Here is a 56284-nt window from a genome sequence, read left to right on the forward strand (position 1 = left end):
TCGATTTCACCAACGTTGAAACTGACGCCGAATGCAGGCCCGGCGAGCGAAGAGGCGAGACTGACCGCCAGGGGCAATTTCGCCCGGCGCCAGAACGTGTTTACTGATGTCATCGACGCTACTCCATGTGCATTATTGTTATGGCAGTTAGCACTTCTAAAAACGTTGTGGATGACGGGGAGCCAAGGCGTCCCGAAGTCACTCCAAAATTGCATCGCCCCGTTTTGTGCGTTTGCTCCGTTCTTAAAAATCCTTGAGCGGACTATAGCCAGCAGGTAGTAGAGCTTGATCCCTCTAAAGTGTGATTTGCAGCTGCCGGCCACTCTGGAACAGTCCTTTCGCCAGTCCGACACCTGTCGGCACGGCAAGGATGGCTGAAAATTCGGATTTCACAAGCCAAGCGCTTGCTTGGTGGGGCTGGCGTGCCCTTTTGGGCACGCCAGAAGGCGCTTAAAGCGTAGAGAGGAAGGTGCTGTTGTTGGCCTGCCATTCAGTGATGTCGAGGCGGATACGCTTCTTGTCGAGCTTGCCGACACTGGTCTTGGGAATTTCAGTAACAAGGGCGATCTGACTCGGGATCGCCCACTTGCTCAGGTGCCCCAATTCCACGAATGGCTTGAGGTGTTCCTTGAGCTCCTTAGCCCCGATCTCATGCCCTTCGCGGATCACCAGCAGCGCAAACGGGCGCTCGCCCCACTGTGGATCGGCGATGCCCACCACTGCTACTTCGCGTACCGCCACGTGGCGGCTGATCAGATCTTCGAGGTCCAGGGAGGAGATCCACTCGCCACCAGTCTTGATCACGTCTTTGATGCGATCACGAATGTCGATCACGCCCATGCTGTCCAGCGTTGCCACGTCGCCGGTGTGCAGCCAGCCCCCGGCCCAGAGCTCGGCGCCCTTTTGCGGTTCGTTGAAGTAGCCCTCGGAGAGCCACGGCGCACGCAGGACCAGTTCGCCCTGGGTCTCGCCATCGGCGGGCAGGAAGTTGCCGTCAGTGTCGACGATTGCCGCCTCCACCAACGGCCCCGGTACGCCGGCCTTGATGCGATACGTGGTGCGTTCGTCTTCGGTGCCGGCCATCAGCTCATCGTTGAGGTGGGCGCAGGACACCAGCGGCCCGGTTTCCGACATGCCGTAAGCGGCGGTCAGTTGAATGCCCTTTGCCTTGGCGGCTTCGTACAGTGCACGGTTCAGCGCACTGCCGCCGATGACGATTTTCCAGCCGCCAAAATCCGTGCTCTGCGCCGCCTTGGAATTGAGGACCATCTGCAGGATGGTCGGTACGCAATGGGAAAAGGTGACCTTCTCCTTGCGCCACAGCTCCACCAGGTATTCCGGGTCGTAACGGCCGGGATAAACCTGCTTGAGCCCGAGCATGGTCGCCACATACGGCAAGCCCCAGGCATGCACGTGGAACATCGGCGTGATCGGCATGTACACGTCGTTGGTGCCCAGCAGCCGCACGCTGTCGATGGCGCCCATGATGGTCGACACGCCCATGGTGTGCAGCACCAGTTGCCGGTGGGTGAAGTACACGCCTTTAGGGTTGCCGGTGGTGCCCGTGGTGTAGAACGTGGTCGCGACCGAGTTTTCGTCGAAATCCTGGAAGTCGTACTGCGTGCTCGCGGCCGCCAGCAACTGCTCGTACTCGCCGACCAGGTTTGGCAAATCGGCGGTTTTTTCCGGCAGGTCGGTCAGCAGCAGGGTTTTCTCTACCGTGGTCAGGTGCCCGGCAATCGCCTGGTACAGCCCGACGAACTCGCTGTTGACCAGCACGAAGCGGTCCTCGGCGTGGTTCATGGTGTAGAGGATCTGTTCCGGTGACAGGCGTACGTTGATGGTGTGAATCACCGCGCCAATCATTGGGATGGCAAACATGCATTCCAGATACCGATGGCTATCCCAGTCCATCACCGCCACGGTATCGCCGGCCTTGACCCCGGCCGCCGTGAGCACGTTGGCCAGCCGCGCGACCCGCTCGATCAGGGTCGGATAGCTGTAGCGCAACTGGTCGCGGTAGATGATCTCGCGGGTTTTCTCGTAACGAGCGCCGGACATCAGCAGCCGCTTGATCAGCAGCGGATACTGGTAAGCGCCTTCGGCGGGGGGGATAACGCGAGTCTGCAACATAAGAATCCCTTTTCTGACTGCACGGTGTTGGCTTTAGAGGTAAACACTCTAGAACCCTTATACGCCGGCCAAATCAGCCAAAGGAATGATTTGCAGAGCCGTACAAATGCTAGCTTTGCGCCAGCATTTGCAGGAATTCGCTCCGAGCGATCAATGCATCTCGGTGAAGGCGAGTTTCACGCCGATGGCAATCAGTACCACGCCCATGGTCCGGTCGAACCAATGGCCCATCCGGGCAAAACCGGCGCGCACGCGCTGCTGGCTGAACAGCCGCGCCACCAGGCAGAACCATACGGCCGTCGCCGCCGCGAGATAGAGCCCGTAGCCCGCCTGTACCGCCAGCGGCGTGTGCGGGTTGATCACCACGGTGAACAGCGACAGGAAGAACAGTGTGGCTTTCGGGTTCAGGCCGTTGGTCACAAAACCTGAAGTGAAGGCACCGCGAGGCGTGCGTTCGCCGGCCTCTTTGTGCAGATCGTCGTCGACGGCATTGGCCGGTTGCGCGCGCAGGGCCTTGTAGCCGATGTACAGCAGATACGCAGCAGCCGCCCATTTCAAGGCGTTGAACAGCACGATCGACTGGGACACGATCAGGCCGATGCCGAGCAATGAATAGCCGACGTGCAGGAAAATCGCCGTACCAACGCCCAGCGCTGTCCAGGTCCCGGCGCGACGGCCATGAGTCACGCTTTCACGCACCACCACGGCGAAATCCGGGCCGGGGCTGGCGACGGCGAGCAAGTGAATCAGGGCAACGGTCAAGAACTCTGTCCAGTACATGGGGGCTCCTTTGGGGTAGATCGGTCTGATTGATTATTTCTGAAGCGAACTCAATCTCTGTGGCGAGGGAGCTTGTCGGATCGCCGCACCGTCCCGTTCGACTGCGAAGCAGTCGTTAAAACGGATGATGCGGTACTCCTGACAAACCACGCCCACGTGGGTTGGGGCTGCTACGCAGCCCAGCGGGAGCAAGCTCCCTCACCACAGGTTGTGTGTCAATCCAGCTATTGGGTAACCAATTGTTTCATCTGGTAGGCTCGGCAGATTACGCCTTCAGTTCACCGCACAAAAGGTACAGTTGATGACGAACTCTCGCCGCGCCGTTTTCCTCGACCATCCTTCCCTGGACCTGGGCGACCTCGATCTCAGCCCGTTGCGCGACTGCTTTGACGACTTGCAGCTGTTCGCACAAACCACGCCGGAGCAGGTGATCGAACGCCTCAAGGGCGCCACCGTAGCCATCAGCAACAAGATCCTGATCGACGCCAACGCCATCGCCGCCAGCCCTGATCTGAAGCTGATCCTGATCACCGCCACCGGCACCAACAACGTCGACCTCGCGGCGGCTCGCGCCCACGGCATCACGGTCTGCAACTGCCAGGGCTACGGCACACCGTCGGTGGCGCAGCACACGATCATGTTGCTGCTCAACCTGGCCACACGCCTGGCGGACTATCAGAAAGCCGTCGGTGAAGGCCGCTGGCAGCAAGCGAAACAGTTCTGCCTGCTGGATTACCCGATTGTCGAACTCGAGGGCAAAACCCTCGGCCTGCTCGGCCATGGCGAACTGGGCGGCGCGGTCGCACGGCTGGCCGAAGCCTTCGGTATGCGCGTGTTGCTGGGGCAGATTCCGGGGCGCCCTGCCCGGCCGGATCGCTTGCCGCTGGATGAACTGCTGCCGCAAATCGACGCCCTCACCCTGCACTGCCCACTCAATGAACACACCCGCCACTTTATCGGTGCCCGCGAACTGGCCTCGATGAAACCCGGCGCGTTCGTGGTCAACACCGCGCGCGGTGGCTTGATCGACGAACAGGCACTGGCCGATGCGCTGCGCAACGGTCACTTGGGCGGCGCGGCCACCGATGTGCTGAGCGTCGAGCCACCGACCGACGGCAATCCATTGCTGGCCCACGACATCCCACGGCTGATCGTCACTCCGCACAACGCCTGGGGCAGTCGCGAGGCGCGACAAAGGATCGTCGGCCAGTTGACCGAAAATGCCCAGGGATACTTCAGCGGTAAAGCGCTGCGGGTCGTCAGTTGATAGACTGCGGCACTTTTTTTCACAGGAGCAGTTATGGATCCGCGCAGTGAAGTACTGCTTCGTCAGGCCGAGTTATTCCAGGGTTCGGTGCTGCTGGCCGGTTTGCCCGCCGACGACTTGCTCGGCCGTCTGCCCGATGCCCACGGCTGGTGCTGGCACGCCGGCGATCAAGCGGCGCTGGAGGCGCGCTTCCCCGAGCGCAGCCACTTTGGTGTGAACGCACCTGAGCGTGAGTTCGAGACGGCGGTGGTGTTTTTGCCCAAGTCCAAGGACCTGACCGACTACATCCTCAACGCCCTCGCCTCGCGCCTGGCTGGTCGCGAGTTGTATCTGGTGGGTGAAAAACGCAGCGGCATCGAAGGCGCGGCCAAACAATTGAACCCGTTCGGCAAGCCACGCAAGCTCGACAGCGCGCGGCATTGCCAGCTCTGGCTGGTCACCGTGGCCAACGCGCCACAAGCCAAGTCGCTGGAAAGCCTGGCCCAGACCTATGAATTGCCACTGGCCGAAGGTCCGCTGAAAGTCATCAGCCTGCCGGGCGTGTTCAGCCACGGTCGGCTGGATCACGGTAGCGCGCTGCTGCTGGAACATCTGGACAAGTTGCCGAGCGGCCACTTGCTCGACTTCGGTTGCGGCGCGGGCGTGTTGGGCGCAGCGGTGAAGCGTCGTTATCCGCACAATCAGGTGACGTTGCTCGACGTCGACGCATTTGCGGCTGCCAGCAGCCGCCTGACACTGGCTGCCAATGGTCTGGAAGCCGACGTGATTACCGGTGATGGCATTGACGCAGCACCGATGGGATTGAGTGCAATCCTGAGCAATCCACCGTTCCATGTCGGCGTCCACACGGACTACTTCGCCACCGAGAACTTGCTGCGAAAAGCGGCCAAACATCTGAAAAACGGCGGCGAACTACGCTTGGTCGCGAACAGTTTCCTGAAGTATCAACCGCTGATCGAAGAGCACTTGGGCGTGTGTGCGATCAAGGCCGAGGGACAGGGTTTCAGAATTTATCGGGCCAAACGAGGCTGAAAAATAAGTGCTTGCCTAACGGGTTTCGCCTAGGCAGAATCCGCTCCGTCCTAGGGGAGTAGTCTCCCACGAGCGCCATGCTCGTCCGGCATACGTCAACATACTTGGTCAACAGACCATGGCGTATGCGACCCAAGCGTCCGCATCAGACGGATCGCAGGGTTTGACAAGACCTATGACACGAACACCTTACCCGGGGCGGGAAGGCTGTACGTGTCATAGCCGTGTCGACCCGCCCCTTAGGAAAACCCTGATGATGTTGGACTCTCTGCTCGTTCCTACCGCAATCGTTGCCTTGGCCGAAATCGGCGACAAGACGCAACTGCTCGCGCTTATTCTCGCTGCTCGCTTTCGCAAACCCTGGCCGATCATCGCCGGCATCGTCGCTGCAACCCTGGCCAACCACGCGGCAGCCGGCGCGGTAGGTGCCTGGTTCGGCAGTTTCTTCTCGAATGCGGTGTTGCACTGGATCCTGGCAGCGAGCTTCGCCGCGACCGCGCTGTGGACCCTGGTGCCGGACAAGATGGACGACGATGAAGCCAGCACCGCCCGCAAGTTCGGGCCGTTCCTGACCACGCTGATTGCGTTTTTCCTGGCGGAAATGGGCGACAAAACCCAGGTCGCCACGGTGATGCTCGCCGCGCAATACCCGGATTTGTGGCTGGTGATCATCGGCACCACCGCGGGGATGCTGATTGCCAACGTGCCGGTGGTGTTGGCGGGTAACTTTGCCGCGGACAAATTGCCACTCACCCTGATCCGTCGCCTGGCGGCGTCGGCGTTCCTGATCCTGGCGATTGTGGCGGTGTACAAGGCGATGCAGAGCAGTGGGTGGGTTTGATCTGATAGCTCCCGGCTCTAACTTATAGATGCCCGCTATCAAAAGTCCATCGCCAATAGCTGTCAGAGTTGACAGCTATTGGCAATCAAACACGAGACTTATATTCATGGCTCCCTGATCTCACTCCGAACACAAGGATCGTAGCCATGAACACCCTAAAGCCTGAACTCGAAGGTGTAATTATTCCCTACACGCCCTACAGCGACGCATGTGTCTATACGGCCACAGTGGATCCAACTGATCAAAAACGCGTGCGTATTCGCTTAAGTGGCCGAACTGAAAATGGTCTGAAAGAATTGGAGTCCATTGAGAGAGCTGAATTACTTTTTCAGAACGACGGAGGCTACATGTCCACCTCCAACGAGTACGGCAGTGATTCGTCAGAAAGCTATTACTGGACTTTTCCTCCAAAAGGCGTGGCGTCTCACTTCACCATTTCGGATGGTGCAGGGAATCCATTCAGGATTACCTTCGAAAAGAAGAACTCGAAGTATTTCGAGTTTGAGTGCGAATTCTTTGCCGTATTCGGGGAAAAATATGATTACAACCCGAGCGGCAATTACATATTCATTGATTATTTAATGCGTGACGTGAATGCCCGGATGAAGGATCACTTCACGAAGTCAGACAAATAAGTAAATAAAGGCGCTCCTGTCCAACAAGAGCGCCTTTCTTCATCAGGATTTCGGCGCTTTCTCGTACAACGGCATCACCTTCGGAATCGCCGCCTGCAACGAAGCAATCCGGCTGGACGAAGCCGGGTGAGTGCTCAAGAACTCCGGTGGCGCGCCTTCCGAGGCTTTGCTCATCTTGTTCCACAACGTAATCGCCGCATTCGGGTTGTAACCGGCGCGGGCCGCCAACTCCAGGCCAATCAAGTCCGCCTCGTTTTCATTGCCACGACTGTTGGGCAAGGTCATGCCGTATTTCGCCACGGTGTCCGCCAGGGCCAGACTGTCCTGCCCCAGACCGAGCAACGCGCCAGCGCCCTGCTTGGCCATCTCGACACCGTACGCCTTGGACATCGCTTCACGACCATGCTCGCGCAGGGCGTGGGCGATTTCATGGCCCATGATCGCGGCGATTTCATCGTCGGTGAGTTGCAGCTTGTCGATCAGCCCCGTGTAGAAAATGATCTTGCCGCCAGGCCCGCAGTTGGCGTTGAGCTCGTCGCTCTTGATCAGGTTGACTTCCCATTTCCACTGGGCTGAATCCGGGCGGAAAACGGGCGCCTGGGCAATCAGCCGATCGGCAATCAGCTGGACGCGTTTGGCGTCGTTACTGGTCTTGTCCAGCACGCCCTTGGTGCTCGCCTCGCCGACCGTCTTTTGATAAGACTGGGCGTACATCTGGTTGACTTCGTCAGTGGACAACATGCTGAACATGTACTGCTTACGCTCAACGCCCACGGCGCCACCGCTGGTGGTATTGACCGACTGACAGCCGGCAAGCAGCAAACCTGCGCTCAGCGCACACACAACCAATGTCTTGTTCATCAAAAAATTCCCTGAAAACATGCCGAGTAGCCTAGGTGGTGAATTGTGTCGACGCCAGATACATAGACGTGTAGACGCACATTTCAGACAAAGCTCTCATTGCTGTAGGAAAAATTTCACATAACGGCGCCCGCCACAGCCGATAACGGCCCGCATTGATCCATTTGCGACATCAAACACTTCAAAACAGCCATTTCGCCCCGCCCCGCTCATGGCCCTCCAGCTCCCTGCCGATACACCACCGCAGACGTCCTCTTGCGTGCGGAGCACCCATGAAATTCAAGTCGATCCAGTTTTCCGTGGCCGCCCTCGCCGGCGCCATCGTTCTTAGCGTAGTCGCCGCGCTGGTGCTGTACGCACTGTTTTCCGGCGCACGGACGCAAGACATGGTCCAGGAGCGGACCCAGGCGCAATTCGAGCAAGTCATCGAGCAGCGCCTGACCTCTCTGGCGCAAACCCAGGTCAGCCAGATCCAGCGCGAACTCGAAGCGCCGCTGCTGATCGCCGGCGGCCTGGTGCGGGTCAACGCGCTGATCGGTACGCCGGGGGCCGATGGCCAGCCGACCTTGAGCCTGAGCCGGGAACAGTTGATCAGCCTGATCAAGGAAAACGTGGCCAAGAACCCGAAAATTCTCGGCACCTATATAGGTTGGGAAAAAAATGCGCTCGATCACAACGATGCGGCCTACGTCGACACCAAGGTGGTCGGCATCGACGCCAGCAACGGGCGCTTCCTGCCGTGGTGGTTCCGCAACGAGGACGGCACCCTGGGCCTGGACAAACTGGTGGACGTCGACGACCAGAAAACCCTGTCCACGGGCGTGCGCGCCAGCGAGTACTACCTGTGCTCCAAGGAAACAAAAAAATCCTGCGTGATCGATCCGGCGCCCTACAAGGTCGGCGACAAGATCGTCATGCTCGCCTCGTTTATTGAACCGATCATGCTCAACGGCGCCTTCCAGGGCATCGTCGGCGCCGACCTGTCGGTGAACTTCATCCAGGAAATGTTGCTGGGCGCGAATCAGAAACTGTACAGCGGCGCAGGGGAAATGGCGCTGATCGGTGGTAATGGCCGGATCGTTGCCTACACCAAGGACCCGAGCAAATTCGGCGAGAAGGTCAGCGACATTCTCGACAGCAAGCAGATCGCCAACATGGCCAACCTCAAGCGCGGCGAAGTGACCTACACCGTCGACAAGGCCCAGGGTCGGATCGAGTTGTACCTGCCGTTCGGCATCGGCCAGACCGATGCACGCTGGACCTTGATGCTGCAACTGCCGCTGAACGCCGTGATGGCCGACCTGCAAAAACTGCAAGGCGACCTGGACGCTCAACGCAAATCCGACACCTTCGGCATGGCCATGGTCGGTTTGTTGATCGCCGGTATCGGTCTGTTGGTGATCTGGCTGGTGGGCCATGGCATCGCACGGCCGCTCAAGCAAATGGTGGCGATGCTCGACGATATCGCCAAAGGTGAAGGCGACCTGACGCGTCGCCTGACCAGCGACCGCGCCGACGAACTGGGCTCGATTGCCAAAGGCTTCAATACTTTCCTGGCCAAGCTACAGGCGATGATCACCCAGGTCGTGACCTCGGTGCAGAGCGTCAGCGATTCGTCGGAACACACCGCTGACATTGCCATCCGCACCAACATCGGTGTGCAAAAGCAGATGGCCGAGATCGATCAAGTGGCGACGGCGGTGCATGAAATGACCGCCACCGCTCAAGACGTGGCACGCAACGCGACCCAGGCCGCGCAAGCCGCCAGCCATGCGGATCAGGCAGCGGCCCAAGGCATGCAAATAGTTCGGGATACGTCGAATTCGATTGGCGTGCTGGCAATTGAAATCGGCAAGGCGGTGGGCGTGGTCCAGACCCTGGCCAAGGACAGCGAAAACATCAACGCGATCCTGACCGCCATTCGCGGGATCGCCGAACAAACCAATCTGCTGGCCTTGAACGCAGCCATTGAAGCGGCCCGCGCGGGCGAACAGGGACGCGGTTTTGCGGTGGTGGCCGATGAAGTGCGCAACCTGGCGCAGAAAACCCAGAAGGCCACGGAAGAAATCCAGACCATGATCCAACAGCTGCAACAAGGCACCCGCGATGTGGTACGGGTGATGGAGGACAGCCAGAACCGTACAGACGAAAGCGTGCAACATGCGGCGAAAGCGGCTGAAGCGCTGAAAACCATTACTCAGGCGGTGTCGGTGATCAATGACATGAACACCCAGATTGCCAGCGCGGCCGAAGAGCAAAGCGCGGTGGCGGATGACATCAACCGTAACGTGATCAACATCGGGCAAGTGGCCAATGAAGTGGCGGGCGGCGCGGATGAGTCGAGTGCGGCGAGTGCGGATTTGACCAAATTGGCGGAACAGCAGCGGCGGTTGATCAATCAGTTCAAGGTCTGATCCAAAGGCCCCATCGCTAGCAGGCTAGCTCCCACAGTTGATCTTCAGTGAACACACAATTTGTGTACAGCACAGATCCAATGTGGGAGCTAGCCTGCTAGCGATGGGGCCGGCAGAGACACCCCATCAGCCGGGAGTCAGACACTCCGGCCCATTCAGCTTCGGATCATTCACCAGATTCGCCAACACTCGCTCGCGCAACGACGCGGGTTCACTGGCCAACAATCCCTGCAAGACATGCAAAGGCGTTTCCGGGTTAAGCCACGCCGCCTGCCCTGCCTCATCCAGAATCAACGGCCGACGCTGACTCGCCGCCGGTTGTGTGATCACCGCCGTGCTCAGCCACACCTGCTCCTGCACTGGATACGCTTCCCAGATTGCCGCAAAAAACAAGGTCGAACCCTCCCCCGGCGTCAGCCAATACGGGCGCTTGCGGGTCGTGCCACGCCATTCGTAAAAACCGTTGCCTGGCAGCAGGCAACGGCGTTCGCGCAAGGCCTGGCGAAACATCGGTTGTTCAGCGACGGTTTCAGCCCGGGCATGGGCCGGGGTGCGGGAAAGATCGGTCAGCCATGGCGGCGTCAAACCCCAACGCGCCCGCGCCAACTCACGCTGAGCGTCTGCGCCGGCACGCAGCATCAGCACCGAATCGTTGGGGGAAATATTCCACTGGGCCTGCTGATCGGCGGGGAAGCCAGGCAGGGCCGCGAAGGCGGGGTTCCAGCGAAACAGGGCATAACGTCCACACATGGGGCAACACGACTCTCAATAAAACGAACGCCAGCCTAACAGACCAGCGTGCCGGGAAAACTGTCCGGTTCATCACCGGGCAGTGGCAGCGCGGCATTGTACGCGGTGATCAGCTCGCGGGCGTATTCGGCTTGGTCGTTATCCACCGACAAGCCCAGCAGGCCATAGATCGGCAGTTCACCGGTCCCGCCGATTAAATCGCGGCCCACCAGATGCGCCTCGATGCCCTCGCTGGCCAGCATGCCTTGCAGCAACTCACCTTCCATCAGGTTTTCCGGCTCGTAGATTCGCTGCATAGATGCCCCTTACTCGTTTTCGCTGAACACTTCGAGATGCCATTCCTCTCCTTCCACCTGCAACACAAACGTTATCGGCCGACAGCACACCTGACAGTCCTCGATATAGGTCTGATCGCCACCGGACAGGTCCACCGTCGTCTCGACCTCTTCACCACAATACGGACATTCATACAACGCAGGTTCCAGCATCGCGGTCTCCCAAGTGACTTGTGCGTATAATCGCCGGTCTATTTGCAGGGCTATTTTTGTCTGGCTACTTTTTCAGACCGTGCCCCGTTGGTTTTCGATCAAAACCTTTACTTACCCTAGCCGTTTCTAACAAGAGAGCATGATGGGCGAATTCGATGCCATCCGACCTTACAATGACAGCGAAGTCCCGGCGGTGCTGGACCGACTGCTCGGCGACAAGGCGTTTCTAGATATCCTCATCCACTTCCGCTTCCCGCGTTTTGCCGGTGCCTTTGGCTGGGCGCTCAAACCTCTTATAGCTCATCGGCTGCGCCGTGAGTTCGCCGGCGTCACCTCGGTGGCGACGTTGCAGGATAAAGTCGAGATGTACGTCGACCACACCATCGAACGAGCCACGGACGGTGTGACGTACACCGGCGTCGAGCAGTTCAAGTCCGGCAGCGCCTACCTGTTCATCGCCAACCACCGCGACATCGTGATGGACCCGGCCTTCGTCAACTACGCCGTGTACCACGCCGGCCTGCCGACACCGCGCATCGCGATCGGCGACAACCTGCTGCAAAAGCCCTTTGTCAGTGACCTGATGCGCCTGAACAAGAGCTTCATCGTGCACCGTTCGATCACCGGGCGTCGCGAGAAGATGGCGGCGTATCAGCTGCTGTCGGCCTACATTAACCACTCGATCCGCAACGATTGCGCCTCCATCTGGATCGCCCAGGCCGAAGGCCGGGCCAAGGACGGCGACGACCGCACCGAGTCGGCGATCCTGAAGATGTTCCACATGAGCCGCAAGGACGAGCCGTTCGGCGAAGTCATCCGCTCGCTCAACGTCAGCCCGGTGTCGATCAGCTATGAATACGACCCGTGCGACCAGGCCAAGGCTCGCGAACTGTTCATCCGCGCCACCACCGGCAGCTACACCAAAGTCCCGGGCGAAGACGACGTCAGCATCGCCAAGGGCATCACCGGCTACAAGGGCCGGGTGCACGTGAACTTCGCCGCGCCTATCACCGAACTGTTCGACGACACCAAGCAGTTGGCGATCGAAATGGACCGGCAGATTCTCGGCGGCTACCGGTTGTTCCCGGTGCATTACCTGGCTTACGCGCAGTGGAAAGACGCCGACCCGCAATTGCAGGTGCCAAAAGCTGCCGAAGTGTTTGCGGCCGACGAACTGGCCAAGGCCCAAGAGGAATGGCAACGCCGACTGGAAGCCTGCCCTGAGGAGCATCGTCCGTACCTGGTGCTGCAATATGCGACGCCGGTGCGTAATCAGTACCGGGTCAAGGCTGGATTGCCGCTGTAATTGGGCTGCATACACGGTCCCCTGTGGTGAGGGGACTTGTCCCCGTTCGGCTGCGCAGCAGTCGTAAAGTCGGTACCCGCGGTATGCCTGAAAAAATGTGATTACAGATGTTTGGGGCCGCTTCGCAGCCCAGCGGGAGCAAGCTCCCTCGCCATAGGGGGCTGCGCTATAGATTCAAAAGCGAGTGCTGATCCACGACACCAGCAACGCCAGCCCCAGGCATGCGAAGCCGAAGCGGTAGAAGAACCGGTTCATGCGCAAGGTGGCCCAATCAAGGATGGGTTCTTCGTTCGGGCGGCTTTGACGCTGGGCGACCAGGCTGGCCATGGCGCGTTGTTCACGGCGACGCGTGGCATGCAGCAACCAGCCGCCCGGGAAGGCCAACAGCAAGGCCAGCAGGTTGATCAACTTGGCGGGATGGTGGGTGAACAGCGAAATCAAATGCAACGACATCACGGACCTCGGCAAAACAGGTGTGGCAGACGCCGAACCGGCGACTGCGGCGCGGATTCTACCGAAAGCCTGCCCCCCTGCCCTGCCTTTCCGACAAATAACGAACCATCTGACCAAATGCTGCCCTGTGTCACGGCTCCGTCATCTGAATACGCCAGTCTGGCGGCCCTCGAAACCGACACGGACACCGTCATGCTGCACGCCGAAAACCAGGACCGCCTCTACCTCATCGCCCAGAGTGATGAACAACAAAACCTCGTAGGAAGCCTCGCCTTTAACGTTCAGGACCGCCACTGGCTGGTTTATTGCGCGTTGGGTGGGCATCAACATGCGGATTTGCCGGAGACGGATTTGCTCACGGGCGTGAGCGTGCTGGATTTCTACTCCCAAGCGGCCTGACCCCTCCAGCCCCTGTGGGAGCGAGTCCGCCCGCGAAGACGGCGGAACTTCCAACAGTGATGTTGCCTGACACACCGCGTTCGCGGGCAAGCCTCGCGCCTACAGGTGATCGGTAATCAGCAAGCATTAAAAAGCCCGGGACCATTGCTGGCACCGGGCTTTTTTGAATCTCGCGAAGGTTACTCGCCGAGAATCTGACCAATCGTCGGGTCCTTGAACAGACGCGTCAACGCATCGCTCAACACATCACTGACCAGCTTGGTGTTGGTTTCCTGGTTCGGCGCCATGCCGAAACGCTGGTCCAGGGATGCGCCGTAACGGCCGCTGTAGCGACGGTTGGCGTTCTGCACATCCGAGCGGAAGGTTGCGCCGATAGTCGCCTCGGTCACGTACATGCCTTCTTTAGGCGACTGATACTTCAACTCGGCCAGGGTCACGGTCAACTGCGGAGCATTCAGCGCATTCGAGGTCGGGGTAAAACCCAGCAACCGCACGGCCGCCTCGGCCTGTGCCTGCAACTTCGGCAGGATCTGCGCGCCCTGTACGGTGATCGCGCTGGTCTCGGGGTACAAGCCACCACGGGTGCCCAGGGTTGGCGACGGACGACCGTCCACCACGCGCACCACCACCGGCTGACCATGGCCGACCGGCGCCAGCTGAGTCGTCAGCTTGGGTTCAGGGTTCAGTTGTTGCGGGCTGTGGGCGCAGCCGACGAGGGTCAAACTGGTCACAGTGATCAAACCGAACAACAGGCGTTGCAACATGCTCTTCTCTCCAGAATCAGGCACAAACAGGCCCGCAGTATAGCGGTGGGCCACTGCGGGTAACTAGCACCTCACAGTGAATACTGAAATGTCTGACAAACCCTTGGGAAACCGGTTCCTGTCACACATCTGTCACCGCCCTTACACTTGCACGTCACGGCTCGTTGGCAACCTTCTCAGCAGGTCACCCACAAGGTACTTCGTCATGCGTTATCTCATCTCGCTGTTCGCGCCACGCCCGTTGCACCGCTGCTTTGCCCTGCTCGACCGCAACGGCCACTGCCAGGCGTTCAAGCAGTGCAGCCTCCAGCCGATGGGCGATGACTGGGTCGAAATCGAAGAAATCCGCCTCAACTGGCTGCACCATCCGCTGCCCCCGAGCGCCCGTGTCAACCAGCGCCCGCCACGTGCACGGGTGCAACATCTGTTGACCACCTGACCAGACGCCTAATAAAAGTCATTAAACACGTCCATTTCCCTGCGTTTCTTAGATACAATCTCCCCCCGATTATAAGGACGTCTCCTGATCGGGCCTCGCAGCATCGTCAATGCTTCGGTATTGGCACCCCGCACGCCCACAGAGAGCCGCCCACACAGATCGAGTGAAGCTGGCGCGCTTGCTGTTCCTTGAGCAAAAACCCCACTTTTCGCGAATCTGCAGAGCTGTCATTACGCTCGGTCACTGAGCTGTTTGCCCGTTTTGCCTGTCATGTACCCCATGACGGCAATCCATCCGGGCACAGTGCCAGCCTGGGACAGCCCTTTTTTGAGGTTCACGTCTTCAAAAGAGCGTGAAAAAAACGGGTTTTCACAACTTCACAAGAGTGTGGCGAGCAAATGAATAGTTTTGCGTCTGAACATGCACCATTAGCGTCTGAAACAGCCCAACGACACAGGACCGAGTACTCCTCGAACACCGGAGCCTGAAGCCTGTCCGCTACGGATTTGGTTGCACAAACGGATGTCTCGACCATAAGTCGAATTGCCAGCCGCGCGCTGAGATGAGTTCATATAACTCTTTAGGCCCGGCGCATGCATCCGTCGAAGTTGCGAAAAATTGCGAAGATTCGGACATGGCAACACTGCCATGGGTACCTGGGGCATCACTGACACGCCCCGGAACGCCTGGCACCCATGCCGACAATTTGGTGCTGCAGATTTTGGAGACGCGTTAAATGGCGCATAACGAAGCAGTCGACGTAGTACTGGTTGGGGCCGGCATCATGAGTGCCACCCTTGCCGTACTGCTCAAAGAACTCGACCCCGCGATCAAGCTGGAAGTCGTCGAGCTGATGGATTCCGGTGCCGCGGAGAGTTCGAATCCGTGGAACAACGCCGGTACCGGCCACGCCGGGCTGTGTGAGCTCAATTACACCCCGCAGGCGGCCGACGGCAGCGTCGACATCAAGAAAGCCGTGCACATCAACACTCAGTTTGAAGTGTCGAAGCAGTTCTGGTCCTATCTGACCAAAAAGGGCACGTTCGGCTCGTGCAAGACGTTCATCAGCCCGGTGCCGCACCTCAGCTTCGTGCAGGGCAATGATGGCGTTTCCTTCCTCAAGGAACGCTTCAAGACCCTGAGCAAGCACCACGCCTTCTCGGACATGGAATACACCGAAGACAAGGCCACCATGGCCGAGTGGATGCCGTTGATGATGCCGGGCCGGCCAGCTGACGAAGTCGTCGCGGCCACCCGTGTGATGAACGGCACTGACGTCAACTTCGGCGCCCTGACCAATCAACTGCTCAAGCACCTGACCAGCGCACCCGATGCCCAGGTCAAGTACTGCAAGCGCGTAACTGGCCTCAAGCGTAACGGCAGCGGCTGGACCGTCAGCATCAAGGACGTCAACAGCGGTAACTCCCGTGAAGTCGACGCCAAGTTCGTCTTCCTCGGCGCTGGCGGCGCGGCACTGCCACTGTTGCAGGCGTCGGGCATCGAAGAAAGCAAAGGCTTCGGCGGCTTCCCGATCAGTGGCCAGTGGCTGCGTTGCGACAACCCGGAAGTGGTCAAGCATCACCAGGCCAAGGTCTACAGCCAGGCCGCAGTGGGTTCGCCACCGATGTCGGTGCCGCACCTGGACACCCGCGTGGTCGATGGCAAGAAGTCCCTGCTGTTCGGACCTTATGCCGGTTTCACCACCAAGTTCCTCAAGCATGGCTCCTTCATGGACCTGCCGATGTCGGTTCGCGCCGGCAACATTGGCCCGATGCTGGCCGTGGCGAAAAACAACATGGACCTGACCAAGTACCTGGTCAGCGAAGTGATGCAGTCGATGGAGCAGCGTCTGGACTCCCTGCGTCGCTTCTACCCTGAAGCGAAAGCCGAAGACTGGCGCCTGGAAGTGGCCGGCCAACGGGTGCAGATCATCAAGAAGGACCCGAAAAAGGGCGGCGTTCTGCAGTTCGGTACCGAACTGGTCGCGGCCAAGGACGGTTCCCTTGCCGCCCTGCTCGGCGCCTCCCCAGGCGCTTCGGTGACTGTTTCGATCATGCTTGAGCTGATCGAAAAATGCTTCCCGAACAAAGCGTCCGGCGAATGGGCTGCCAAACTGGCGGAAATCTTCCCGGCCCGGGAAAAGGTTCTGGAAACCGACGCTGCGCTGTATCGCAAGATCAATGCGCACAACAACGTCGCCCTGGAACTGGTTGAAGCCAGTAACGAGACCGAAAGCTACGCTTGATTCGGCCGCATGAAAAACGCCCCGTTCTCAGTGAGAGCGGGGCGTTTTTTTGCCGGATGAAAAGGTCTTAGCCTCGAGCCTTTTCGATCAGCTCGATGTAATCCGGCGCATTGCGCTGATCCTTGATCAGGGCAACGAAGTCATTGCCGTGCTCATCCTTGCCATCCAGGTCCAGACCGGCTGCGACGAAGAACGTCAGAAAACGCTCGAAGTCATCGATGCGCAAGCCACGGTAGGCCTTGATCAGCTTGTGCAGGGACGGCGAAGTGGCGTCGACCGGCTCGAAATCGAGAAACAACTTGATCTGCTCATCGCCGATCTCGTCACCAATCACTTGCTTCTTATCTTTACGCATTGCCGACTCCAGCTCGCAGACATTTCACGGGGCGGGCAGTTTACCCCTGCCCGGGTACAAGGCTCAACGCGGACGAACAGCGCCCGTGTGCAGATCGGCCCAGACATGGCCGTTGGCGTAACTGAGGAACTGGCAATACACCGTGTCATTGCGCAACAGGTCGATCACCACCCGGTACTGCGCCATCGGGTAAAACAGCGTCAGTGTTTTGCTTTTTTCGTCGTAGATCGGCTTTTTCAGGCTTTTGCTTTCGCCGTCGAAATTGACCAACACCTGGCTGATGGTCGCGCCCTTGTTCAAGGATTTGCCCTTGAGACGGATCATCACCGGGGACGTGACCGGAATCGGCTGTTGATTGGACTGACGCTGGCTACCAACCACCACCGAATACTCGGTGACCTGCAACAGCTGTTGCTGCTCGGGCTCCGCGTCACGCAGGATCAGGTCGTCGGGCGGCAGGAACTGCGCGTGCATCGGCGCCGGGGCGGCCGCCAGAGGCAGGCTGAGGGTCAGCAACAGGGCGACGCAGCTGCGGGTCAAAAGGCTCATGACGGGCTCCGAAGGCGAGGCCGAGCACTCTAGCATGAGGATCAACCGCGCGAATTGGCGATATGGGTCAATACTTCGCAGTACGAGGCTGGCGATGCTGGACGAGCTTTCAGCCGTCGTTCAACAGTGCATCGTCTTCTAGGGAGTGTTCATGACGTTCTCCGTCCCCCCGTTGTTCGCGGCCTGGCGTCAGACCTGGCGCGCCGGCTACACCCTCAGGCGCTTACGCGGCGACATCAGTGCCGGGGTGACGGTAGGGATTATCGCCATCCCGCTGGCCATGGCCCTGGCGATTGCCGTAGGTGTACCGCCCCAGCAAGGTTTGTATACGGTACTGATCGCTGCGCCCCTGATCGCCCTGACAGGCGGTTCGCGTTTCAATGTCAGTGGGCCGACCGCCGCGTTCGTGGTCATTCTGCTGCCCATCACCCAACAATATGGCCTGGGCGGCCTGCTGCTTTGCACCATGCTTGCCGGCGTCATCCTCATTGCCCTGGGGCTGATTCGAGCCGGGCGGTTGATTCAGTACATTCCGTACCCGGTCACCCTTGGCTTTACCGCCGGGATCGGCATTGTCATTGCCACCCTGCAATTGAAGGATTTGCTGGGCCTGAACACCGCCGGCCAGGCAGAACACTACATCGAACAGCTGGGCGTATTGATTCTGGCGTTGCCCAGCGCCCGGCTAGGGGACGGGATCATCGGCCTCACCTGCCTGGCCGTTCTGATTATCTGGCCACGGTGGGTGCCGAGGATTCCGGGGCATCTGGTGGCGCTGACCATCGGTGCGCTCCTGGGGTTGGCGCTGGAGCACGGCGGGCTGGCGGTGGCGACATTGGGTGAGCGTTTCAGCTATATGGTCGACGGCGTCAGCCATCCCGGCATTCCGCCGTTCCTGCCAAGCTTCGATTGGCCTTGGAATCTACCCGGCCCCGACGGCCAGCCGCTGCACCTGTCTTACGATTTGATCCGTCAGTTACTGGCGCCGGCGTTCGCCATTGCCATGCTTGGCGCCATCGAATCCTTGTTGTGTGCGGTGGTGGCGGATGGCATGACCGGCAGCAAACACGATCCCAACGCAGAACTGCTGGGCCAGGGCCTGGGCAACCTGATCGCACCGTTGTTCGGCGGCATTACCGCCACGGCGGCCATTGCCCGAAGTGCCACCAACGTGCGCAGCGGCGCCTTTTCGCCACTGGCCGCCATTATTCATAGCGCCGTGGTGCTGATGGCAATACTCGTCCTCGCACCGCTTTTCAGCTACTTGCCGATGGCTGCACTGGCCGCATTGCTGATCATGGTGGCGTGGAACATGAGCGAGGCCCGGCACGTGCTGCATACCTTGCGCATCGCGCCTCGCAGCGATGTGCTGGTCTTGCTGACCTGCCTGAGCCTGACGGTATTGTTCGACATGGTGATGGCCGTCGCCGTCGGCCTGTTGCTGGCCGCCGGGTTATTTATCAAACGCATGAGCGATCTCACCGACACCGCCGAACTGCCCCGCGCCTTCCATCAGGCCTTGCAGGACATGCCGGAGCATGTTCGTTGCTATGCGATACGCGGACCGCTGTTCTTCGGCGCTGCTGAAAAAGCCCTGGGGGTGCTACGCAAATTCGACCCGGAGGTCAAAGTGGTGATCGTCGAGATGAGCGCCGTGCCGATGCTGGACATGACGGCGCTGGCGGCCTTCGACAATATCCTGAGGGATTACCGCACGGACGGCATCGGCCTGATTCTGGTGGCGACCGCTCCAAGGGTGCGCCTGAAGCTCAGGCGCGCGGGCATCCATCGGGAACAGCGTCAGTTGGCCTACGTGAACAACCTGGAACAGGCTCGTCGCAAAAGCGAACGCTGGCTGGCCGGGAAAAATTGAGCGCTCGGCTCAATCAAACTGCGCACGCATCCACGTCTGATATTCAGCCACACCAGGCTCGCCTTCGCGCGGCGCCCAGTGAGCAAGCTCTCCTTCACCGACGGGGCGATAAGGGCCGGCCTTGCACTCGAACATCAGGCTGTCGGCTTCCAGCACCACCAAACCATGAAACACACCAGTTGGCAGGTCGACACCCACACAGTCGCCACCGGCCTGCAGGACTTGCTTGCTCACCACCACGCCGGACTCGTCGAAGATCAACACGCCAAGCCGCCCTTTGAGGACCAACAAGGTTTCAGCCTTGTTGTCCCCCAGATGCCGATGAGGCGGGATGTATGTGGACGGCTGCAACCCCACCGCCATGCGATGGCAAGCGTCTTCCATCTGATGAAAGTTGTGGTGCTGGCGTCCACGCGGGTTGGCCGCAGCCTTCTCGGCCAATTCAGTGAACAGTGTTTGATCAAGAAAGCTCGGCGTGGCCAATGATTACATTCCTTTAACAGCAAAAATTCCGTTGGCGTTACGCCAGTAGCCTTTGTAGTCCATGCCGTAACCGAAGATGTAACGGTCGATGCACGGCAGGCCGACGAAATCGGCTTTCAGGTCCGGGCGAGCCTTGCGGTCGTGGTCCTTGTCGATCAGCACGGCGGTGTGCACTTTGCGCGCGCCGGCGTGTTTGCAGTAATCGATGATCGCGCCCAAGGTGTGACCTTCATCGAGGATGTCGTCGATGATCAGCACGTCGCGGTCGAGGAACGAAACTTCCGGCTTGGCTTTCCAGAACAGGTCGCCGCCGCTGGTTTCATTGCGATAACGGGTGGCATGCAGGTAGGACGCTTCCAGCGGGAAGTGCAGATGGGTGAGCAGCTTGCCGGCGAAAATCAGGCCGCCGTTCATCACACAGAACACCACCGGATTGCTGTCAGCCAGCTGTTCGTTGATGTGTGCACCGACGCGGGCGATGGCCGCCTCGACTTCAGCTTCGGTGTACAGGCAGTCAGCCTCTCGCATGATTTGACGGATATGCTCGAGATCAGCGGACATGGCGCTCTCCAGGGGATGGTAAAGGGAGGGACGGTTCGGGAAAAGCGGGCAAAGGTACGCATCAAGCGAGGCCAGATCAAGCGTTTGTGGACTAACGTACTGTATGTCTATAGGACAACACCCTCGGATAGATTAATCTAGGCCGGTTTTTTTGCCCGCCGCCGGAGCCTTTCCCATGCCCATCCTCGAGATCCGCCATCCGCTGATCCGTCATAAACTCGGCCTCATGCGCCGCGCCGACATTAGCACGAAGAATTTCCGTGAGCTCGCTCAGGAAGTCGGTGCCCTGCTGACCTATGAAGCCACCAAAGACCTGCCGCTGGAAACCTACGACATCGAAGGCTGGTGCGGCACCGTGTCGGTGGAGAAAATCGCCGGCAAGAAAATCACCGTGGTGCCGATCCTGCGCGCCGGTATCGGCATGCTCGAAGGCGTGCTGAGCCTGATCCCGGGTGCCAAAGTCAGCGCCGTCGGCGTGGCACGCAACGAACAAACCCTGCAGGCCCACACCTACCTGGAAAAACTGGTTCCGGAAATCAACGAACGCCTGGCGATGATCATCGACCCGATGCTCGCCACCGGCAGTTCCATGGTCGCCACCATCGACCTGCTGAAAAAGGCCGGTTGCCGCGACATCCGCGCCATGGTGCTTGTTGCCGCGCCGGAAGGCATCGCCGCTGTAGGCAAAGCGCACCCCGACGTGATGATCTACACCGCCTCCATTGATGAAAGACTCAACGAACACGGTTACATCATCCCAGGCCTTGGCGATGCCGGTGACAAGATCTTCGGCACCAAGCAGAAGGACGCTTGAGCATGCAGCAAGAGTTTAACGATCCGCTCTGGCGCACGGTGCTGTCTGGCGCACAGATGCTGTTCGTGGCCTTCGGCGCCCTGGTGTTGATGCCGCTGATTACCGGCCTCGACCCGAACGTGGCGCTGTTTACCGCCGGCCTGGGGACGATTCTGTTCCAGATCGTCACCGGGCGTCAGGTGCCGGTGTTCCTGGCGTCGAGCTTTGCCTTCATCACCCCGATCATTCTCGCCAAGGGCCAGTTCGGCCTCGCAGCGACCATGGGCGGCGTAATGGCGGCGGGTTTCGTCTACACCTTCCTCGGCCTGGCCGTGAAGATCAAAGGCACCGGTTTCATCGACCGCCTGCTGCCACCGGTGGTGATTGGTCCGGTGATCATCTCCATCGGCCTGGCCATGGCGCCGATTGCCGCCAACATGGCGATGGGCAAGGCTGGCGACGGGACCGAGCTGATTCATTACCAGACCGCCATGCTGATTTCGATGCCGGCGCTGCTCACCACCCTGATCGTCGCAGTGTTCGGTAAAGGCATTTTCCGCCTGGTGCCGATCATTTCCGGCGTGCTGGTAGGTTTTGCCATGGCGTTCTACTTTGGCGTCGTCGATACCGCGAAGATTGCCGCGGCACCGTGGTTTGCGATTCCGCACTTCACCGCGCCGGAGTTCAACTGGCAGGCGATTCTGTTCATCGTTCCGGTAGCCCTGGCGCCGGCCATCGAGCATATCGGCGGGGTCATTGCCGTCGGCAGCGTGACCGGCCGCGATTACCTGAAGAAGCCCGGCCTGCACCGCACCCTGCTCGGCGATGGCATTGCCACCACTGCAGCCGGACTGTTTGGCGGCCCACCCAACACCACCTACGCCGAAGTGACGGGCGCGGTGATGCTGACCAAAAACTACAACCCGAAAATCATGACCTGGGCGGCGATCTTTGCCATCAGCCTGGCGTTCGTCGGCAAGTTCGGCGCACTCCTGCAAAGCATCCCGGTGCCGGTGATGGGCGGGATTCTGTGCCTGTTGTTTGGTTCGATCGCTGCGGTGGGGATGAACACGCTGATTCGTCACAAGATCGACCTGGGTGAGGCGCGCAATCTGGTGATTGTGTCGGTGACACTGGTGTTCGGGATTGGCGGTGTGCTGGTCGGCACCGGCACCGGCCCCGACGACTTCGGCCTCAAAGGCATCGCGCTGTGCGCGGTGGTGGCGATCGGGCTGAATCTGCTGCTGCCGGGCAATGACAGCTGGAAGCACAAGAAGGCGGATGAGCCGTTGCTCTAAACGTTGATGCGTCCCTGTGGCGAGGGAGCTCGCTCCCGCTTGAGTGCGCAGCACTCACAAAATCTTCGTCGACTGCGAGAATTTTGGGGCCGCTTCGCGACCCAGCGGGAGCAAGCTCCCTCGCCACAGTTGTGTTCTTACAGGGCTATCGGTGCTCGTTCGCACAAGTCGCTCAACGCCCGCGCCCACTGCGGATCATCGTTGAGGCACGGCACCAGCACCAATTCCTCGCCCCCCGCCTCGCGGAACAATTCCTTCCCACGATCACCGATTTCCTCAAGCGTCTCGATGCAATCGGCAACAAACGCCGGGCACATCACTAGCACCTTCTTCACGCCCATCCCGGCCAATTCATCGAGGCGCGCCTCGGTGTAGGGTTCGATCCATTTCGCCCGGCCCAGACGCGACTGGAACGACACTGACCACTTGCCATCCGCCAGCCCCATGCGCTTGGCAAACTCCGACGCCGTGCGCAGGCATTGCGCGCGATAGCAGGTCGCCAATACTTCTGGCGAAGCGTTCTGGCAGCAATTATCGCCTTTGAAGCAATGGTGACCGGTAGGGTCGATCTTGGTCAGGTGCCGCTCCGGCAAACCGTGGAAGCTCAGCAACAGGTGATCGTAATCCTGCTGCAAATGCGGCTTGGCACTGGCCACCAGGGCATCGAGGTATTCCGGTTGATCGTAGAACGGCTGGAGAATCGAGAGCTGCACATCGAGGTTCTTCTCGCGCAGCACCCGCTTGGCTTCTTCGATCACGGTGGTCACGGTGCTGTCGGCGAACTGCGGATAAAGCGGCGCGAGGGTGATGTTTTTGTGGCCCTGGGCCGCCAGCTGGACCAGTTTCGTCTCAATCGACGGCTCGCCGTAACGCATCGCCAGCTCTACCGGCCCGTGGCTCCAATGGGCAGTCATGGCCTGCTGCAGGCGACGGCTGAGCACCACCAGCGGCGAGCCCTCCTCCCACCAGATCGACGCGTAGGCGTGGGCGGACTGCTCCGGACGCTTGATCAGGATCAGCGACACCAACAAGCGTCGCACCGGCCATGGCAGGTCGATCACGTAGGGATCCATCAGAAATTGATTGAGGTAACTGCGCACATCCGCCACCGACGTGGAGGCAGGTGAACCCAGGTTGACCAGAAGCAATGCGTGATCGGTCATGCAACGTCCTATTTCAAAGGCGGCTGGACAGGTCGTCCAGGGCCGCGCGCAAATCGGTGAACTGGAAAGTGAAACCTGCTTCCAGCAAGCGCGCCGGTACGGCCTTCTGGCCGCCCAGCAACAAGAGTGACAACTCGCCCAGGCACACTTTCAAGGCCAGGGCCGGCATCGGCATGAACGCCGGGCGGTGCAGCACGCCGCCCAATGTCTTGGCGAACTCGCTGTTGCGCACCGGTTTAGGCGCGCAGGCATTATATGGACCGCTCGCGTCATTGCGATGCAGAAGAAAATCAATCAGGGCGATTTGATCGTTGATATGAATCCAGGGCATCCACTGCCGACCACTGCCCAACGGCCCGCCCAGCCCCAGTTTGAATGGCAGCAACAGCCGCGACAAAAAGCCGCCGTCGGCAGACAGCACCAAACCGGTTCGAATCAGAATCACCCGAATACCCATGGCCTCGGCACGCTGGGCGGTTTCTTCCCAGGCAATGCACAACTGACTGGCGAAATCATCAATGGATGGAGGAGACGATTCAGTCAGCTCCCGTTCGCCACTGTCGCCATACCAGCCAATGGCGGACCCCGAGATCAACACCTGCGGTTTCTGCTCACGGCTTTCGAGCCAGGCCAGCAAGGTTTCGGTCAGGGTGATGCGACTGCTCCAGAGCAAGGCTTTGCGTCTGGTGGTCCACGGCCGGTCGGCAATGGGTGCGCCCGCCAGATTGATAATCGCGTCAACCGGTTCTTGCCCGAGGTCTTCGAGCAACGCGATGCCGCGACCCTGGGCACCGCAGATTTTCGCGACTTTTTCCGGTGTGCGGCTCAAGACAGTCAGGCGATGTCCCTGGCTCAACCAGTGTCGGCAGAGTTGACGTCCTATCAAACCAGTACCGCCGGTCAGCAATATGTGCATGACTTCTTCCTCGCGTGGCGTTTTACCCTGATCACTAGTCTATTTTTATAAGCAGGGATCTTTGATATCGGGCAGTGTCTGTGTTTAACAATAGGCCAAGCTGTCAGATCGAGAACGCTAAAAGTTATACCAAAAAACAATATTGTACAGGTTTAAACCACGGCGTAGTCTGTACAGAAAGGTAAACGAGGCCCCTATGACTGTACCTATCGCAATCATCGGCACCGGCATCGCCGGGCTCTCAGCCGCCCAGGCCCTGACAGAAGTCGGGCACATCGTTCAACTTTTCGATAAAAGTCGCGGCAGTGGCGGACGCATGTCGAGCAAGCGCAGCGATGCGGGTGCTCTGGACATGGGCGCGCAGTATTTCACTGCCCGCGACCGTCGCTTCGTCACCGAGGTCCAGCGTTGGCAATCCAACGGCTGGGTCGCCGAGTGGACGCCGCAGCTCTACACCTTCCAAGGCGGCCAGCTCAACCTGTCGCCGGACGAACAGACACGCTGGGTCGGAACACCGCGCATGAGCGCTATCACTCGCGGCCTGCTCGGCGACCTGGAAGTGCATTTCGCTTGCCGGATCACCGAGGTGTATCGCGGTGAAGAACACTGGCACCTGCAAGACGCCGAGGGCTTCACCCATGGTCCGTTCAGTCACGTGGTGATCGCTACGCCGGCGCCTCAAGCCACGGCATTGCTGGCCTCCGCGCCGAAACTCGCCGGGGCCGCCGCCGGGGTGAAAATGGAGCCGACCTGGGCGGTGGCGCTGGCATTCGATACGCCGCTGGATACCCCCATGGAAGGTTGCTTCGTGCAGGACAGCCCGCTCGACTGGCTGGCGCGCAACCGCAGCAAACCCGGGCGCGACAACACCCTGGACACGTGGGTGCTGCATGCAACCAGCGCCTGGAGCCGGCAACATATCGACCTGCCCAAAGAGGCGGTGATCGAACAACTGCACGGTGCGTTTGCCGAGCTGTTGCACAGCGCCATGCCCGCCCCGACTTTCAGCCTCGCCCACCGCTGGCTCTACGCGCGCCCCGCCAGCAGTCACGAATGGGGCGCTCTGGCCGATGCCGATCTGGGCTTGTATGTGTGTGGCGACTGGTGCTTGTCCGGGCGTGTCGAAGGCGCCTGGCTCAGTGGCCAGGAAGCAGCACGACGGTTGCATGAGCACTTACAGTGAATAGAATCAATCCGAGTAAATTGCTGCTGTCGAAATGGACAGCAGCCCACCCGCAAAACCGCGAAAAACATTTTCTGGTGACCGAGCTGTTCCGGGATGAAGAAGGCACGGTGCTGGACGTCGAGTTGCAGGCGGTGCTGACCCAACGCAGTGAGCGTCTCCCATGGCAGTCGCTGAAAGATAGCGACGGCTGGATACTCGGCTGGAAATAGATCCTGTGGGAGATCCAGTGGGAGCGAGCCTGCTCGCGAATGCGGTGTGTCAGCCCCCCATGGATCGCCTGATCCACCGCTATCGCGAGCAGGCTCGCTCCCACAAGGGAATGCATTCCTCTCGAAAACCTATACAAACAATTTGACTTGTACACCTTTGAATCTATGATGAAGATAAAGTTGTACAGAGCTACCACTCTGTACAGGTCTGGATTCGAGGTGTTCCGATGCATGTACAGCCAGCGACTCTACCGAAAATCGCCATCAGCGCCTGCTTGATGGGCGCGGAAGTGCGTTTTAACGGCGGGCACAAGGAATCGCGCCTGTGCAGCCGAACCCTCACCGACTATTTCGAGTTCGTACCGGTGTGCCCGGAAGTCGCCATTGGCCTGGGCATTCCTCGCGAACCGATCCGCCTGATCGGCGACCCCGAACATCCCGAAGCGGTCGGCACCGTCAACCGCGAGACCAACGTCACCGCGCCGCTCGCCGAGTACGGTCAGAAAATGGCTGCGGAGCTGGACGATATCTGCGGCTACATCTTCATGCAGAAATCCCCTTCCTGCGGGCTCGAGCGGGTCAAGGTCTACCAGGCCAACGGGTCGCCGGTGGACGGAGGTGGGCGCGGCATCTTCGCCCAGGCCTTCTGCGCCCTGCACCCCGACTTGCCGGTAGAAGAGGATGGCCGTCTCAACGACCCGGTGTTGCGCGAAAACTTCCTCACCCGCGTGTTCGCCTACAGCGCCTGGCAGCAATTATTGCGAGAGGGGGTGACACGACGCGGCCTCACGGACTTTCACTCGCGCTACAAATACCTGCTGATGGCCCATAACCCGGTGCAATACAAAACCCTGGGCAACCTGCTGGGCAACATGGGCCAGACCGATCCTGCGGAACTCGGCCCGCGTTATTTCAGCGAGCTGATGGCGGCATTGAAAAAATGCGCCACGCGCCGCACCCACACCAACGTCCTGCAGCACATCAGCGGTTATCTCAAGCAAGTCATCAGCCCTGAAGACAAGCAGGAAATGCAGCACGTCATCGGCCAGTACCGACACGGCATCGTGCCGCTGGTGGTGCCTCTGACGCTGCTCAAACACTATTTCCGCCAACACCCGGATCCGTATATCGCGCAGCAGGTTTACCTTCAGCCGCACCCGGAAAACCTCAGCCTGCGAAACGCAATCTAATGAAAAGCCCAATCGACACCAGTGCCAGCGAAGACCTCGGCGCCGACTTCAAGAAAGCCCTGGACGAAGGCTGGCTGCCGATTCGCGAAGTGGCGCGCCAGACCGGCGTGAACGCCGTGACCCTGCGTGCCTGGGAACGACGCTACGGGCTGATCGTGCCCCAGCGCACGCCCAAGGGGCATCGCCTGTTCTCTGCCGAACATGTGCAACGGATTTTGACCATCCTTACCTGGCTCAATCGCGGCGTGGCCGTCAGTCAGGTCAAGCAACTGCTCGACACGCCACAGGCCTTTACCGAAACAGTCGAAAACGATTGGCAAGTGCTGGGCCAAACGCTGCTCCAAGCGGTGACCCAACTCAATGAACGCACGCTGGATGACACCGTCAATCAAGCCATGGCGCTGTATCCACCGCGCACCTTGTGCGAACAACTGCTGATGCCGTTGCTGGCGGAACTGGAACAACGCTGGCAGGGCCAGTTCGGCGCGCAGATGGAACGGGTGTTTTTCTTTTCCTGGCTGCGCAGCAAATTCGGCGCACGCATCTACCATAACAACCGTCAGTTACGCTCCGCGCCATTGTTGTTGATCAACCATTCAGACCTGCCACTGGAACCGTGCCTGTGGCTGACCGCGTGGTTGATCAGCAGCGCCGATTGCCCGGTGGAAGTGTTCGACTGGCCGCTGCCGGCGGGCGAACTCGCGCTGGCGGTCGATCACCTGCAAGCCCGCGGCGTACTGCTGTATTCCAGCAAAGCGATGAATCTTTCGCAGCTGCCGAAACTTTTGAATGGCGTCAGTTGCCCAAAAATAATTGCCGGGCCAACGGTATGCATTCACCACGCCGAGCTGTCCGCAAAAACGTCCGAGAGTGTTGATTTGTTCCTGGCTGAAGACCCGCTCTCGGCTCAGCAGGAACTGGTCAAGCGTGGGCTTATTTAATGGACACTTCCATGCAATTGATCTGGTTGCGTAGCGACTTGCGCCTGCACGACAACACCGCCCTCTCGGCTGCCGCCGCTCGCGGCCCGACGGTGGCCGTGTACCTGTTAAGCCCGGCGCAATGGCTGGAACACGATGACGCGCCGTGCAAAGTGGATTTCTGGCTGCGCAATCTGGGTGAACTGAGCTACGCCCTGGGCGAACTGAACATTCCCCTTTTGGTTCGCCACGCCCCTCGCTGGGATGAAGCGCCGAAAGTTCTGCTCAATCTGTGTCAGCATTTGAACGTGGAGGCGGTGCACGTCAACGAGGAATACGGGGTTCATGAAAGCCGTCGCGATACGGCGGTCGCCGAAACGCTGAAGGCCCACGGCATCGACTTGTATAGCTACCTCGATCAACTGCTGTTCAAACCGGGCACCGTGCTGACCAAGACCGGTACTTACTTTCAGGTCTTCAGTCAGTTTCGCAAAGTCTGTTACGAACGTCTGCACCGCTCTCTTCCGGGGCGGGTGCCAGTACCGGCGGTACAGGGTCCGCTGCCCATCAGCAGTGACGACATTCCTTCGAGCATTGAAGGGTTCGAAACGCCCAGTGACAGCCTGCGCACGCTCTGGCCAGCCGGCGAAACAGAAGCCAGCCGCCGTCTCGACACCTTCGCCGACGCACACATCGACTACTACAAAAGCGAGCGCGACTTCCCGGCCAAACCCGGCACCAGCCAGCTTTCGGCTTATCTCGCCGCCGGAGTGATTTCCCCACGCCAGTGTTTGCACGCCGCCCTGCACAGCAATCAAGGCGAGTTCGAAAGCGGCAAGGTGGGCGCGGTCACCTGGATCAACGAGTTGCTGTGGCGCGAGTTCTACAAACACATTCTGGTGGGCTACCCACGGGTCTCGCGTCACCGCGCCTTCCGCCCGGAGACCGAAGCCCTGGCCTGGCGCGACGCCCCGGAAGAACTGCTGGCCTGGCAGCAAGCCCGTACCGGCCTGCCGATCATCGACGCGGCGATGCGCCAATTGCTCGAAACCGGCTGGATGCACAACCGCTTGCGCATGGTGGTAGCGATGTTCCTGACCAAGAACCTGCTGATCGACTGGCGCGAAGGCGAACGCTTTTTCATGCGCCATTTGATAGACGGCGACCTGGCGGCGAACAACGGTGGCTGGCAGTGGAGTGCGTCCACGGGCACTGACTCGGCCCCTTATTTCCGTATTTTCAATCCGCTGAGCCAGTCGGAGAAATTCGACGCCGAAGGCGTGTTCATCAAGCACTGGTTGCCGCAACTGGCCGGGCTGAACAAAAAAGACGTGCACAACCCGGCGAACCTCGGCGGCCTGTTCGGCGTGGCGGATTATCCATCGCCGATCGTCAACCTGAGCACTTCACGCCAGCGAGCCTTGGCTGCGTTCAAGAATCTGCCATCGCGACAAGAAGCGGGAGGCGCTCATGAGTGATTTCCTGCGGCGTTTTGCCCGGCAGTTCGCGCAATTGAACAAAGACAATTTACAACGCCTCGATGAGCTCTACGCCGAAGACGTGCACTTCACCGACCCGCTGCACGAAGTGCAAGGGCTCGGACAGTTGCGCGGCTATTTCACCGAGCTCTACGCCAACGTCACCGAGCTGCGTTTTGATTTTCATGGCTTCGACCAGATCGGTGAAGGCGAAGGGTATCTGCGCTGGGTCATGAGCTACCGCCATCCGCGCCTGAGCGGCGGCCAGCTGATTCACGTCGACGGCTGCTCGCACCTGCTCTGGCGGGACAAGGTTTATCGCCACCGGGATTACTTCGATGCCGGGGCACTGCTTTACGAACATTTACCCGTATTGGGTCGGGCGATTTCGTGGCTGAAAAGGAGAATGGGATGAGCCTTACACCTCCACGGCGATATTGGTTGACAGGCGCCAGCAGCGGCATCGGCGCCTCGCTGGCCGAAGAAATACTGAAAACCGGTGCCCACCTGGCGGTGAGTTCGCGCTCCCACGCGGTTTTGAAAGTCTTGTCCCTGCGTTATCCCGGGCAAGTGCTGGTGGTGCCTGGCGATCTGACCGACAGTCAGACGGTGCGCGAAATCGGCGAAAAAATCGCTCATGAATGGGGCTCTCTGGACACGGTCATCCTCAATGCCGGCACCTGCGAATACGTCGACGTCAAACAGTTCGATGCGTCGATCGTCGAGCACGTGGTGCGCACCAATCTGCTCGCGAGCGCCTATTGCATCGAGGCCGCTTTGCCCCTGCTACGCAAGGGCACGGCGCCGCATCTGGTGGGCGTCGCCAGTTCGGTGACCTACCTGCCGCTGCCACGGGCCGAAGCCTACGGCGCGTCGAAGGCCGGGCTGCGTTACCTGTTCGAATCCCTGCGCATTGACCTTGCGCCGGAAGGCATCGACGTCACGGTGGTCAGCCCGGGGTTTGTCGAGACCCCGCTGACGGCAAAAAACGATTTCCCGATGCCGCTCAGTTGGCCGGTGGCTAAGGCAGCCCGGCACATCTTCGCCAAACTCAAAAACCGTCCCCTGGAGATCGCCTTTCCGGGACTGTTCATGGCTGCTCTCTGGCCGCTGTCGAAAATGCCCAATTGCGTGAAACTGGCCATCGGCAAACGCATGGTGCGTAGCAGCCCACCGATCCGGGATGTGCCGTGAACATCGCCATCATCGGCAGCGGAATTTCAGGGCTGACCAGCGCCTACCTGCTCAATCGCAGGCACGAGATCACCCTGTTCGAGGCCAGCGACTGGATCGGCGGGCACACCCACACCGTGGACGTGACCGTGGATGACCAGCACTACGCCGTGGACACCGGTTTCATTGTGTTCAACGACTGGACCTACCCGAATTTCATTCGCCTGCTCGGCCAGATCGGCGTGGGGTCGAAACCGACTGAAATGAGTTTTTCAGTGACGGATCCAGACTCGGGCCTGGAATACAACGGCAATAACCTCAACAGCCTGTTCGCCCAACGGCGAAATCTGTTGTCACCTGGCTTCTGGGGCATGTTGCGCGACATCCAGCGTTTCAACAAAGAGGCGCAGCGTGACCTGGCCGAGGGTCGGATCGCCGCCGACACCACGTTGGACGACTATCTGAAAAACGGCCGCTATGGCGAGCGGTTCATCCTGCATTACATCGTGCCGATGGGCGCAGCGATCTGGTCGATGTCCATGGCTGACATGCTCAGTTTCCCGCTGCAATCCTTCGTCAGGTTTTTCAAGAATCACGGCTTGTTGTCCATCAGCAATCGCCCGCAATGGCGGGTGATCGAAGGCGGCTCGAGTGCTTACATCGAGCCATTGACGGCGACCTTCAAAGAGAAGATCCGTCGCGACTGCCCGGTAACCCGGGTCGAGCGCGATGAGGAAGGCGTCGTTATCCACAGCGCAGCCGGCAGCGAGCGATTCGACAAAGTGGTGTTTGCCTGCCACAGCGATCAGGCCCTGAAACTGCTGGCCAGGCCGAGCGATACCGAACAATCGATCCTCAGCGCCCTGCCCTACGCCGACAACGAAGTGGTGCTGCACACCGACACACGACTGCTGCCCACCCGAGAACTCGCGTGGGCCAGCTGGAATTACCGCCTCGGTGGCCCGGGCCACACACGCGCCGCCGTCACCTACGACATGAATATCCTGCAAGGCATCCAGAGCGACACCACGTTCTGCGTCAGCCTTAACCAGAGCGCTGGCATCGACCCGAGCAAAGTGCTCGCCAGATTCACTTACGCCCATCCGCAATTCAGCCTGGCAGCCGTCGCCGCACAAAGCCGTTGGGAGGAACTGGACGGCGTGCAACACACTTATTACTGCGGCGCCTATTGGGCCAACGGTTTTCATGAGGACGGCGTGGTCAGCGCGTTGCGCGTTGCTCGCTCGTTTGGTGAAGTGTTGTGAACAGCGCCCTCTACAGCGGCTGGATCGCCCATCGGCGGTTCGCCCCAAAGCCTCATGCCTTCCGTTACCGGATCGGTCTGTTGTACCTGGACCTCGACGAACAGGAGGCCGTGCTCGACCTGTCGCCGTTCTCGGGCAACAGTCGCTTCGCAGCGTTCTCGTTTCGCGAGAGCGATTACCTCAAGGCCTATACCGGCAGCGGCATGCGCCTGATTGACGCGGTGCGCCAGCTCGTCGGCGAGGCCATCGGTCATGCGCCCCAAGGTTCGATCTGCCTGCTGACCCAGCCGCGCAGTTGGGGCGTGTCGTTCAACCCGGTGAGTTTTTTCTACTGCCATGAGGCTGACGGGCAACTGGCGGCGATTCTTTGCGAAGTCACCAACACCCCGTGGCGCGAGCGTCATCACTATGTATTGCCGGCCAAGGCCCCGGTGAATCTGGGCGATTTCCATCAACATTTCGCGGTGGCAAAGGCGTTCCACGTCTCGCCGTTTTTGCCGATGGACCTGGAATACCGCATGAGCTTCAGCCCCGCCGCGAAAAAGCTCGGCGTGCACATGGCGGACTGGCAGGGCGAACTGAAACTGTTCGACGCCACGCTCAACCTGAAACGCGAAGCTCTGGATCGCGCCAGCCTGCACCGTTACTTGCGGCGTTTTCCATGGATGACGGCGAAAACCTGCCTGGCGATCTATTGGCAGGCCCTGCGCCTGCTGCTCAAGCGCGCACCGATATTTGCTCATCAGGCTGCCGATGGCAGCGTTCAAACCGCCATCGTTCCTCCCAAGGATCACCATCATGAAATCCTCTAGCGCCTCGGCCAAAGTCAATCTGCTCAGCACCAACGGCCTGACCGGATCGTTGCTGCGCCGTGGTGTACTGCGGCAACTGACGCAGCTCAAACATGGACAATTGGTGGTCGTCGAAAACGGCGAACGGCATGTCTTCGGAACCGCAGGCAGCCCATTAATCGGGGAGATCCATATCCTCGACGCGGCCGCGTGGGGACTGGTGGCGGGTAACGGCTCGATTGGCGCTGGCGAAGCGTTTATCCACGGCTATTGGAGTTCGCCGGACCTGACCGCGGTGGTTCGCGTGTTCGTCAGTAACCTTGAGGTGCTGGATGCGCTGGAAGGTGGCCTGGCGAAACTCGGCCGCCCCTTCGTTCAAGCGCTGCACTGGCTCAATCGAAACACTCGCAAAGGTTCGCAGAAAAACATCGCTGCCCACTACGACCTGGGCAACGACCTGTTCGAACAGTTTCTCGACCCCACCATGATGTATTCCGCTGCGCAGTTCCTGTCGGACGAAGACAGCCTGGAACAGGCACAGTTGAACAAGCTGGAACGGATCTGCCAGAAACTCGCGTTGAAACCCAGCGATCATTTGCTGGAAATCGGCACCGGCTGGGGCAGCATGGCGCTTTACGCGGCGCAGCATTACGGCTGTAAGGTCACCACCACCACGCTATCAAAAGAACAGTACGCCTTCACTGCCCAACGCATCGAAGCCCTTGGCCTGCAAGACCAGGTCACGCTGCTGCTCAAGGATTACCGCGACCTCACCGGGCAGTTCGACAAACTGGTGTCGATCGAGATGATCGAAGCCGTTGGCCACCGCTTCCTGCCGGTCTATTTCAAACAATGCGCGCAGTTGCTCAAAAGCAACGGCTTGATGCTGTTGCAGGCGATCACCATCCGCGAACAGCGCTACGAACAGGCCAAGGGCAGCGTCGATTTCATTCAGCGTTACATTTTTCCTGGCGGCGCCCTGCCCTGTGTGCAGAAGATGCTGGAAGTCATCGGCCGCGACACCGACATGAATTTGCTGCACATGGAGGATTTCGGCCTGCACTACGCCCGAACCCTGCGCCTGTGGCATGAGAATTTTCGCCGAGCCCAGGGGCGCTTGAGCGAGCTGGGCTACGACGATTATTTCCTGCGGTTGTGGGAGTTTTATCTGTGCTACTGCGAAGGGGGATTTCTGGAGCGCACCATCGGCACCGCGCAAATGCTGCTGGCCAAACCGTCGGCGATGCCCGCGCCGCTGCTGGGTCGCTTCGATGCGTGAGCGTTTGGCCAATGCCGCACTGTTTCAGCTCGGCTGGTTTGCCTGTGTGATGGGCGGCAACAGTGTGTGGTTGTTAGTGGCGCTGGCGGCGCTGGTGATTCATCTGCTGTGGATAAGTCGCTGGGCTGATGAAGGACGCCTGATCCTCAGCGTTGTACTGCTGGGCACCACCGTCGACAGTTCGTTGCGCTGGCTTGGGGTGTTCAACTTTGCCGACGTCGCGCCCTTGATCCCGCTGTGGCTGATGCTGTTGTGGGCATTACTGGCAACCACCTTGCGCCACTGCCTGCAATGGACCGCCAACCCTTGGTGGCTCGGCAGCCTGCTGGGCGCCGTGGGTGGGCCGTTGTCGTATTACGCCGGTGGACAACTGGCCGGCGTGCAGTTTCCTTACGGTCAGGTGCCCACGCTGCTGGGCATCGGCCTGCTCTGGGCCGTGCTGTTTCCCACCCTGCATTTCATGGCTCAACGTCTGGCGACGGACATCGCGGTCAAGCGTCCGTCAGGCCTTTAACACAGCCAGGGCACACTGCCTTACACTGCCCGCCATGAAAACCATTCCCCACACGCAAATCACCGAACCGGCCGTCACGTGCTCGACCTGCGCAGCTTGCTGCTGCCAGCTCGAAGTCATGCTGATCACCGACACGGGAGTGCCTGAACGTTTTATCGATACCGATGATTGGGGCGGGGAAGTCATGCTGCGTCTGGATGACGGCTGGTGCGCTGCGCTGGATCGCAACAGCATGATGTGCACCATCTACGAAAAACGTCCGCTGATCTGCCGGGAGTTCGAGATGGGCGCACCGGAATGCATCGATGAGCGCCAGGGGATTAGCACGGTGTATCGCTGAATTTGAAGTCGACGCAGATCCAATGTGGGAGCGAGCTTGCTCGCGATTGCGGTCTGCCATTCAGTAACAGTGTTGACTGACAGGCAGCCATCGCGAGCAGGCTCGCTCCCACATTTAAAGTAGCGAGTCTTAGAGCGGCATCGTGTAGTGCAGCGCGTAACTTTCTACACCGTCGTTCGGGCTACTGATCCCGGCATTGGAATAGTGCGTCGCACGAATGCCGACTTCATGTCCGCCGGTAAAGCGCAGGCCAAAGCCGAACCGGTCTTCAAACTGAAAGGCACTACCGAGTTGATTGTTTTCAACTTCGGTATTGGCGAACGCCGCGATGCCAACGCCGAGTTCCACATAGGGCTTGACGCTCTGACCGGCAAACTCGTAAACCAACACCGGCGAGAACGACAGGCTGTGGTTGCTGGAGGTCTTGTCGCCGTCCCAGTAGGTATAAGCGCCGCTCCAGTACCCGGTCAAACGACCGATATCACTCTGCAGCCAGCTCTTGTCCCAATCGAATTGCACGCCCAGTCGATAGGTCATGGTTGAATCGCTGGTCTGGCCGACTGCGAACTCCACACCTGCTGCCTGTGCAGTAAAACTGTGCCCCATTAGTGCGGCCGCAATCGCGGCCAAGCAGAATAGTCGCTTCATTAGAAACATCCTTTTCCGAACGATTTCGTAAGGTTTTTTTGTTGCTCACCGCTATAGAAGTCGACGCTTAATCAGAAGTTCAGCCCAATTATTCGTTTGCCCCCGGTTTTTGTTTACCCCTTGAAGCTTCGCACAACACCCGCGGTATTCCACAAGATCGGCAAGATATTTCTGAAATGTTCTGGATCGGCACTCGTCCAGAACTGCGCAGCACGTGCGGGGCCCCCGGCGAGCAATTCACGCTCGGCCAACAGGCGCTGAAGTTGCCGCGCTACAGCGGCGCCAGTGTCGATCAAGCTGATGTCATCGGGGATCATCTGCTTAAGCAATGGCTTTAGGAAGGGATAATGCGTGCAGCCGAGAATTATTGTGTCGCACCCGGCACCGAGCAGCGGTCCGACGTACCCGGCCAGCAACTGACGCAATGCCTCACTGTGCAGATCGCCGTTTTCAATCAGCTCTACCAGGCCGGGGCACGGCTGAGTGATGACGCGTACATCGGTGGCGAAACGATCGAGCAACGCCGCGAACTTGGCGCTCTGCAACGTGCCGGTGGTGGCGAGTACGCCGACCACACCACTGCGGGTGGCGGCTGCGGCGGGTTTGACGGCGGGCTCCATGCCGACGATGGGCCACTCAGGGTAATCGCGCCGCAAGTCCGCAACACCGGCGACGGTCGCCGTGTTGCAGGCCAGCACCAAGGCCTTCGCGCCCTGCTGCTGAAAAAATTCGGCCATCACGCTGCAACGTTGCTGGATGAACTCAGGGGTTTTCTCGCCGTAGGGAATATTCCCGCAATCGGCGACGTACAGCAGAGACTCGTTAGGCAGCAGACGCTGGATCTCGGCCAGCACCGAAAGCCCACCGACGCCGGAGTCGAACACGCCGATCGGCGCTTCACGCATGTTTCGAACCACAGACGCTGCAGCCCGGATCACGCTTGACCCGCAATTCACGGAAGCGCGAGCCCAGGGCATCGATCAGCAACAGACGCCCTACCAACGGCTCACCAAAACCCACCAGCAGTTTCAGGGCTTCCAGCGCCTGGAGGCTACCCACCAGCCCAACCAGTGGACCGACAACGCCGGCCTCACTGCAGGTCAATTCGGCTTCGCTGCCGTGACCGTATAAACAGTGGTAGCACGGGCTTTCCGGGCGTCGCGGGTCGAACACCGACAATTGCCCTTCGAGGCGAATCGCCGCGCCGCTGACCAGCGGTTTGCCGGCGGCAACGCACGCCGCGTTGACCGCTTCACGGGTCGAGAAATTGTCGGAACAGTCCAGCACCAGATCCACAGCAGCCACGGCGGCGGCCAGGGAGTCCTCGTCCAGCGCGGTGCGATGGGCGATCAATTGAATCTGCGGATTGATCGCGCTGAGACGGCGAATCGCCGAATCGACCTTGCTCAAGCCGACGCTGTCAGTGTCGTGAACGATCTGGCGTTGCAGGTTGGTCAGGTCGACGGTGTCGAAATCCGCCAGGTGCAATTCGCCGACACCGGCCGCGGCCAGATACAGCGCAACCGGTGAGCCGAGACCGCCGAGGCCGACGATCAACACGCGGCTTTCTTTCAGTCGCAACTGGCCGTCGATGTCGACGTGTTGCAACAGAATCTGCCGACTGTAGCGCAACAATTCCTGATCATTCAGCACGGCAGGCGCCCCAGGCTGATACGTTCGTGACCGCCCAGATCGGTGCGGCTGTGGACTTTTTCAAAGCCGCGGCTCAGCAGCAAGTCGCACACGGCTTCAGCTTGATCGTAACCGTGTTCGAGCATCAGCCAGCCACCCGCTTCCAGATAATCCGGCGCCTGGGCGACGATCAGGCGCAGATCGTCGAGCCCGTCGACGCCAGCCACCAGGGCGCTGGCCGGTTCGAAACGCACATCGCCTTCCACCAGATGCGGGTCGGCGGAGGCGATGTACGGCGGGTTGCTGATGATCAATTGAAAACGCTGGCCTTCCAGGGCGCTGAACCAATGGCTGCTCAGCACGGTGGCGTTGTTCAAGTGCAAGCGCTGACGATTGCGTTCGGCCAGCGCCACGGCCTCAAGTACGCGATCCACTGCTGTGACTTTCCACGCCGGACGCTCGCTGGCCAAAGCCAGGGCAATAGCGCCGCTGCCGGTGCCAAGATCGAGCACTTGGGCCGGAGTGGCCGGCAGCAATTCCAGCGCCGCTTCCACCAGCAATTCGGTATCCGGGCGCGGGATCAGCGTGTGCGGCGCGACTTCCAGATCAAGCTTCCAGAACCCTTGCTGCCCCAGAATGTAGGCCACCGGCTCGCCACCACGACGACGTTGCAGGTACTCGGCAAACTTCAGCGCCGCTTCGCTCGGCACAATGCGTTCCGGCCAGGTGTGCAGAAAACTGCGGGACTTGCCCAAGGCCGCGGCCAGCAATAATTCGGCATCCAGACGCGCCGTGGGCGAGTCGGGCAAATCGGCGGCGCGCAACAAACTGGCAATGATCGTCATTTACTCACCTATCGCTGCCAATTGATCGGCCTGGAACTCGGCCAGTAACGGTTCGATCACCGCCTCGACGCCGCCCGCGAGGATTTCATCGAGGGAATACAGCGTCAGGTTGACGCGGTGGTCGGTGACCCGGCCCTGGGCAAAGTTGTAGGTGCGGATGCGCTCGGAGCGATCACCCGAACCGACCAGCAATTTACGCTCGGTGGCGATGGCGTTCGCGGCGGCGCTGGTCTGCTGATCGTTGAGCTTGGCCGACAGCCAGGACATCGCCCGGGCGCGGTTCTTGTGCTGGGAACGTTCTTCCTGGCATTCGACGACGATACCGGACGGCAAGTGCGTGATGCGGATCGCCGAGTCGGTCTTGTTGACGTGCTGGCCGCCGGCACCTGAGGAACGGTAGGTATCGACCCGCAGATCCGCCGGGTTGATCTCGATCGTTTCCTGCTCATCCGGCTCGGGCAACACCGCCACGGTGCAGGCCGAGGTGTGGATGCGACCTTGGGATTCGGTGGCCGGAACCCGTTGCACGCGGTGCGCGCCGGATTCGAACTTCAGTTTGCCGTAGACGTTTTCGCCTTCAACCCGGGCGATGACTTCTTTATAGCCGCCATGCTCGCCGATGTTCTCGGAGAGGATTTCCACCCGCCAGCCGCGACGCTCGGCGTAACGCGAATACATGCGGAAGAGGTCGCCGGCGAAAATCGCCGCCTCGTCACCGCCGGTGCCGGCACGGATTTCGAGAAACACGTTGCGCCCGTCATTCGGGTCCTTGGGCAGCAACATGCGTTGCAGGCTGGCTTCGATCTCGATCAGTTGCTCTTTGGCTTCGCGAACTTCTTCCACGGCCATTTCGCGCATGTCCGGGTCGCTGTCCTTGAGCAGTGCCTGGGCACCTTCGAGGTCGCCTTGCACTTTGAGCAGCTGTTTATAGGTGGCCACAATCGGTTCGACTTCCGCGTATTCCTTGGAATAGGTGCGGAATTTGTTCTGATCGGAAATGACTTCGCCATCGCCAAGCAGGGCGGTCAATTCCTCGAAACGGTCCTGGAGGATGTCCAGCTTATTGAGCAGTGACGCTTTCATTGCGGTTTCTTATCCGAAAAGCTATCCGATGAGCCCTCATTCAGGGCAAAGAGTTCCTGGGCCATGGCCAGCGCATCGAGGCGGCCTTCGGCAGAAAGCTTTTTCAACTGCACACTCGGGGCGTGCAAGAGTTTGTTGGTCAGGCCTCGCGCCAATTGCACCAGCACCTCTTCGGCGCTGCTGCCGTTGGCCAGCATGCGCTGGGCCTTCTGCAATTCTTCGTCGCGCATGCGCTCGCTTTGTTGGCGATAGGCCTTGAGCACATCCACCGCCGCCAGCTCACGCAGACGGACCATGAAATCTTCGGCGCCGACCGAGACCATCTCTTCCGCCGCCTGGGCAGCGCCCTGCCGGCTCTTGAGGTTCTCGGCGACCACTTCGTGGAGATCGTCAACGCTATAGAGGTAAACGTCGTCCAACTCGCCGACTTCCGGCTCGATATCCCGAGGAACGGCGATGTCTACCATGAAGATCGGTTTGTGCTTGCGCAGTTTCAAGGCGCTTTCCACGGCACCTTTGCCCAGGATCGGCAACTGGCTGGCGGTGGAACTGATCACGATGTCGCTGCGCACCAGCTCTGCCGGGATGTCCGAGAGCAAAACGGCATGGGCGCCAAACTGCTCGGCGAGGATGCTCGCGCGTTCCAGTGTACGGTTGGCGACCACGATGCGCTTCACACCCAGTTCATGCAGATGACGGGCGACCAGGGTGATGGTCTCGCCAGCGCCAATCAGCAAGGCCTGGCTGCGCTGCAAATCGCTGAAAATCTGTTTCGCCAGGCTGACCGCGGCAAACGCCACGGACACCGGGTTCTCGCCGATGGCGGTGTCGGTGCGCACTTGCTTGGCCGCATTGAACGTCGCTTGAAACAAACGCCCGAGCAGCGGACCGATGGTGCCGGCCTCACGCGCCACGGCGTAGGCCGATTTCATCTGACCGAGAATCTGCGGTTCGCCCAACACCAGCGAATCGAGCCCGGAGGCCACCCGCATCATGTGACGAACTGCCGCATCATCTTCGTGCACATAAGCGCTCGCGCGCAGCTCTTCGAGGCTCAAATGATGATAATCGGCCAGCCAGCGCAAGATGATGTCAGCCGAAAGGTGATCCTGTTCTATATAGAGTTCACTGCGATTGCAGGTGGAGAGGATCGCAGCTTCGCGGCTGTCGGTCAGTCGGCAGAGCTGCTGCAAGGCCTCCACCAGCTGCTCAGGGGTAAAGGCCACGCGCTCGCGGACGTCTACTGAAGCAGTCTTGTGGTTGATACCGAGTGCAAGGAAGGCCATTCAAGGTCGCTGATGGTGACGTGAAGCCGGCAATTGTCCTACTTCGACAGAGCCAGAACAACTACCGCTGACTATTGTCCCAATGACCTGCCTCTATAAAGGCATCCATCGAGACTCGGTTATGTTTGGCCGAAGGCTTGTGTCATGATGATCCGACCGCAGGTTAGTCGTCCTCTTCCTATATGAATAGATCTTCCGCGTTGCTCCTCGCTTTTGTCTTCCTCAGCGGCTGCCAGGTCTTGGCACCCGTTTCGTCGGACGGTACGCCGCCGGTCGAAGACAGCACTCCGGCCCCTGAAAAGCCCAAGGTTTACAGCTCATTCAGTGAAGAAACCGTCTTCAGCCTGTTGAGCGCCGAACTGGCTGGCCAGCGCAATCGTTTCGACATTGCCCTGGACAACTACGTCACCCAAGCCATCAACACTCAGGATCCGGGCATCTCCGAGCGGGCTTTCCGCATTGCCGAATACCTGGGCGCCGATCAGGCTGCCCTGGATACCGCTTTGATCTGGGCAAAAAACGCCCCGGACGATCTCGAGGCGCAACGAGCGGCTGCCGTGCAGCTGGCGCGCGCCGGGCGTTATGACGATTCCATGGTCTATATGGAGAAAGTCCTGCTCGGCAAGGGTGACACGCATTTCGACTTCCTCGCCCTGTCCGCGGCCGATACCGACCAGGACACGCGCAACGGTCTGATGAAAAGTTTTGACCGTTTGTTGCAGCGCCACCCGAACAACAGCCAGTTGATATTCGGCAAGGCTTTGCTGCTGCAACAGGACGGTGACGCCAAAGGCGCGCTGACCCTGCTGGAGGACAATCCACCGGACGACGGCGAAATCGCCCCGATCCTGCTGCGCGCGCGTCTTCTGCAAGGGCTCAACCGTGGCGACGAAGCCTTGCCGTTGCTGCAAAAAAGCATCAAGAAATACCCGGACGACAAACGCCTGCGCCTGACCTATGCACGCATGCTGGTTGAACAGGACCGCATGGACGACGCCAAAGTCGAGTTCTCAAGCCTGGTCCAGCAATACCCGGAGGACGACGAACTGCGTTACTCCCTGGCGTTGGTGTGCCTGGAAGCCAAGGCCTGGGACGAGGCCAAGGGTTACCTGGAAGACTTGATTGCCCGGGAAAGCCACGTCGATTCGGCGCACCTGAACCTCGGTCGTATTGCTGAAGAGCGCAACGACCCGCAAGGCGCGCTGATCGAGTACGCCCAGGTCGGCCCGGGCAACGACTACCTGCCCGCGCAACTGCGTCAGACCGACATACTGATCAACAACGGCAAGACCGCCGAAGCCCAAAGCCGTCTGGCTACGGAGCGCGACGAGCAACCCGATTACGCGATTCAGTTGTACCTGATCGAAGCCGAGACCTTGTCTGCCAACAATCAGCCCGACAAGGCCTGGAAGGTTCTGCAAACCGCGCTGCAAAAATACCCGGACGATCTGAACCTGCTTTACACCCGCGCCATGCAGGCGGAAAAACGCAATGACCTGGCGCAGATGGAAAAAGACCTGCGTCTGATCATCAAGCGCGACCCGGACAATGCGATGGCGTTGAACGCCCTCGGCTACACCCTGTCGGATCGCACGACGCGTTACGCCGAAGCCAAGGCCCTGATCGAACAAGCGCACCAGATCAACCCTGAAGACCCGGCGGTACTCGACAGCCTCGGCTGGGTGCACTTCCGCCTGGGCAATCTCGATGAAGCCGAGCGCTATCTGCGTCAGGCCCTGGATCGTTTTCCCGATCAGGAAGTTGCCGCTCATCTGGGCGAAGTCCTGTGGGCCAATGGCAAGCAACGGGAAGCCAAACAAGTCTGGAGCAAGTTCCTCAAGGAACAACCCGACAGCCCCATCCTGCGCAGCACCATCAAGCGCCTGACCGGATCAGAGACTCTTTAAGATTATGTTTTTGCGCCACCTTATTGTTTTCAGCTTCATCGCCCTGCTCGCCGGTTGCTCGGGCTTCGGCGCCCGCGAATCGGTCCAGGGCCAAGGCAACCCGGCCCAATGGCGCGAGTACAAACAACAGCTGACCGGCCTTGATGGCTGGCAGATCAACGGCAAGATCGGCATCCGCGCACCAAAGGATTCGGGTAGCGGCACGCTGTACTGGCTACAGCGACAGGACTACTACGACATCCGCCTTTCCGGCCCGTTGGGTCGCGGCGCAGCTCGCTTGACCGGTCGCCCTGGCAAAGTCTCGCTGGAAGTGGCCAATCAGGGCCGTTATGACGCCACGACCCCTGAAGCGCTGGTTGAAGAACAGCTCGGCTGGAAGTTGCCGGTGTCCAATCTGGCGTGGTGGGTTCGCGGGCTTCCGGCCCCGGACAGCAAAAGTCGCCTGACCCTGGATGCCGACAGTCGGCTGGCCAATCTCGAGCAGGACGGCTGGCAAGTCGAATACCTCAGTTACGCCGAGCAAAACGGCTATTGGCTGCCCGAGCGGATCAAACTGCACGGCACCGACCTTGATGTCACGCTGGTGATCAAGGAATGGCAACCACGCAAACTGGGGCAGTGAACATGACCGTCGCGCGCTTGACGCTGCCCTCCCCAGCCAAACTCAATCTGATGCTGCACATCCTCGGCCGCCGTGAAGACGGTTATCACGAGTTGCAGACGATTTTTCAGTTTCTTGATTACGGCGATGAAATCACCTTCGCCGTGCGCGACGACGGTGTGATTCAACTGCACACCGAATTCGATGGCGTTCCTCACGACAGCAATCTGATCGTCAAAGCTGCGAAAAAACTTCAGGAGCAATCCGGTTGTTCGCTCGGCATCGACATCTGGATCGAAAAAATCCTGCCCATGGGCGGTGGAATCGGTGGCGGCAGTTCAAATGCCGCGACGACTTTGCTCGGCCTCAATCATCTCTGGCAACTGGGTTGGGATGAGGATCGACTGGCCGTGCTGGGGCTGACGCTTGGCGCCGACGTCCCGGTTTTCGTGCGTGGGCACGCGGCTTTCGCCGAGGGCGTAGGGGAGAAACTCACCCCCGTAGACCCCGAAGAACCGTGGTATCTCGTGCTTGTGCCGCAAGTATCTGTAAGTACAGCAGAAATTTTTTCAGATCCGTTGTTGACACGTAACTCTTCTCCCATTAAAGTGCGCCCCGTTCCCAAGGGAAACAGTCGAAATGACTGCTTACCGGTGGTAGCAAGGCGTTATCCAGATGTACGTAACGCATTGAATTTGTTAGGTAAATTTACCGAAGCAAAACTCACCGGAACTGGAAGTTGTGTGTTTGGGGGCTTCCCAAGCAAAGCTGAAGCTGATAAAGTCTCGGCCCTTCTTACAGAGACCCTTACAGGGTTTGTAGCAAAAGGAAGCAACATTTCGATGTTGCATCGCAAGCTGCAAAATCTGCTCTAAAGGAATCGATTACTGGGTAATCGTTGCAACAGATACAGGGGCGTCGCCAAGCGGTAAGGCAGCAGGTTTTGATCCTGCCATGCGTTGGTTCGAATCCAGCCGCCCCTGCCATTTTCCTATACTCATCCAGGTTACCCTCAGCCTTCAGGTACTGCGCGTGTCCAAGATGATGGTCTTTACGGGGAACGCTAACCCCGATCTGGCTCGGCGTGTTGTACGTCAGCTGCATATCCCTCTCGGTGACATCTCTGTCGGTAAGTTCTCCGACGGCGAAATTACTGCCGAGATCAATGAAAACGTCCGCGGTAAAGATGTCTTCATTATTCAGCCGACTTGCGCTCCGACCAACGATAACCTGATGGAACTGGTAGTGATGGCTGATGCCTTCCGCCGCTCCTCGGCTACTCGTATCACTGCTGTTATTCCTTACTTTGGTTATGCCCGTCAGGATCGCCGTCCGCGTTCCGCACGTGTGGCTATCAGCGCGAAAGTCGTGGCTGACATGCTTACCGTAGTCGGCATCGACCGTGTTCTCACGGTTGATTTGCATGCTGACCAGATCCAGGGTTTCTTCGATATTCCGGTAGATAACATCTACGGCTCCCCAGTATTGGTGGATGACATTGAAGATCAGCGCTTCGAAAACCTGATGATCGTGTCCCCGGACATTGGCGGCGTCGTGCGTGCACGTGCTGTTGCCAAATCCCTGGGCGTTGATCTCGGGATCATCGACAAACGCCGCGAGAAAGCCAATCACTCTGAAGTGATGCATATCATCGGTGATGTCGAAGGGCGTACCTGTATTCTGGTCGATGACATGGTCGATACCGCCGGCACTCTGTGCCACGCGGCCAAGGCCCTGAAAGAGCATGGCGCTGCCAAGGTTTTCGCCTACTGCACACACCCTGTGCTGTCCGGTCGGGCGATCGAAAACATTGAAAATTCCATGCTGGACGAACTGGTGGTGACTAACACCATCCCGTTGTCCGCTGCTGCTCAAGCCTGCTCGCGTATCCGTCAACTGGATATCGCGCCGGTAGTTGCTGAAGCGGTCCGCCGCATCAGCAACGAAGAATCGATCAGCGCGATGTTCCGTTAAGGGCCCTGCCCTTCTCGATCATCTCGTTGACGAAAAGCGCCCCGCCCCGGCATTCCTGTCGGGGCGGGGCTTTTTTGCCCATATCGCCTTTAGCGCTGGTCGCAACCGCTGAGGCGAATGTGGTTATTTTGGAGATACAACATGAACGAATTTACTCTGAATGCTGAAGTGCGTTCCGACCTGGGGAAAGGTGCGAGCCGCCGCCTGCGTCGTCTCGCAAGCCTGGTTCCAGCTGTAGTTTACGGTGGCGAAAAAGCCCCTGAATCCATCAGCATGCTGGCTAAAGAAGTTGCCAAACTGCTCGAAAACGAAGCGGCTTACAGCCACATCATCGAGCTGAACGTTGGCGGCACCAAGCAAAACGTAATCATCAAGGCTCTGCAGCGTCACCCGGCCAAAGGCCACGTACTGCACGCTGACTTCGTGCGCGTTGTAGCCGGCCAGAAACTGACCGCTATCGTGCCTGTACACTTTGTTGGTGAAGAAGCCCCGATCAAGAAAGGCGGCGAAGTTTCGCACGTTGTTTCGGAAATCGAAGTGACCTGCCTGCCAAAAGACCTGCCTGAATTCATCGAAGTCGACCTGGCTAACGCCGAAATCGGTTCGATCATTCACCTGTCCGACCTCAAAGCCCCTAAAGGCGTTGAGTTTGTTGCTCTGGCACACGGCGATGACAAGGCTGTTGCCAACGTCCACGCTCCACGTGTTGCTCCAGAAGCTACTGAAGAAGGCGCAGCAGAGTAATTCACTCTGTCATGCCGGAGTGATCAAGTAACATCGCGGACTGGAACGTAGCGAGAAAGCGGGCGAGAACGCGGAGTTTACATAATGGTAAATGAGCACTTGTCGTCCACTTTCGCCGCACTTACTGATTGCTGCGATGTTATCCACCACTCCAAGGAAGGGCCCCTATCGTGACTGCCATCAAACTGATCGTTGGCCTGGGTAATCCAGGCGCTGAATACGAACAGACCCGGCATAACGCAGGGGCCCTTTTTGTTGAGCGCATCGCAAACGCGCAAGGCGTAAACCTTGTCGCCGATCGCAAATATTTCGGCCTGACCGGGCGCTATTCGCATCAGGGTCAGGATGTTCGTCTGCTGATTCCCACCACGTACATGAACCGCAGCGGCCAGGCCGTCGCGGCACTCGCCGGTTTCTTCCGCATCACGCCCGAAGAAATCCTCGTGGCGCATGACGAACTCGACCTGCCACCGGGCGTTGCCAAACTCAAACAGGGCGGCGGCCACGGCGGTCATAACGGGTTGCGCGACATCATTGCGCAACTGGGCAATCAGAATACCTTTCACCGCTTGCGGCTTGGCATTGGCCACCCAGGCGTTGCCAGTATGGTTTCAAATTTCGTCCTGGGTCGTGCGCCACGCGCCGAACAGGAAAAACTCGATGCCAGCATCGACTTTGCCCTCGGCGTGCTGCCGGATATTCTCGCCGGTGAATGGAACCGCGCGATGAAAAACCTGCACAGCCAGAAGGCCTGACTCTTATCCGAGGGGAAACACCATGGGATTCAATTGCGGCATCGTCGGCCTGCCTAACGTCGGCAAGTCCACCCTGTTCAACGCCCTGACCAAATCCGGGATCGCGGCCGAGAACTTCCCCTTCTGCACCATCGAGCCGAACACCGGTATCGTGCCGATGCCGGATCCGCGTCTGGAAGCCCTGGCGGCCATCGTCAATCCAAAGCGCATCCTGCCGACCACCATGGAATTCGTCGACATCGCAGGCCTGGTAGCCGGCGCCTCGAAAGGTGAAGGCCTGGGCAACAAATTCCTCGCCAACATCCGCGAGACCGATGCCATCGCGCACGTGGTCCGCTGCTTCGAAGACGAGAACGTGATTCACGTTTCCAACAGCGTCGACCCGAAACGCGACATCGAAATCATCGACCTGGAACTGATCTTCGCCGACCTCGACAGCTGCGAGAAACAACTGCAGAAAGTCGCCCGTAACGCCAAGGGTGGTGACAAGGACGCCGTGGTTCAGAAAGGTTTGTTGGAGCAATTGATCGCTCACTTCACCCTCGGCAAGCCAGCGCGCACCCTGATGAAGACCATGGGTGCCGACGATAAAGCGGTGATCCGTGGTTTCCACCTGCTGACCACCAAGCCGGTCATGTACATCGCCAACGTCGCTGAAGACGGTTTCGAGAACAACCCGCTGCTGGACATCGTCAAGGCCATCGCCGAAGAAGAAGGCGCCATGGTGGTTCCGGTCTGCAACAAGATCGAAGCTGAAATCGCCGAACTCGAAGACGGTGAAGAGAAAGACATGTTCCTCGAAGCCCTGGGCCTCGAAGAACCTGGCCTGAACCGCGTGATCCGCGCCGGCTACGAGATGCTGCACCTGCAGACCTACTTCACCGCCGGTGTCGAAGAAGTCCGCGCCTGGACCGTCCGCGTGGGTGCCACCGCACCACAAGCCGCTGGCGTGATCCACACCGACTTCGAAAAAGGCTTCATCCGCGCCGAAGTCATCGCCTACGACGACTTCATCCAGTACAAGGGCGAAGCCGGCACCAAAGAGGCCGGTAAATGGCGTCTGGAAGGCAAGGACTACATCGTTAAAGACGGCGACGTGATGCACTTCCGTTTCAACGTCTAAGTCTTCAAGACGAAGCAGCCGTACAAGAAAAAGCCGCGTTTGATACGCGGCTTTTTTGTGCCTGAAATAATCATCCGCCACACCTCAACCCGATCCCACATTGGGGCTGAGGTCTGGGGTCAGGCCTTCTTGGTTCTTGGCAGCAAGATCGCCAACACCCCAAACAACGGCAAGAACGAGCACAGGAAGTACACGTATTCGATGCCGTGAACATCCGCCAAGTGCCCCAGCAACGCCGCACCAATCCCGCCAAAACCGAACATCAACCCGAAGAACACCCCGGCAATCATTCCGACATTGCCCGGCACCAGTTCCTGTGCGTAAACCACGATCGCCGAGAACGCCGAAGCGAGGATGAAGCCGATCACCACGCTCAGAATACTGGTCCAGAACAGGTCGACGTGAGGCAGGATCAGCGTAAACGGCGCAACGCCAAGGATCGAGAACCAGATCACCGCCTTACGCCCGATTCTGTCGCCGATAGGACCACCGAAGAAAGTCCCCGCCGCCACGGCCCCCAGAAACAGGAACAGATGCAGCTGCGAACTGGCCACTGACAGGTCGAACTTCTCGATCAAGTAGAAGGTGAAATAACTGGTGAAACTGGCCATGTAGAAATACTTGGAGAACACCAGCAGCCCGAGCACCACCAGCGCGCTGATCACCCGGCGTTTCGACAAGCCGTGTGTCGCCGCCTGACCTTGTTTGAGCTTGAACAGGTTCAAGTGGTTGGCGTACCAGCGGCTGATCCGATAGAGCACGAACAGCGCAAACACGGCGAACAATCCAAACCACGCCACATGACCCTGGCCGAAGGGAATGATGATCGCCGCCGCCAGCAATGGACCGAAAGCCGAGCCGGCATTACCGCCGACCTGAAAGGTCGATTGCGCCAGGCCGAAGCGTCCGCCCGAAGCCAGTCGCGCCACGCGAGAAGCTTCCGGGTGAAAGGTCGACGAGCCAATGCCGATCAACCCCGCCGCCAGCAGAATCAGCGGGAAAGTGCCGACCACCGACATCATCAAAATGCCGATCAGCGTGCAGACGGTTCCCGCCGGTAGCAGCCAGGGCTTGGGATGGCGATCGGTGTGGTAACCGACCCATGGCTGCAACAGTGAAGCCGTCAGCTGGAACGTCAAAGTGATCAATCCAACCTGGGTAAATGTCAGGCCATAGTTGGCCTTCAACATCGGATAAATCGACGGCAGAACCGACTGGATCAAGTCATTGATCAAATGCGCCAGCGCCACCGCGCCGATGATGCGCATGACCAGAGGGCTGCTTTGTGAAGTCGCGGGTGCCAACGTCGCGTCGGTCTGAGCGTTACTGATAGCCATGAGAATTTCCGTACAGCGGATGGGTGCACACGGGCAGGTGCGTCAATGTGCCATTTTTCAGTGCAGCAGCGCCATCCCCTTAGCCTGCTAACGACCTCGACATTCATCGCCAAGAAGGTGATAGCGCAACGCCATGGTCTGAATCTTGCCTTGTTAATCCGCTTCAACGCGGCCCCTTACAAAGGGGACCGAGAATGGGAAGTTTCGCCACAGAGTCGGCCTACAGAGCTGACAAGGGTGAACTTTCGAGGCCTTTTAAAAGGGCACAAGTCGCGGTCGCAACGACCCCGACGCACGCCAATGGTGCGTGGTGTCCAGAGGAGTCATGGGGCATGCAGGCTTTTTTATCACCGGGGATCGGATTGCTGGGCCGTTTTGGCTTCGCACGCAAATTTCAGTTGTTGTTTCTGCTGTTTATCCTGCCGCTGGCAGGCAGCCTGTTGATGATCGGTCAGGACTATCGCGCCAAACTTAATTTGATCTCCGGCGAACGTGCCGGTGTTCGTCAACTGCTCGCCCTGGATGCACTCGATAACCTGCTCGCGGCCCAACGTGACCGCGCTGCCCGCTGGCGCGCGACGGAAACCAATCGCCAGCCAACCCCTGCGACCCTTGCCGCGATGGCCGCGTTCGATGCGGTTCAACCCGCCGTCGCCCAATCCACATCGGACCTCGGTAATGCACTGAAAACTGAAGGCGCCGAGGGCGAAACCCTGACCCGTTACCAGGCCCTGCAAACCGCCCTCAACGGCCTCGACTCGAAAAGCCTGAGCAGCGTCGGTTGGTGGCCAGATGGCTACGATCGTTTCACCAATGCCTTGAGTGCGCTGCAAGCCTTGCGCGAGCAGATCGCCATGGACAATCGCCTGACGCTCGCGCCGTGGCTGGAAACCTACCTGCTGACGCAAATCTCAACACAGCATGCGCCGGACCTGATTGAGCGGATCGGCCGCCTGGCCAGTGTCGGCCAAGCGTCGGTGGTGTCCGGGCAGTTCACCCTGCAAAGCCGTCTGCAATTGCGCGATTTGCGCAGTCGTATCGGCGATGCCCGGGAACAGCTGGCGAAAACCGCCAGCCTCCTGGAAGCCCGCCTGCCCAGCGCCTTGCAAAGCTGGGCCGGGCAATACCACGACAGCCTCAAGCATCTGGACGCTGAACTGAAAGTCCTCGATGACGGCGTCTTCGGCGGCAGCATCAAACTCAAGCCGGATGAATTCGAGCGCAGCCTCGACAGCCTGCTCACCGACCTCGCCTCGCTGCGCCAGCAGTCGTTGGTCTCGCTGGATCAACGTCTGGATTACTACCACGGATCGGCGATTCGCCAGTTCATTCTGGTGGCGACCATCTTTGGCTGCCTGCTGCTGGCCGCGCTGTACCTGTTCATCTGCTTGCAGGCCTCGATCCGTCGCAGCGCCAGCGGCATCACCCTGCTGGCCGAAGCCTTGCGCGACGGCAACCTCAGCCTGCAAGTGCCAGTGCAGGGGCGCGACGAACTGGCGGCCATCAGCACCGCCCTGAATGTCGCCGTGGTGCAGCTGCGCAACAGTTTGCTGGGGGTCGATCACGAAACCTTGCAGGTGAGCAACGCGGTGCGCACCCTCAACCATCACTCCAGCGGCGCCTTGGGCGAAGTTGAAGCGCAGCAATTGCAGATCAGCCAGATCGCCGCTGCGGCCACGCAGTTGGCCGCGACCTCTCAAGGTGTCGCCCAGAGTTGCGAACAGGCGTCCGGCAGCGCTCAACACACCCAACGCATTGCGGCCGACAGCAGTCGTGACAGTCAGCGCACCACAGCGAGCATTCAGCAGCTCAACCAGCGCCTGAACGACACGGCGGCGGCACTCGGCCGGGTCAGCGAACAAGGGCAGCAGATTCAATTGGTGGTCGACACCATTCGCGGCGTGGCCGAGCAGACCAACCTGTTGGCGCTCAATGCGGCGATCGAGGCGGCTCGCGCTGGCGAACAAGGTCGCGGCTTTGCGGTGGTGGCGGATGAAGTGCGCAGCCTCTCGCAACGCACCCAATCCTCCACCGCGCAGATCGCCGGCACTGTCGACAGCCTTCGCAGCACAGTCAATGAGGCGGTCAGCCTGATGGAAGCGGCCTGTAGCCAGGCGCAAAGTGATGCCCAGTCGGTCACTGGCCTGGGCGAACGCCTTGGTGAGATCGCCCACGCGGTGCAAGGCGTTACCGACACCCTGGCGCAGATCGCCACGGCGGTTGAGGAACAGGCCTGCACCGCCGATGAAGTCAGCGGCAACATCCAGCAGGTCGATCAGGCAGCCGTAAGGTTGCTCGAAGGCGCTCGGGCGGTGAACATGGCGGCGGACACCTTGAGCCAGGGCAGCAAGGCCTTGAGTGCCAATACCGGGAGATTTCAGCTCAGTTGACGCCCTCCCCCGGCCCGAATATTCGGCTCAGGTCGATAAGCGGTTGAAAGCGTAGAGAAATATTTTTGATTTACGCTTGACGCATCTTCATTACCGGTGAATAATGCGCGCCACTTGGCTACATAGCTCAGTTGGTTAGAGCATAGCATTCATAATGCTGGGGTCCGGGGTTCAAGTCCCTGTGTAGCCACCAAGTACTAAAAACGGCTTACCGAAAGGTAGGCCGTTTTTTTATGCCTCGAGAAAAGTGCCTCGAACAGCACCTCAGGAACGAACCGCCGGCAACGCCGATAACGCTCGCTCCCAAATCTGCCAGGTCCGCAGCCAGACCATCGCCTGCCAGTCGCTGTCGGCAGGATAGAACTGCTCCAGCAGTTTCAGTTTGATCTCACGCCCCACCGCATCACTTGGATTGCCGTGCAGATGCAGCCAGTGGTCATCGCGCAAATGGCGATGAACGTCCGGCCCCGGATACGTCCCGCACTCGATCACGAACGGCATCAGTTTTACCTGGGGCAACGCGGTGATCAGTGCCTGCGAGGTGTAGCCCGTAGCGGTGGCGGCCACCCCGGTTTCGCTCAAGGTGTCGGCGCCGGTCAGCAACGTGTAGAGCCACGGACCGTAGATGGCCTGCGCATCGGGCAGCGCGGGATAAGCGGCCTCGGTGATGGTCAGCAACATCGGATGACCGTACTCGCCAGCGCCGGTGTGCAAGTCGAAACTCATCGAGACCTCGGCGTGGGCAATATGCTTTTGCAGTATTTCGTGCAGCGTGCGGTTCGACCAGCTCGGCGCCAGCCCGCCATAAAACAGGCCATCGGGATGACTGTGCTGGCCGCCCTCGACAATCGACATCACTGCCGGCCAACCCTGCTTGCGAATCTGCCTATCGAGCAAGGCATCGGCGCGGTCACGTTCGGGACCGCGCAACTCAGTGAACGCATAGATGTCATGCAGCGCTGCATAGGCCTGATTGTCTGGCAGCGGGCGCTGGAAGTTCAGGTGATTGCGGTTCAGGTCGATGTTGTCTTCGTTGACTCGACGCAGCCATGCAGTGCCCCAGGGATTGATCAGGTGGATCATCACCACCGCGACATCGGCCGGCAGTGAACGCTTGCCCAACTCCTGCATCCACTTGATCTGACAATCGGAGCCGTAGAAACCTTCCACCCCATGGGTGCCGCTCAACGCGATCAGCAATCGCTTGGCACCCGGATCACCCAACACCGCCACATCGGTGCTCAAGGGCTCGCCGAAGGGTCCTTTGAGTGGGTGCGGATATTCGGTCAACGTCGCTCCGGCCGCGGCCGCTGCCACGAGGAACTGCTCACGTTGAGTGCGATAACACGGCTGCGTGGGAAACTCGGTCTGCATGGCTGCCTCTTGTTGATCTTCTGACCCGTCTGATGCCCTCGACCCTACAGAAAATCCGTCAACTCATGAAGGGCAAAAGCGTCTTGGCTGTCATCCGTCGTTTGCACCACACCCTGTCGGCCGATAAAGTCCCCTGATCTTTTCCCACGGACGGAGTCCCAACGTGTTCTCAGCCTTCCGCTTGAGCCGCTATCGCCTGTCAGCCTTTTCGCTGATCGCCACCGCGCTGACCCTCGCTGCCTGCAACGCCCCGCCGACGTCAACGTTGCCGGTCGCGCCGGAAGTCGCCTCGGGTTATCGCACCGACCTGCAAACTCGGCACGCCGCGAAACACATGGCGGCGGCAGCCAACCCTCTGGCGGCCGAAGCCGGGCGGGAGATGTTGCGTCAGGGTGGCTCAGCGGTGGATGCCGCGATTGCCATGCAGGCGGTGCTGACGCTGGTGGAACCCCAATCCTCGGGCATCGGCGGTGGCGCGTTCATTGTGTTGTGGGATGGCAAGAACGTGCGCACCTACGACGGTCGCGAAACCGCACCGGCCGGCGCCACGGAGAAGCTTTTCCTACAGGCCGACGGCAAACCGATGGCCTTCACCCAGGCTCAGATTGGGGGGCGCTCAGTGGGAACGCCCGGTGTTTTGCGAGCGCTAGAGTTGGCCCATCAGAAGCACGGTCGCCTGCCGTGGGCGCAGCTGTTCGAGCCGGCCATCCGACTCGCGGAGCAAGGTTTCGCCATCTCACCGCGCTTGCATCAGCTGATCGCTTCAGATTCCTCCATGCGACGCTCGCCGGACATGGTGGCGTATTTTCTGAATGCCGATGGCAGCCCGAAAGCGGCCGGTACTCAGCTGAAAAACCCGGCACTGGCCGCCGTGCTCAAGCGCATCGCCAAAGAAGGTCCCGACGCGTTTTACAAAGGGCCGGTTGCGCAGGAAATCGTCGCCAAGGTTCAGGGCCACGCCAACCCTGGCAGCCTGTCGCTGAATGATCTCCAAGGCTACAAGGCCAAGGAACGCGCGCCGCTGTGTACCGACTACAAACGCTGGCAGGTCTGCGGCATGCCGCCGCCGTCGTCGGGCGGGGTCGCCGTGGCGCAGATCCTTGGCACACTCCAGGCACTGGAAGTTCGCGATCAGCGTTTTGCCTTGACCCCAATGAAACCGGTCAAGACCGACAAACCCGCCGGCACCGAGCCGACGCCAGAAGCCGTGCACCTGATCGCCGAAGCCGAGCGTCTGGCCTACGCCGACCGCGCGCTTTATCTGGCCGACGCCGACTTCGTGCCCGTCCCCGTCAAAGGCCTGGTCGACCCGACCTATCTGGCCAGTCGCGCAGCCCTGATCGGTGATCGCAGCATGGGCACGGCCAAACCCGGCACACCACCGGGCATCAAGGTCGCCTACGCACCGGACCGTTCGCCGCTGCGTATATCGACCTCGCAAGTGGTAACGGTCGATGACGAAGGTGGCGCGGTGTCCATGACCACCACCGTCGAATCCGCGTTCGGCTCGCACGTGATGGTCCAGGGTTTTCTGCTCAACAATCAGATGACCGACTTCTCGTTCATCCCCGAAGAAAACGGGCAGAAAGTCGCCAACCGCGTCGAACCCGGCAAGCGCCCCCGCTCGTCCATGGCGCCGACGCTGATCTTCGACCGCCAGAGCGGCGAATTTCTCGCCACTATCGGCTCGCCGGGCGGTTCGCAAATTATCGAATACGTCGCCAAATCCACCATCGGCCTGCTCGACTGGAACCTCGACCCCCAAGCCGCCATCAGCCTGCCAAACTTCGGCAGCCGCAACGGCCCGACGGAACTGGAAGAGGGACAGTTCAGCACCGGATTGATTCAGGCGCTGAAGGACAAAGGGCACAGCGTCAGCGAGATCGACATGACCAGCGGCACCCAGGCGATTGTTCGGGTGAAGGACGAGCAGGGGAAAGCATCGTTGGCGGGTGGGGCCGATCCGCGACGTGAGGGGGCGGCGTTGGGGGATTGATTCCTACAAGTGAATAAGCAAGGGCTTACCGGGAGGTAGGCCCTTTTTCATAGATGCCATTCGGGACTAAACGCTCACGTACACCCAAGCTTCAATCCCGGATTGAAGGACCACACTGACACGCTTGTAATCCGACACTTCATAGACATCGGCGGCGGCCAGTTCCTCGGGTGTGATCTGGAACACCATCCCCGGAATCGGCGCGCTGCTGGTGCTGCCCGGACGAAGAATCGGGTGATGCGTCTTGCCGCTGGTGGCCAACACCTCTGGGTCGGTGATTTCGACCCAGGACTGCTCGTACCCCAGCATCGCATCGGCACTGCCGGTCAGCTCGCGCCCGAAGTTGGCCAGTTGCACGGCTTTGTCCTGCAAGGTGCCGTAGGAAAACAGGTACACCGTTGAATCGCTCATCCATAAATCCTTGTTTGAATAGTCCCGAGTAGCTTATCGGGTGACCTTCAGCGCTTGCCGTGCCTTGTGCTTCTCCAGCGCCAGATCGATCAAGCGGCTGACCAGCTCGCTGTACGTCATGCCGGTGGCTTGCCAGAGCTTGGGGTACATGCTGATACGGGTGAAGCCGGGCAATGAGTTGATTTCGTTGATCAGCACTTCGCCGCTGTCGGTCAGGAACACATCGACCCGCGCCAGCCCGGAGCAGCCCAGCACCTGAAACGCGTGGACGGCCAAGGCACGGATGCGCTCACTGGCTTCGCTGCTGATGTTGGCCGGCACCACGACCTCTGCCGCTTGAGCGTCGATGTATTTGCTGTCGTAGGAATAAAAACCGCTGCGCACCACGATCTCGCCACACCCGCTGGCGATGGCGTCCTCGTTGCCGAGTACGGCGCACTCGATCTCGCGGCCGCTGACGGCGGATTCGATCAGTACTTTTTCATCGAAACCCAGGGCCAGCTCCACTGCCGCCGTGTACTCGGCTTCGTCGCTGACCTTGCTCACGCCCACGGATGAGCCCTGGTTCGCCGGTTTGACGAACAGCGGCAGGCCGAGTTTGCCCTGGACCTCGGCGAACCCGGTGCGCGCGGCGCTGGCGCGGGTAAGGGTCACGAACGGCGTGACCGCAATCCCGGCGTCACGCAGCAGGCGCTTGCTGATGTCCTTGTCCATGCACACCGCCGAGCCAAGCACGTCGGAGCCGACAAACGGCAAATCCGCCATGCGCAACAGGCCTTGCAGGCAACCGTCTTCACCCAGCGTGCCGTGCACGATCGGGAAGATCACGTCGACGTGGCCCAGCAGTTCCTGGCCGGAGGTTTCGACCAATTGCTGGCTGGCCTTGCCCGGCACCACGGCCAGTTCACGGTTTGACTGGTTGAGGGCGATCAGGGCCGGATTTTCCTGGTTGAGCAGGAAATTCGAAGGGTCATTGAGGTGCCAATGGCCTTGCTTGTCGATACCGATCAGCACTGGTTCGAACCGCGACCGATC

58 protein-coding genes, 2 tRNA genes and 1 riboswitch (2 of these 61 only partly in view) are annotated in these 56284 nt (G+C 59.7%); of the genes, 35 read left to right on the top strand and 25 right to left on the bottom strand.

Annotated features, from left to right (window positions below):
- The 3 genes from ACA075_RS25360 to ACA075_RS25370 all read right to left on the bottom strand — a co-directional run.
- A protein-coding gene (locus ACA075_RS25360) for a DUF1302 domain-containing protein (protein WP_219094398.1) crosses the window boundary here: on the bottom strand, positions 1 to 113 show its beginning. Its footprint begins 1774 nt before the window's first position; 113 of the gene's 1887 nt are visible here — the first part of the coding sequence; the start codon lies at positions 111 to 113; the stop codon falls past the left edge of the window.
- Between the two features lie 337 nt (positions 114 to 450).
- Positions 451 to 2133, bottom strand: a complete 1683-nt coding sequence (locus ACA075_RS25365) for a fatty acid--CoA ligase (protein ID WP_497296072.1) — start codon at positions 2131 to 2133, stop codon at positions 451 to 453.
- A 150-nt stretch (positions 2134 to 2283) separates the two neighbouring features.
- Positions 2284 to 2913 carry a LysE family translocator gene (locus ACA075_RS25370; RefSeq protein WP_497296074.1) on the bottom strand — a complete coding sequence of 210 codons (630 nt, stop codon included), beginning with the start codon at positions 2911 to 2913 and terminating at the stop codon, positions 2284 to 2286.
- Positions 2914 to 3214: 301 nt separating this feature from the next.
- Between ACA075_RS25370 and ACA075_RS25375 the strand changes: the two genes are divergently transcribed.
- The 4 genes from ACA075_RS25375 to ACA075_RS25390 all read left to right on the top strand — a co-directional run bounded on the left by ACA075_RS25375 (position 3215) and on the right by ACA075_RS25390 (position 6688).
- Positions 3215 to 4180 (top strand): 2-hydroxyacid dehydrogenase, encoded by a 966-nt coding sequence (locus ACA075_RS25375; protein ID WP_497296076.1) that lies wholly within the window; start codon positions 3215 to 3217, stop codon positions 4178 to 4180.
- A 33-nt stretch (positions 4181 to 4213) separates the two neighbouring features.
- The gene (locus tag ACA075_RS25380; RefSeq protein ID WP_497296077.1) at positions 4214 to 5212 is read left to right on the top strand and encodes a methyltransferase; all 999 of its coding nucleotides are present in this window, start codon (positions 4214 to 4216) and stop codon (positions 5210 to 5212) included.
- Between the two features lie 40 nt (positions 5213 to 5252).
- Positions 5253 to 5377, top strand: a riboswitch (yybP-ykoY riboswitch).
- Positions 5378 to 5468: 91 nt separating this feature from the next.
- Positions 5469 to 6053, top strand: coding sequence for a TMEM165/GDT1 family protein (locus ACA075_RS25385; RefSeq protein ID WP_497299333.1), 585 nt, complete (start codon positions 5469 to 5471; stop codon positions 6051 to 6053).
- Between the two features lie 146 nt (positions 6054 to 6199).
- Positions 6200 to 6688 (top strand): hypothetical protein, encoded by a 489-nt coding sequence (locus tag ACA075_RS25390; RefSeq protein WP_497296078.1) that lies wholly within the window; start codon positions 6200 to 6202, stop codon positions 6686 to 6688.
- A gap of 42 nt (positions 6689 to 6730) precedes the next feature.
- Here the strand turns inward: ACA075_RS25390 and ACA075_RS25395 are convergent, their stop codons facing one another.
- Complete coding sequence (locus tag ACA075_RS25395) at positions 6731 to 7549, bottom strand: M48 family metallopeptidase (protein WP_497296079.1); 819 nt, start codon at positions 7547 to 7549, stop codon at positions 6731 to 6733.
- 272 nt (positions 7550 to 7821) lie between these two features.
- Here ACA075_RS25395 and ACA075_RS25400 point away from each other — a divergent pair, with 272 nt between their 5' ends.
- Positions 7822 to 9963 (top strand): methyl-accepting chemotaxis protein, encoded by a 2142-nt coding sequence (locus tag ACA075_RS25400; RefSeq protein ID WP_497296080.1) that lies wholly within the window; start codon positions 7822 to 7824, stop codon positions 9961 to 9963.
- Between the two features lie 126 nt (positions 9964 to 10089).
- Here the strand turns inward: ACA075_RS25400 and ACA075_RS25405 are convergent, their stop codons facing one another.
- From ACA075_RS25405 to ACA075_RS25415, 3 genes are read right to left on the bottom strand one after another with little or no spacing between them, the layout of a single operon-like run.
- Complete coding sequence (locus ACA075_RS25405; protein ID WP_497296081.1) at positions 10090 to 10713, bottom strand: SOS response-associated peptidase; 624 nt, start codon at positions 10711 to 10713, stop codon at positions 10090 to 10092.
- Positions 10714 to 10748: 35 nt separating this feature from the next.
- Positions 10749 to 11009 (bottom strand): putative signal transducing protein, encoded by a 261-nt coding sequence (locus tag ACA075_RS25410; RefSeq protein ID WP_010458208.1) that lies wholly within the window; start codon positions 11007 to 11009, stop codon positions 10749 to 10751.
- A gap of 9 nt (positions 11010 to 11018) precedes the next feature.
- Positions 11019 to 11201: a CPXCG motif-containing cysteine-rich protein gene (locus ACA075_RS25415; protein ID WP_497296082.1), complete on the bottom strand. Its 183-nt coding sequence runs from the start codon at positions 11199 to 11201 to the stop codon at positions 11019 to 11021.
- A 139-nt stretch (positions 11202 to 11340) separates the two neighbouring features.
- Between ACA075_RS25415 and ACA075_RS25420 the strand changes: the two genes are divergently transcribed.
- Positions 11341 to 12507: a 1-acyl-sn-glycerol-3-phosphate acyltransferase gene (locus tag ACA075_RS25420; RefSeq protein ID WP_497296083.1), complete on the top strand. Its 1167-nt coding sequence runs from the start codon at positions 11341 to 11343 to the stop codon at positions 12505 to 12507.
- 174 nt (positions 12508 to 12681) lie between these two features.
- On the opposite strand, the gene ACA075_RS25425 is transcribed toward ACA075_RS25420, so the two are convergent.
- A complete protein-coding gene (locus ACA075_RS25425; protein WP_094470696.1) occupies positions 12682 to 12960 on the bottom strand; it encodes a hypothetical protein in 279 nt (92 codons plus the stop codon).
- A gap of 192 nt (positions 12961 to 13152) precedes the next feature.
- On the opposite strand from ACA075_RS25425, the gene ACA075_RS25430 reads away from it, so the two are divergent.
- The gene (locus tag ACA075_RS25430) at positions 13153 to 13359 is read left to right on the top strand and encodes a hypothetical protein (RefSeq protein WP_010458215.1); all 207 of its coding nucleotides are present in this window, start codon (positions 13153 to 13155) and stop codon (positions 13357 to 13359) included.
- A 179-nt stretch (positions 13360 to 13538) separates the two neighbouring features.
- Here ACA075_RS25430 and ACA075_RS25435 read toward each other — a convergent pair whose 3' ends face one another.
- Entirely contained in the window at positions 13539 to 14123 is a 585-nt protein-coding gene (locus ACA075_RS25435) for a YajG family lipoprotein (protein ID WP_033061281.1), read from the bottom strand.
- Positions 14124 to 14328: 205 nt separating this feature from the next.
- On the opposite strand from ACA075_RS25435, the gene ACA075_RS25440 reads away from it, so the two are divergent.
- Both ACA075_RS25440 and mqo read left to right on the top strand, forming a co-directional pair.
- Positions 14329 to 14562, top strand: coding sequence for a hypothetical protein (locus ACA075_RS25440; protein ID WP_497296084.1), 234 nt, complete (start codon positions 14329 to 14331; stop codon positions 14560 to 14562).
- A 736-nt stretch (positions 14563 to 15298) separates the two neighbouring features.
- Positions 15299 to 16807 carry a malate dehydrogenase (quinone) gene (gene mqo / locus ACA075_RS25445; RefSeq protein WP_497296085.1) on the top strand — a complete coding sequence of 503 codons (1509 nt, stop codon included), beginning with the start codon at positions 15299 to 15301 and terminating at the stop codon, positions 16805 to 16807.
- 67 nt (positions 16808 to 16874) lie between these two features.
- Here mqo and ACA075_RS25450 read toward each other — a convergent pair whose 3' ends face one another.
- Together ACA075_RS25450 and ACA075_RS25455 are read right to left on the bottom strand one after the other, a co-directional pair.
- Positions 16875 to 17162, bottom strand: coding sequence for a PA4642 family protein (locus tag ACA075_RS25450; RefSeq protein WP_497296086.1), 288 nt, complete (start codon positions 17160 to 17162; stop codon positions 16875 to 16877).
- 63 nt (positions 17163 to 17225) lie between these two features.
- On the bottom strand, positions 17226 to 17711 hold the full coding sequence (locus ACA075_RS25455; RefSeq protein WP_497296087.1) for a hypothetical protein: 486 nt from the start codon (positions 17709 to 17711) through the stop codon (positions 17226 to 17228).
- Between the two features lie 151 nt (positions 17712 to 17862).
- Here ACA075_RS25455 and dauA point away from each other — a divergent pair, with 151 nt between their 5' ends.
- Positions 17863 to 19584 carry a C4-dicarboxylic acid transporter DauA gene (gene dauA, locus ACA075_RS25460; protein WP_497296088.1) on the top strand — a complete coding sequence of 574 codons (1722 nt, stop codon included), beginning with the start codon at positions 17863 to 17865 and terminating at the stop codon, positions 19582 to 19584.
- Positions 19585 to 19593: 9 nt separating this feature from the next.
- Here the strand turns inward: dauA and ACA075_RS25465 are convergent, their stop codons facing one another.
- Both ACA075_RS25465 and ACA075_RS25470 read right to left on the bottom strand, forming a co-directional pair.
- Positions 19594 to 20067, bottom strand: a complete 474-nt coding sequence (locus ACA075_RS25465; RefSeq protein WP_497296089.1) for a WbuC family cupin fold metalloprotein — start codon at positions 20065 to 20067, stop codon at positions 19594 to 19596.
- A 3-nt stretch (positions 20068 to 20070) separates the two neighbouring features.
- Positions 20071 to 20628, bottom strand: coding sequence for a hypoxanthine-guanine phosphoribosyltransferase (locus ACA075_RS25470; RefSeq protein ID WP_219094372.1), 558 nt, complete (start codon positions 20626 to 20628; stop codon positions 20071 to 20073).
- A gap of 175 nt (positions 20629 to 20803) precedes the next feature.
- On the opposite strand from ACA075_RS25470, the gene upp reads away from it, so the two are divergent.
- Together upp and ACA075_RS25480 are read left to right on the top strand one after the other, a co-directional pair.
- A complete protein-coding gene (gene upp, locus ACA075_RS25475) occupies positions 20804 to 21442 on the top strand; it encodes a uracil phosphoribosyltransferase (protein ID WP_219094370.1) in 639 nt (212 codons plus the stop codon).
- Between the two features lie 2 nt (positions 21443 to 21444).
- On the top strand, positions 21445 to 22719 hold the full coding sequence (locus ACA075_RS25480; RefSeq protein ID WP_131059474.1) for a uracil-xanthine permease family protein: 1275 nt from the start codon (positions 21445 to 21447) through the stop codon (positions 22717 to 22719).
- Positions 22720 to 22856: 137 nt separating this feature from the next.
- Here ACA075_RS25480 and hemH read toward each other — a convergent pair whose 3' ends face one another.
- Positions 22857 to 23882 carry a ferrochelatase gene (gene hemH / locus ACA075_RS25485; protein ID WP_497296090.1) on the bottom strand — a complete coding sequence of 342 codons (1026 nt, stop codon included), beginning with the start codon at positions 23880 to 23882 and terminating at the stop codon, positions 22857 to 22859.
- Positions 23883 to 23895: 13 nt separating this feature from the next.
- Complete coding sequence (locus ACA075_RS25490) at positions 23896 to 24798, bottom strand: TIGR01777 family oxidoreductase (protein ID WP_497296091.1); 903 nt, start codon at positions 24796 to 24798, stop codon at positions 23896 to 23898.
- A 196-nt stretch (positions 24799 to 24994) separates the two neighbouring features.
- On the opposite strand from ACA075_RS25490, the gene ACA075_RS25495 reads away from it, so the two are divergent.
- From ACA075_RS25495 to ACA075_RS25550, 12 genes are all read left to right on the top strand, one after another.
- Positions 24995 to 25981 carry an NAD(P)/FAD-dependent oxidoreductase gene (locus ACA075_RS25495; protein WP_497296092.1) on the top strand — a complete coding sequence of 329 codons (987 nt, stop codon included), beginning with the start codon at positions 24995 to 24997 and terminating at the stop codon, positions 25979 to 25981.
- Positions 25978 to 26193 (top strand): TIGR02450 family Trp-rich protein, encoded by a 216-nt coding sequence (locus ACA075_RS25500; RefSeq protein ID WP_094470682.1) that lies wholly within the window; start codon positions 25978 to 25980, stop codon positions 26191 to 26193. The genes ACA075_RS25495 and ACA075_RS25500 overlap by 4 nt, the downstream gene beginning before the upstream one ends.
- 227 nt (positions 26194 to 26420) lie before the next feature.
- Positions 26421 to 27383: a YbgA family protein gene (locus tag ACA075_RS25505; RefSeq protein ID WP_497296093.1), complete on the top strand. Its 963-nt coding sequence runs from the start codon at positions 26421 to 26423 to the stop codon at positions 27381 to 27383.
- Positions 27383 to 28324 (top strand): MerR family transcriptional regulator, encoded by a 942-nt coding sequence (locus ACA075_RS25510; protein ID WP_497296094.1) that lies wholly within the window; start codon positions 27383 to 27385, stop codon positions 28322 to 28324. The genes ACA075_RS25505 and ACA075_RS25510 overlap by 1 nt, the downstream gene beginning before the upstream one ends.
- Before the next feature lie 11 nt (positions 28325 to 28335).
- On the top strand, positions 28336 to 29781 hold the full coding sequence (gene phrB / locus ACA075_RS25515) for a deoxyribodipyrimidine photo-lyase (protein WP_497296095.1): 1446 nt from the start codon (positions 28336 to 28338) through the stop codon (positions 29779 to 29781).
- Positions 29774 to 30196, top strand: coding sequence for a nuclear transport factor 2 family protein (locus ACA075_RS25520; RefSeq protein ID WP_497296096.1), 423 nt, complete (start codon positions 29774 to 29776; stop codon positions 30194 to 30196). The genes phrB and ACA075_RS25520 overlap by 8 nt, the downstream gene beginning before the upstream one ends.
- Complete coding sequence (locus ACA075_RS25525) at positions 30193 to 30975, top strand: SDR family NAD(P)-dependent oxidoreductase (RefSeq protein ID WP_497296097.1); 783 nt, start codon at positions 30193 to 30195, stop codon at positions 30973 to 30975. Before ACA075_RS25520 ends, ACA075_RS25525 begins: the two co-directional genes overlap by 4 nt.
- Positions 30972 to 32219 carry an NAD(P)/FAD-dependent oxidoreductase gene (locus ACA075_RS25530; RefSeq protein WP_497296098.1) on the top strand — a complete coding sequence of 416 codons (1248 nt, stop codon included), beginning with the start codon at positions 30972 to 30974 and terminating at the stop codon, positions 32217 to 32219. Before ACA075_RS25525 ends, ACA075_RS25530 begins: the two co-directional genes overlap by 4 nt.
- Positions 32216 to 33031: a DUF1365 domain-containing protein gene (locus ACA075_RS25535; RefSeq protein WP_497296099.1), complete on the top strand. Its 816-nt coding sequence runs from the start codon at positions 32216 to 32218 to the stop codon at positions 33029 to 33031. Before ACA075_RS25530 ends, ACA075_RS25535 begins: the two co-directional genes overlap by 4 nt.
- A complete protein-coding gene (locus tag ACA075_RS25540; protein ID WP_497296100.1) occupies positions 33018 to 34289 on the top strand; it encodes a class I SAM-dependent methyltransferase in 1272 nt (423 codons plus the stop codon). Before ACA075_RS25535 ends, ACA075_RS25540 begins: the two co-directional genes overlap by 14 nt.
- Positions 34282 to 34803, top strand: coding sequence for a DUF2878 domain-containing protein (locus tag ACA075_RS25545; RefSeq protein WP_497296101.1), 522 nt, complete (start codon positions 34282 to 34284; stop codon positions 34801 to 34803). Before ACA075_RS25540 ends, ACA075_RS25545 begins: the two co-directional genes overlap by 8 nt.
- Before the next feature lie 34 nt (positions 34804 to 34837).
- Positions 34838 to 35143 carry a YkgJ family cysteine cluster protein gene (locus tag ACA075_RS25550; RefSeq protein ID WP_497296102.1) on the top strand — a complete coding sequence of 102 codons (306 nt, stop codon included), beginning with the start codon at positions 34838 to 34840 and terminating at the stop codon, positions 35141 to 35143.
- Positions 35144 to 35272: 129 nt separating this feature from the next.
- Here ACA075_RS25550 and ACA075_RS25555 read toward each other — a convergent pair whose 3' ends face one another.
- From ACA075_RS25555 to hemA, 6 genes are all read right to left on the bottom strand, one after another.
- Entirely contained in the window at positions 35273 to 35791 is a 519-nt protein-coding gene (locus ACA075_RS25555) for an acyloxyacyl hydrolase (protein ID WP_497296103.1), read from the bottom strand.
- Between the two features lie 113 nt (positions 35792 to 35904).
- Positions 35905 to 36696: a glutamate racemase gene (murI, locus tag ACA075_RS25560; RefSeq protein WP_497296104.1), complete on the bottom strand. Its 792-nt coding sequence runs from the start codon at positions 36694 to 36696 to the stop codon at positions 35905 to 35907.
- A complete protein-coding gene (locus ACA075_RS25565; protein ID WP_497296105.1) occupies positions 36689 to 37444 on the bottom strand; it encodes a molybdopterin-synthase adenylyltransferase MoeB in 756 nt (251 codons plus the stop codon). Before ACA075_RS25565 ends, murI begins: the two co-directional genes overlap by 8 nt.
- Positions 37438 to 38268: a peptide chain release factor N(5)-glutamine methyltransferase gene (gene prmC / locus ACA075_RS25570; protein WP_497296106.1), complete on the bottom strand. Its 831-nt coding sequence runs from the start codon at positions 38266 to 38268 to the stop codon at positions 37438 to 37440. The genes ACA075_RS25565 and prmC overlap by 7 nt, the downstream gene beginning before the upstream one ends.
- On the bottom strand, positions 38269 to 39351 hold the full coding sequence (gene prfA, locus ACA075_RS25575; RefSeq protein ID WP_497296107.1) for a peptide chain release factor 1: 1083 nt from the start codon (positions 39349 to 39351) through the stop codon (positions 38269 to 38271).
- Positions 39348 to 40637 (bottom strand): glutamyl-tRNA reductase, encoded by a 1290-nt coding sequence (gene hemA, locus ACA075_RS25580; protein WP_145310069.1) that lies wholly within the window; start codon positions 40635 to 40637, stop codon positions 39348 to 39350. Before hemA ends, prfA begins: the two co-directional genes overlap by 4 nt.
- A 182-nt stretch (positions 40638 to 40819) precedes the next feature.
- Between hemA and ACA075_RS25585 the strand changes: the two genes are divergently transcribed.
- The 8 genes from ACA075_RS25585 (at position 40820) to ychF (ending at position 47741) form a co-directional block, all read left to right on the top strand.
- Entirely contained in the window at positions 40820 to 42544 is a 1725-nt protein-coding gene (locus ACA075_RS25585; protein ID WP_497296108.1) for a tetratricopeptide repeat protein, read from the top strand.
- Between the two features lie 4 nt (positions 42545 to 42548).
- Positions 42549 to 43166: a lipoprotein insertase outer membrane protein LolB gene (gene lolB / locus ACA075_RS25590; RefSeq protein WP_497296109.1), complete on the top strand. Its 618-nt coding sequence runs from the start codon at positions 42549 to 42551 to the stop codon at positions 43164 to 43166.
- A 2-nt stretch (positions 43167 to 43168) separates the two neighbouring features.
- Complete coding sequence (gene ispE, locus ACA075_RS25595; protein ID WP_497299334.1) at positions 43169 to 44020, top strand: 4-(cytidine 5'-diphospho)-2-C-methyl-D-erythritol kinase; 852 nt, start codon at positions 43169 to 43171, stop codon at positions 44018 to 44020.
- Between the two features lie 36 nt (positions 44021 to 44056).
- A tRNA-Gln gene (locus ACA075_RS25600) sits at positions 44057 to 44131 on the top strand.
- Positions 44132 to 44177: 46 nt separating this feature from the next.
- Positions 44178 to 45119, top strand: a complete 942-nt coding sequence (locus ACA075_RS25605) for a ribose-phosphate pyrophosphokinase (protein ID WP_003208392.1) — start codon at positions 44178 to 44180, stop codon at positions 45117 to 45119.
- Positions 45120 to 45260: 141 nt separating this feature from the next.
- Positions 45261 to 45863 carry a 50S ribosomal protein L25/general stress protein Ctc gene (locus ACA075_RS25610; protein ID WP_074880258.1) on the top strand — a complete coding sequence of 201 codons (603 nt, stop codon included), beginning with the start codon at positions 45261 to 45263 and terminating at the stop codon, positions 45861 to 45863.
- Positions 45864 to 46033: 170 nt separating this feature from the next.
- The gene (gene pth / locus ACA075_RS25615) at positions 46034 to 46618 is read left to right on the top strand and encodes an aminoacyl-tRNA hydrolase (protein WP_008153430.1); all 585 of its coding nucleotides are present in this window, start codon (positions 46034 to 46036) and stop codon (positions 46616 to 46618) included.
- Between the two features lie 22 nt (positions 46619 to 46640).
- The gene (ychF, locus tag ACA075_RS25620; RefSeq protein WP_008153431.1) at positions 46641 to 47741 is read left to right on the top strand and encodes a redox-regulated ATPase YchF; all 1101 of its coding nucleotides are present in this window, start codon (positions 46641 to 46643) and stop codon (positions 47739 to 47741) included.
- Positions 47742 to 47860: 119 nt separating this feature from the next.
- On the opposite strand, the gene ACA075_RS25625 is transcribed toward ychF, so the two are convergent.
- The gene (locus tag ACA075_RS25625) at positions 47861 to 49078 is read right to left on the bottom strand and encodes an MFS transporter (protein WP_497296110.1); all 1218 of its coding nucleotides are present in this window, start codon (positions 49076 to 49078) and stop codon (positions 47861 to 47863) included.
- A gap of 332 nt (positions 49079 to 49410) precedes the next feature.
- On the opposite strand from ACA075_RS25625, the gene ACA075_RS25630 reads away from it, so the two are divergent.
- Both ACA075_RS25630 and ACA075_RS25635 read left to right on the top strand, forming a co-directional pair.
- Positions 49411 to 51468, top strand: a complete 2058-nt coding sequence (locus ACA075_RS25630) for a methyl-accepting chemotaxis protein (RefSeq protein WP_497296111.1) — start codon at positions 49411 to 49413, stop codon at positions 51466 to 51468.
- A 116-nt stretch (positions 51469 to 51584) separates the two neighbouring features.
- Positions 51585 to 51661 (top strand) — tRNA-Met (locus ACA075_RS25635).
- Positions 51662 to 51732: 71 nt separating this feature from the next.
- Here the strand turns inward: ACA075_RS25635 and ACA075_RS25640 are convergent.
- A complete protein-coding gene (locus ACA075_RS25640; RefSeq protein WP_497296112.1) occupies positions 51733 to 52842 on the bottom strand; it encodes a DUF2817 domain-containing protein in 1110 nt (369 codons plus the stop codon).
- Between the two features lie 163 nt (positions 52843 to 53005).
- Between ACA075_RS25640 and ggt the strand changes: the two genes are divergently transcribed.
- Entirely contained in the window at positions 53006 to 54838 is a 1833-nt protein-coding gene (gene ggt, locus ACA075_RS25645) for a gamma-glutamyltransferase (RefSeq protein WP_497296113.1), read from the top strand.
- Between the two features lie 66 nt (positions 54839 to 54904).
- On the opposite strand, the gene ACA075_RS25650 is transcribed toward ggt, so the two are convergent.
- Entirely contained in the window at positions 54905 to 55249 is a 345-nt protein-coding gene (locus ACA075_RS25650) for a gamma-glutamylcyclotransferase family protein (RefSeq protein WP_497296114.1), read from the bottom strand.
- Between the two features lie 33 nt (positions 55250 to 55282).
- Positions 55283 to 56284 carry the 3' portion of a D-alanine--D-alanine ligase gene (ddlA, locus tag ACA075_RS25655; protein ID WP_497296115.1) on the bottom strand. 93 nt of this gene lie beyond the right edge of the window, so the window shows 1002 of its 1095 coding nt (coding positions 94-1095); its start codon lies beyond the right edge, outside the window; it ends in the stop codon at positions 55283 to 55285.

The organism is Pseudomonas sp. LBUM1663 (genome assembly GCF_059695905.1).

Coding starts and splice junctions, on each gene's coding strand:
- ACA075_RS25365 (WP_497296072.1), bottom strand. CDS start 2,133: ATGTTGCAGACTCGCGTTATCCCCCCCGCCGAAGGCGCTTACCAGTAT.
- ACA075_RS25370 (WP_497296074.1), bottom strand. CDS start 2,913: ATGTACTGGACAGAGTTCTTGACCGTTGCCCTGATTCACTTGCTCGCC.
- ACA075_RS25375 (WP_497296076.1), top strand. CDS start 3,215: ATGACGAACTCTCGCCGCGCCGTTTTCCTCGACCATCCTTCCCTGGAC.
- ACA075_RS25380 (WP_497296077.1), top strand. CDS start 4,214: ATGGATCCGCGCAGTGAAGTACTGCTTCGTCAGGCCGAGTTATTCCAG.
- ACA075_RS25385 (WP_497299333.1), top strand. CDS start 5,469: ATGTTGGACTCTCTGCTCGTTCCTACCGCAATCGTTGCCTTGGCCGAA.
- ACA075_RS25390 (WP_497296078.1), top strand. CDS start 6,200: ATGAACACCCTAAAGCCTGAACTCGAAGGTGTAATTATTCCCTACACG.
- ACA075_RS25395 (WP_497296079.1), bottom strand. CDS start 7,549: ATGAACAAGACATTGGTTGTGTGTGCGCTGAGCGCAGGTTTGCTGCTT.
- ACA075_RS25400 (WP_497296080.1), top strand. CDS start 7,822: ATGAAATTCAAGTCGATCCAGTTTTCCGTGGCCGCCCTCGCCGGCGCC.
- ACA075_RS25405 (WP_497296081.1), bottom strand. CDS start 10,713: ATGTGTGGACGTTATGCCCTGTTTCGCTGGAACCCCGCCTTCGCGGCC.
- ACA075_RS25410 (WP_010458208.1), bottom strand. CDS start 11,009: ATGCAGCGAATCTACGAGCCGGAAAACCTGATGGAAGGTGAGTTGCTG.
- ACA075_RS25415 (WP_497296082.1), bottom strand. CDS start 11,201: ATGCTGGAACCTGCGTTGTATGAATGTCCGTATTGTGGTGAAGAGGTC.
- ACA075_RS25420 (WP_497296083.1), top strand. CDS start 11,341: ATGATGGGCGAATTCGATGCCATCCGACCTTACAATGACAGCGAAGTC.
- ACA075_RS25425 (WP_094470696.1), bottom strand. CDS start 12,960: ATGTCGTTGCATTTGATTTCGCTGTTCACCCACCATCCCGCCAAGTTG.
- ACA075_RS25430 (WP_010458215.1), top strand. CDS start 13,153: ATGCTGCACGCCGAAAACCAGGACCGCCTCTACCTCATCGCCCAGAGT.
- ACA075_RS25435 (WP_033061281.1), bottom strand. CDS start 14,123: ATGTTGCAACGCCTGTTGTTCGGTTTGATCACTGTGACCAGTTTGACC.
- ACA075_RS25440 (WP_497296084.1), top strand. CDS start 14,329: ATGCGTTATCTCATCTCGCTGTTCGCGCCACGCCCGTTGCACCGCTGC.
- mqo (WP_497296085.1), top strand. CDS start 15,299: ATGGCGCATAACGAAGCAGTCGACGTAGTACTGGTTGGGGCCGGCATC.
- ACA075_RS25450 (WP_497296086.1), bottom strand. CDS start 17,162: ATGCGTAAAGATAAGAAGCAAGTGATTGGTGACGAGATCGGCGATGAG.
- ACA075_RS25455 (WP_497296087.1), bottom strand. CDS start 17,711: ATGAGCCTTTTGACCCGCAGCTGCGTCGCCCTGTTGCTGACCCTCAGC.
- dauA (WP_497296088.1), top strand. CDS start 17,863: ATGACGTTCTCCGTCCCCCCGTTGTTCGCGGCCTGGCGTCAGACCTGG.
- ACA075_RS25470 (WP_219094372.1), bottom strand. CDS start 20,628: ATGTCCGCTGATCTCGAGCATATCCGTCAAATCATGCGAGAGGCTGAC.
- upp (WP_219094370.1), top strand. CDS start 20,804: ATGCCCATCCTCGAGATCCGCCATCCGCTGATCCGTCATAAACTCGGC.
- ACA075_RS25480 (WP_131059474.1), top strand. CDS start 21,445: ATGCAGCAAGAGTTTAACGATCCGCTCTGGCGCACGGTGCTGTCTGGC.
- hemH (WP_497296090.1), bottom strand. CDS start 23,882: ATGACCGATCACGCATTGCTTCTGGTCAACCTGGGTTCACCTGCCTCC.
- ACA075_RS25490 (WP_497296091.1), bottom strand. CDS start 24,798: ATGCACATATTGCTGACCGGCGGTACTGGTTTGATAGGACGTCAACTC.
- ACA075_RS25495 (WP_497296092.1), top strand. CDS start 24,995: ATGACTGTACCTATCGCAATCATCGGCACCGGCATCGCCGGGCTCTCA.
- ACA075_RS25505 (WP_497296093.1), top strand. CDS start 26,421: ATGCATGTACAGCCAGCGACTCTACCGAAAATCGCCATCAGCGCCTGC.
- ACA075_RS25510 (WP_497296094.1), top strand. CDS start 27,383: ATGAAAAGCCCAATCGACACCAGTGCCAGCGAAGACCTCGGCGCCGAC.
- phrB (WP_497296095.1), top strand. CDS start 28,336: ATGCAATTGATCTGGTTGCGTAGCGACTTGCGCCTGCACGACAACACC.
- ACA075_RS25520 (WP_497296096.1), top strand. CDS start 29,774: ATGAGTGATTTCCTGCGGCGTTTTGCCCGGCAGTTCGCGCAATTGAAC.
- ACA075_RS25525 (WP_497296097.1), top strand. CDS start 30,193: ATGAGCCTTACACCTCCACGGCGATATTGGTTGACAGGCGCCAGCAGC.
- ACA075_RS25540 (WP_497296100.1), top strand. CDS start 33,018: ATGAAATCCTCTAGCGCCTCGGCCAAAGTCAATCTGCTCAGCACCAAC.
- ACA075_RS25545 (WP_497296101.1), top strand. CDS start 34,282: ATGCGTGAGCGTTTGGCCAATGCCGCACTGTTTCAGCTCGGCTGGTTT.
- ACA075_RS25550 (WP_497296102.1), top strand. CDS start 34,838: ATGAAAACCATTCCCCACACGCAAATCACCGAACCGGCCGTCACGTGC.
- ACA075_RS25555 (WP_497296103.1), bottom strand. CDS start 35,791: ATGAAGCGACTATTCTGCTTGGCCGCGATTGCGGCCGCACTAATGGGG.
- murI (WP_497296104.1), bottom strand. CDS start 36,696: ATGCGTGAAGCGCCGATCGGCGTGTTCGACTCCGGCGTCGGTGGGCTT.
- prmC (WP_497296106.1), bottom strand. CDS start 38,268: ATGACGATCATTGCCAGTTTGTTGCGCGCCGCCGATTTGCCCGACTCG.
- prfA (WP_497296107.1), bottom strand. CDS start 39,351: ATGAAAGCGTCACTGCTCAATAAGCTGGACATCCTCCAGGACCGTTTC.
- hemA (WP_145310069.1), bottom strand. CDS start 40,637: ATGGCCTTCCTTGCACTCGGTATCAACCACAAGACTGCTTCAGTAGAC.
- ACA075_RS25585 (WP_497296108.1), top strand. CDS start 40,820: ATGAATAGATCTTCCGCGTTGCTCCTCGCTTTTGTCTTCCTCAGCGGC.
- lolB (WP_497296109.1), top strand. CDS start 42,549: ATGTTTTTGCGCCACCTTATTGTTTTCAGCTTCATCGCCCTGCTCGCC.
- ispE (WP_497299334.1), top strand. CDS start 43,169: ATGACCGTCGCGCGCTTGACGCTGCCCTCCCCAGCCAAACTCAATCTG.
- ACA075_RS25610 (WP_074880258.1), top strand. CDS start 45,261: ATGAACGAATTTACTCTGAATGCTGAAGTGCGTTCCGACCTGGGGAAA.
- ychF (WP_008153431.1), top strand. CDS start 46,641: ATGGGATTCAATTGCGGCATCGTCGGCCTGCCTAACGTCGGCAAGTCC.
- ACA075_RS25625 (WP_497296110.1), bottom strand. CDS start 49,078: ATGGCTATCAGTAACGCTCAGACCGACGCGACGTTGGCACCCGCGACT.
- ACA075_RS25630 (WP_497296111.1), top strand. CDS start 49,411: ATGCAGGCTTTTTTATCACCGGGGATCGGATTGCTGGGCCGTTTTGGC.
- ACA075_RS25640 (WP_497296112.1), bottom strand. CDS start 52,842: ATGCAGACCGAGTTTCCCACGCAGCCGTGTTATCGCACTCAACGTGAG.
- ACA075_RS25650 (WP_497296114.1), bottom strand. CDS start 55,249: ATGAGCGATTCAACGGTGTACCTGTTTTCCTACGGCACCTTGCAGGAC.